Here is a 57,116-nt window from a genome sequence, read left to right as displayed (position 1 = left end):
TCCGCTACTGATCGTCATCGTCATCGTTTTCGGTCTTGCGGTCCGGTGGCTGATCTTCCGCGCGATCAACCGGGGAGTCACCGTGATGCAGCGCAACCAGGAACGCCGCGGCAGCCCGGGCGGGCAGCGGATCGTGCGTCCGGCGGACGAACTGGAGACCGAGCGGCGCAAGCAACGGGCGCTCACCGTGGGCGCTTTGCTGAAGTCGATCACGACGGTCGTCACCGCGATCGTCATCGCCTTGACCGTCATGGCCATGCTCGGCGTGCCGTTGGCGCCGCTGGTGACGACCGCCGGTGTCGGTGGTGTCGCGCTCGGCTTCGGCGCGCAAAGCCTGGTCAAGGACTACTTGTCGGGCATCAGCATGATCATCGAGGACCAGTACGGCGTGGGCGACGTGATCGACACCGGCCAAGCCATCGGGACGGTCGAGGAGGTGACCTTGCGGATCACCCGGATCCGGGACGCCCAGGGCGTCGTCTGGTACGTCCGCAACGGGGAGATCCTGCGACTGGGCAACAAGTCACAGGGCTGGGCCAACGCCCGGGTGGACGTGCCGATCCGCTATGACCAGGACGTGGAGAAGGCGCTGAACGTTCTACGTAAGGTCGCGAAGGACTTCGCCGACGACGACACCTGGAACGCGGTGTTGGTCGAAGAGCCCGACGTGGTCGGTGTCGACTCGGTCGCCGGCGGAGCCGTGACCCTCACGACGATCCTGTCCTGCCTGCCGGGGCAGCAACTGCCCGCGGCTCGGGAGTTCCGGGCCCGGGTGAAGGTGGCGATGGACAACGCCGGCATCGTGATGGCGGCCGCTCCGCCGGCGGCCGGTGCCGTGGTACCCCCGCCGGGTCGTGACCGGCAGACCTAGGAGACTGGACCAGTGACGGACACGTTCTACGACCAGATCGGTGGCGCGGAGACCTTCCACAAGCTGGTCGCTGCCTTTTATGCGGGAGTGCGCTCCGATGAGCCGCTGCGTGCGCTCTACCCCGAAGAGGATCTGCAACCCGCCGAGCGTCGTTTGCGGATGTTCCTCGAGCAATATTGGGGCGGTCCGACGACCTACTCCGAGGAACGCGGCCATCCCCGGCTGCGCATGCGGCACATGCCGTTCGCCGTGACGCCGGATATGCGCGACCGGTGGCTGCTGCACATGATGAACGCGGTCGACAGCCTCGACCTCGACCCGGCGCATGACCTGATCCTGCGCGACTATCTCACCCGCGCGGCGTACTCCTTGGTGAATACTCTCGACGACGAGCAGGAGACCCAGCAGTGACCAGTTCGGCCCCCTGGTGGCGCGAAGCCGTCATCTACCAGATCTACCCCCGCTCGTGGGCGGACGCCGATGGGGACGGGGTCGGTGACCTGCCCGGCATCACCGCGCGGCTGCCCTACCTCGCAGACCTGGGGGTCGACGCGGTGTGGCTGTCGCCGTTCTATGTCTCGCCGCAGGCCGACGCCGGCTACGACGTCGCCGACTACCGCGACATCGACCCGGTCTTCGGTGCGTTGTCCGATGCCGACGCGCTGATCGCGCGGGCTCACGAATTGGGTCTGCGGGTGATCGTCGACCTGGTGCCCAATCACACCTCGGACGAACACGCGTGGTTCCGCGCGGCCCTGGCGGCGGGTCCCGGCTCGCCTGAACGGGATCGCTACATCTTCCGAGACGGCAGCGGCGACGAGCCGCCGAACAACTGGTCCAGCGTCTTCGGCGGAAGCGCCTGGACGCGGGTCACCGACTCCGATGGTTCCCCCGGCCAGTGGTACCTGCATCTGTTCGATGTGAAGCAGCCGGACCTGAACTGGGAAAACCCCCAGGTACGAAGCGAATTCGAGGACATCCTACGCTTCTGGCTGGACCGGGGTGTCGACGGTTTCCGGGTCGACGTGGCGCACGGACTGGTCAAGGCCCAGGGCCTGCCGGACTGGTCGGGTCCGATGAACATGCTCGACCTACCCGACCCGACCCAGCGGCCGCCCATGTGGGACCAGGACGGTGTGCACGAGATCTACCGCTCGTGGCGGGCGATCCTGGACAGCTACAACCCGCCTTCCGCGGCGGACCACGACCCCTCCCGGGACCGGGCGATGTGCGCCGAGGCATGGGTCGATCCGCCCGAGCGGCTGGCCCGCTACGTGCGACCCGATGAGTTCCACCAGGCGTTCAACTTCGACTACCTCAACGCGCCATGGCAGGCCGACTCCCTGCGCGCGACGATTACCGCCTCGCTGGCCGCGGACGACGCCGTCGGGGCGCCGACGACGTGGGTGCTGTCCAATCACGACGTCGTGCGGCACGTCAGTCGCCTGGGTCTGCCGGTGGGTACGCCGCGACCCAACGGCATCGGCGCCGAGGATACCCAGCCCGATCAGGAGGTGGGCGCTCGTCGTGCCCGCGCGGCCACCACGATCATGTTGGCGCTGCCCGGCGGTGCGTACATCTACCAGGGCGAGGAGCTCGGCCTGCCCGAGCACACGGCGCTGCCAGATGAGGTCCGCCAGGATCCGACGTTTGCGCGTACGGCGGGTGCCGAGTTGGGAAGGGACGGCTGCCGGATCCCGATGGCATGGGAGAAAGACTCTCCTGCTTATGGATTCAACGACACCGGGAACACCTGGCTACCGCAGCCCGCAGAGTTCGCCGACCTCGCCGCGGATCAGCAAGTAGGCGTCACCGACTCCTCCCTGGAGCTCTACCGGACCCTGCTCACCACCCGCCGCGACCGGGGCATCGGCTCCGGCACGTTGTCCTGGGTCGACGCCGGTGCGGACGTGCTGAGCTTCACGGTGCGCGGAGCGACGGGTGAGCAGACCACGCTGCTGGCCAATCTGTCCGCGGAACCGGTGAACGTCCCGCCGGGACATCAGGTGCTGGTCGACTCCGACCCGGCCGGGGACGGCGCCCGGGTGGCGCCCGATACGGCGGTCTGGTTGCGGCGTACGTCCTAGCGGGTTGCGCCGGCCGGCAGGTTCTCCTTCGGCCGGCCCAGCACCGCCCTGACCACGAGACCGACCACCAGCGCCCAGAAGGCGGCGCTCACGCCGGCGACGGCAACCCCGGATGCTGCCGTGACGAAGGTGAGCACCGCGGGCAGATGGTTCTCGGGCGCCGCCAGCGCCGCCGTGAGACTACCGGCCAACGTGGACATCAACGCGAGGCCGGCGACGGCGGCGATCACGCCAGCGGGCGCCAGCACCACGAGTTGGCCGAACGCTCCTGCGGCCAACCCGAGACCGATGACGACCAGTCCCGACGTGACGCTGGCGATCCAGCGACGGGAGCGATCCGGGCCGGCCTCGGGCCCGGCTGCCAGGGCTGCGCTGATGGCGGCCAGGTTGATGGCGTGACCCCCGGCCGGCGCTCCCAGCACGGTGCCTGCGCCGGTGACGAGCATGGATCGACGCCACGGCACCTGATAGCCAAGGCTTTTCATCACCGCGACCCCGGGAACGTTCTGCGAGGCCATAGTCACCAGGTACAACGGCAACGCGATCCCGATCACGGCACCGAAGGTGAGGTGCGGGGCGGTCAGACTGATCTGGGGCAGGAACTGGTCCGTGCGGATCGAAGTGCCGGTGCGCACCAGGTGCACCGCGATCACGACCGCTGCCGCGCAGAAGGCCAACGGTGAGGCCCAGCGCGGCCAGAACCGCAGCGCCAGCAACCAGACGATCACGACCGGCGCCACGGCGAGCGGATCGCGAGCCAGACCGGTGACCGGACCGAGGCACAGCTGGAACAAGATCCCGGCCAGCATCGCCTGAGCGATAGCCCCTGGAATGGCCGAGATCAACGCACCCAGCCGCGAGATCAGACCGGTGAGCACGATGAGCACACCGGTGAGTAAGAAGGCGCCGACGGCCGCAGGCCATCCGCCCGAGACCATCCCGGTGGCGGCCAGTAGCGCCGCGCCGGGCGTCGACCAGGCGACGGTGATGGGAATCCGGGTCCAGGCGGCGAGCAGGATCGACCCGGCGCCCATCGTGACGCTGACCGCGAGCAACCCGCTGGCCGCCTGACTCGCTGTGGCCCCGACTGCGGCAAGACCGGTGAGGATCACCACGAAGGAACTGGTGAATCCGACCAGCGCACAAACGACTCCGGCCGTGATCGGCCGGAGGACGGGACCGGTCAACGCACCAGGACGTGGCCGGCCGGAGTGGTCAACCGGTACCACCGACCAGCGGTGAAGACCGTCGCCTCCTCGCCCACCAGGAAGCCCAGCGCGTGTGCTCCGAGTGCCACGCTGGCGCTGAGCCCGTCCGCAGCGGCGGGCAGCGGAATGCTGGCCGACCACACCCGCTGACGTTCGGTCTCCTGGCGTACGGCGCTCAGGGGCGCCCGAGCCGACACCGCCAATGCTTCGAGACCCTCCGTCGCGGTCCGGCGCAGCGTCTCGACCGGCACCTGTGCCACCGGCCGCCAACCGCTGCGCGGCGGCGAGACCGCAGCCCACGTCGTCTGCACCGTCATCGGCGGGACCGGCAATTCGTGGTCATCGGTCGGTCTGGCCAGCCGGTCCGCAACTGCGGAAAGACCTACCACGACATCGAGATTCGCCGGCTGCGCCAGTTCGAGGACCCGAAGGCCCACCGTCGTCCCCTCACCCAGCAGCCCCCGGCCCTTGACGACGCCCACCCAGGCAGCGAGCGCCGTACCGGACGCCTGCAGACGGATCGCACCGTCTTCCTCCAACCGGCGGGCACGAGCGACGTACGTGCTCAGGTCCGCCCAGGTCTCCTGATCGACCAAGTGGAGACTGCTCATGCCCCGCGCCGCTTCATCGGCACGGGCGCCCCGCTGCGGGAGTTCAGAATCTCGCGCAGATCATCGGGGATCCGGACCGGCTTCTGATCGGTCATGTCGAAGGCGACCTGGGTCGTCAGCGCCCGGGCACACAGGCGCGCCTCCGGTTCCGGCGAGTCGTAGAGCTCGTAACTGGTGTCGAACGACGCGCCGGCCACCCGGGAGACCCACAAGTGCACCGCCACCGCCTGACCCCGGAAATGCAGTTGATCCAGATAGTCGATCTCCGCGTGCGCGACCAGCAGGCCGTTCGATCGGCGCACCGGGCCCAACCAGTCGTGAAAGGCCTTGATCCGCGCTTCTTCGAGCAGCCTGAGGAATTGCACGTTGTTGACATGGCGCAACGCGTCCAGATCCGACCAACGCAGGTCAACGGTCACGACGGTCGGTGTGTCAGGCATGGGTCCATCCTTGCAAAGCGTCGACCTGGACCTGGATAGAGTCAGCGACTGTGAGTTCGCTACCGCCTTCCGATGACGCTGCCCCGAGCGCGGCCGACACCTTCCGGCAGTTGCTCGAGGTCCTCGACCTCAAACCGGCCGGCAGCTGGTCGCTGGAGGTCAGCGACACCACCGGCGCCTTCAGCGACGGGTCGCAACGCGACATGGAACTGTTCGTAGGCACCAGCCAACCCACCCCGCAACGGCGCGCGTTCGGCGGCCAGGTGCTGGCTCAAACCGTGATGGCCGGTGGCCTCAGCGTGCGAGGGGCCGGGCTGCCCGATCGGCGGATCCACAGCCTGCACGCGTATTTCATCCGGCCCGGTGACTCATCGGCTCCGATCAACTTCGCCGTGGAGAACCTGCGCGACGGCAATTCCTTCTCCCAACGGCGGGTTCACGCTCTCCAGGGCGGCCAGACCATCCTGTCCGGGACGTTGTCGTTCCAGGAACCGGCAGAGGGCCTGGACCACCAAGCGCCGATGCCCGCGGTGCCGGACCCCGAGCGGGTGTGGACCGCCAAGGAGGAACTCGACGGGCTGGCCGGCATGCACCCCGCCGTCGACCATTGGATCAACCGAGCCGTCGACGTGCGAACGGTCGAGGGAGCGTTGTACTTCAAACCCGGTCGGCAGCACTACGCCGGCCAGAACGTGTGGATGAAAGCCGTCGAACCGTTGCCGGACGATCCGCTGATCCACGCCGCGGTCCTGGCCTACGCCAGCGACTACACGCTGCTGGAGCCAGTGCTGCGCCGCCACGGTCTGGTCTGGGCCGACAAGCGGCTGCGACCCGCGAGCCTTGACCATTCGATGTGGTTCCATCGCCCGGCCCGGATCGACGAGTGGGTGCTCTACACCCAGGAGTCACCCTCCGCCTCCGGTGGCCGTGGGCTGGGGATCGGCAAGATCTTCGCCCAGGACGGCACCCTGGCGTGCACCGTGGCGCAGGAGGGGATGGTGCGCATCAAGCAGGACACCGCCAAGAGCCGCTACGACCTTTAGCCGGCCATCGTCAGTCGCGCGTGAGCTTGCGGTGCGTCACCCGGTGCGGGCGCGCTGCCTCCGGACCCAGGCGCTCGATCTTGTTCTCCTCGTACGCCTCGAAGTTGCCCTCGAACCAGTACCACTTCGACGGGTCCTCATCGGTGCCCTCGTAGGCCAGGATGTGCGTGGCCACGCGGTCGAGGAACCACCGGTCGTGGCTGATCACGACCGCGCAACCGGGGAACGCCAGAAGTGCGTTCTCCAATGACCCGAGGGTCTCGACGTCCAGGTCGTTGGTGGGCTCGTCCAACAGCAACAGGTTGCCGCCCTGCTTCAGCGTCAGTGCGAGGTTGAGCCGGTTGCGCTCGCCACCGGACAGCACCCCGGCCTTCTTCTGCTGATCCGGACCCTTGAAGCCGAACTGCGAAACGTAAGCACGAGAGGGGATTTCGACCTTACCGACGACGATGTGGTCCAGTCCGTCGGACACGACCTCCCACAGCGACTTGTCCGGATCGATGCCGGCGCGGTTCTGGTCGACGTAACTGATCTGCACCGTGTCACCGACCTTGACGGTGCCGGAGTCCGGTTCTTCCAGGCCGACGATGGTCTTGAACAGCGTGGTCTTACCGACACCGTTCGGACCGATCACACCGACGATGCCGTTGCGCGGCAGGCTGAAGGACAACCCGTCGATCAGGACCCGCTCGCCGAAGCCCTTGCGCAAGTCGTCAACCTCGATGACCTGGGAGCCCAGGCGCGGACCCGGCGGGATCTGGATCTCCTCGAAGTCCAGTTTGCGGGTCCGGTCGGCTTCGGCGGCCATCTCCTCGTAGCGGGCCAGCCGGGCCTTGCTCTTGGTCTGGCGGGCCTTGGCGTTGGAGCGCACCCACTCCAGCTCATCCCGCAGGCGCTTGGCCAGTTTGGCGTCCTTCTTACCCTGCACCTGAAGGCGTTCTTCCTTCTTCTGCAGGTACGTGGAGTAGTTGCCTTCGTAGGGGTACAGCCGGCCGCGGTCCACCTCGGCGATCCATTGCGCGACGTGGTCCAGGAAGTACCGGTCGTGGGTCACGGCCAACACGGTGCCCGGGTAGGCGGCCAGGTGTTGTTCCAGCCAGTTCACCGACTCGGCGTCCAGGTGGTTGGTGGGCTCGTCCAGCAGGAGCAGGTCCGGCTTGGACAGCAGCAGCTTGGCCAGAGCCACGCGGCGGCGTTCACCACCGGACAGCACCGTGACGTCGGCATCTCCGGGCGGGCACTGCAACGCATCCATGGCCTGCTCGATCTGGGAATCCAGGTCCCAGGCGTCGGCGGCGTCGATCTTCTCCTGCAGCGTTCCCATCTCGGCCATCAGCGCGTCGAAGTCGGCGTCCGGATCGGCCATCAGTGCTGAGATCTCGTTGAAACGGTCGAGGTCGGCCTTGATCTGGCCCATCCCCTCCTCGACGTTGCCGCGAACGTCCTTCTCCTCGTTCAGCGGCGGCTCCTGCAACAGGATCCCGACGCTGTAGCCGGGGCTCAGGCGGGCTTCACCGTTGGAGGGCTGGTCCAGGCCGGCCATGATCTTCAGGATGGTGGACTTACCGGCGCCGTTCGGCCCCACGACGCCGATCTTGGCGCCGGGGTAGAACGACATGCTGACGTCGTCGAGGATCAGCTTGTCGCCAACGGCCTTACGCGCCTTGGTCATGGTGTAGATGAACTCGGCCATGCCGCAAGGCTATCGGGCCGCCACGCGCTCACCCAATCGAGAATCAGCGGTCGTCGGCGTCCAGCATCGGCGTACCGCCGGTGCCGCCAACGGGCGGCCGGTCGACCTGACCATTTCCGCATTCACACGGCCGGACGCGTCGGGCTCATCGGTCGGCCGGGCGCAACCGGCAGCTGGCTCCGGGCGGCGCGCAGCCGCCCGGAGCCAGCTCGGTCAGGTGCCGATGCTCGCCGGTTCGCGCCCGTCGGCAGGGTCCGCGGCTCCGTCCACCACGTCGTACGCGCCGGTGTACTCCTCCTCGTGCGCCCGCTCGGTGACCTGCCGACCTTGCCAGGCACCGGCAGCCTGCTGCCCCGCCGCCGGGTTGTCGGCGGTACGGCCGCTACGCGGACGCGGTCGGTAGAACGCCGTGCCGAACCGCAGGTCTGGTCCGATGTGCTCGGCGGTCACTTCGACCCGCTCGAGGTTGCGGCCGTCCGATGGGAAGGTGTTCACCCGAAGGGTGCCGTGGACGACGACGCAATTGCCCTTGCGCAGGCACTGCATCACTTCACCGCCCAACTCGCCCCAGGCGGACACGGAGTAGAAGCTGGACTTCCCGTCGGCGTACCCGCCATCGGCCTCACGTCTGCGTTCGTTGACCGCGATCCGCATGTTGGCGACGTCGCCCTTGCTCGTCTGGCGCAGCTCCGGGTCGGCGACCAGGCGGCCGCAGATCGTCACTGTTGTCTTGTTCATCGCTGACTCCTCTGTTGCGCGCCGGTGCGCGCGATGGGGTCCAGCGTGTGTCCGTGGACCGGGCCGAACCAGAGCCGTCACGCGCTGTGTGGACAACGCGCGACGGCTTGTGGATAACGACGGGGGCTATTCGCTCGCGGCTCTGGCGAGGTTCTCGCGCACCGTGCGATGGGTGTCCAGGACCTCGCGAACCGGGGCGAGAACCTCCTGCTCGGCAACCTGCTCGATCGCGGCGCGCAGGCGGCGGTCGGTGGCCGCGGCACGGCGCCGGGCGCCGATGCCGGCCAGCCAGCGCGACAACACGGCGGTGATCATCCCGACGAGGGCTCCCCCGCCGGCCAGCCAGAACGGAGCAGGGACACCCAACCATCGGGGTACGTCGATGCTCAGGTTGATCAATCCCAGCACGGCTACGGCCAGCAGCCACACCACTGCGGCGACCAACACGGCGAAGGCCGCCCACTGGACCGCCGAGACGATGGCCCACCAATTCGGGCGGCGGGCGCTGATGTCCGTGCCAAGAACGGCCTGGTCCAACGCATCGCGCAGATCGGCCGATCGCGGATCCGCCTCATCGGCGATCCGCTGCGCCCAGGCTGCCGGAAGGCCCGCGCTGGCCTCGTGGACCAGGTGATGCGCCGCCAGGTCGACCTCGGCTTTGGCCGCCGCCGTCGGTTCCGGCAGCGAGGTACGGCCGAGCAGTCGTTTGGCCTCGGTGCGACCGATCCGGTCGGACACCACATCCTGCAGGTGCAGCCGGTCCAGTGGCGAGCGGCGCAGGCGCGCGACCCACCGGGTCAGCGGCCAGCCCCCGATTTGCTCGCTTCGCGTTGGTAGTCCCGACGGACCGCATCCACCACTGCGGGCACTCCCGCTGCTTTGGACAGGGCAGACACCAGTTCCGTGCTGCCCTGGGACAACTCGGGTTCTTGGCCGCCGACCAGGGGCTGCAACCGGGCCGCCGCACTGGCCAGGTCACCGACCAGTCGGCGTTCGGCCGCATTGTGCTCCTGGACGACTGCTCCGATGCGAGCGGCGAGGTCGTCGATGCCGCGACCTTCCACGGCCGAGGTCTGAACGACCTCCACGGAACCGATGCCGTCGGCGACCAGCAGGCGGTGCAGGTCCTCGGCGCACGCCTCAGCGCTCTCGACGTCCAACCGGTCGACCTGATTCAGCACGGCCACCGTGCGCGCCCGCCGGGCGGCCAGGGTGCGCACGTACTCGTCGTGTAACAGTGCGTCGGCGTACTTCTGCGGATCGGTCACCCACACGAAAACGTCCGCCCGCTCGAGCACCCGGTCGGCCTCGCGGCGGTGAGCCGGCACCCGGGAGTCGAAATCGGGCAGGTCCAGCAGCACCAGCCCGTCGAGCAGGTCGGCGAACCGGTCGTCGGCCGGTACCCGGTGCCGGGCGGCTACTCCGAGCCAGTCCAGCAACGGTCCTGCCGAGTCGTCGCCCCACACTGCGGCGGTGGGTCGCGACGTCGTCGGACGACGAGCTCCGATCCGCGAAACCGGCTCTGCTGCAAGGGCATTGAACAACGATGACTTGCCACTGCCGGTAGCGCCGGCCAATGCGACGACGGTCCGCGAGCCTCCGATGGCGGTCCGCTGACCGACCTTGTCCAGTACCGCGCGGGCGGACTCCAGATCGGCGTCGGGCAGAATGCCGGCGCTGGCGGTGACGGCCTGACGCAGGGCGTTGCTGCGATCGCGGACCTGCGTGTCGTCCATCGCTGCGAACCCGCGCCGGTTCAGTTGATCCGTAGTAGTCATCTGCTCGCTTGCACTGCCTTGGTCGCTGCGGTGAGGTCGTGTCGCACGGTCGTGATGTCCTCGTCCTGGACGGGGGCGATCAACCGGGCCGCCTCGCTGTCGTAGAGAGCCCCGACGCGTTCCAGCAGGTCCTTGCGCGCCATCTCGGACAGGTTGCGGACTGCTTGGTCGCCGAAGACGGCCTCCAGGAGCCGTTGGGCAACCACCGCCGAGCCGCCGGCGATACCCACCTCGGCGCCCGTCAGGCCGGCTGTCGCGGAAAAGGTCACCAGCATCAGAAGGACCGCGATGCCGTTGACCCCGAAGGCCAGGAACCGAGCCGTCATGCGTTTGTTGCCGGCCTGCGAGCGCACCAGGTCCAACAGCCCGTTCTGCCAGTCGCGCACCAGCCGCTGGGTGGCGGCGGTGAACTGCTCGGAAGGGTGCGCCAGGGCGGGGTTGGCGTCGGCCAGGGCGGCACCGCCCGGAATCAGTCGCCACGCGCGGACCGCCGTGGCCGGCGCCGATGTTCCACCGGACAGGATCAGCGCGGCGACACCGTCCTGGAGTGCCTCGCCCAGTTGTTCGGTGGCCGGCGGGGTCGATTTGCCGCGCAGAAAACCACCCACCCGATCACGCATGCGGCTGACACCGGCGTCCAGTTGCCGCAGCAACTCCCCCGTTCCGACGAACTCCTGCCAGCGCGCGAGCACCTCGCCACGCAGCAACGTCCCGTCCCGCATGCCTTCGCCCACCTGGGTAAGAGCGGTGTCGTACGCCGTGTCGACCGCCCCGCGCAGACTCCCCGTGGCTACCTCCTGGGCGGCCAGCGCCAGGTCCAGCTGCTCGATCCGGCCGCCGAGGGAATCCAGAGCGCCGTCCAGGGTTCGCCGGATCACCACGTTGCGGGCGAAGGCGTCGGCGGCCAGTGACTGCAGCCAGCTTTGGATCCGGGAGATCTCCGAGGCGGGCAGCAGCCCGTCGATCAAGGGCACCTCCCCGACCGCGAAAACCGGCGACTGTCCCAGACCGTTGTCCCGCAACATCCCGGCCAGATCGGCGCGCACCTCGGCCATGGCACCGTTGGGAACCCGGTTGAGCACAACGGCAACCGACGTGCCGCGAGCCACCGCCTGGTGCAACAACTGCCACGGCACGGCGTCCGCGTAGCGCGCGGCGGTCGTCACGAAGATCCACAGATCGGCAGCGCCCAACAACTGCCGGGCCAGGTCGCGGTTGGCTTCCACCACGGAATCGATATCCGGCGCATCGAGAATGGCCAGCCCCTGCGGCAGCGAATCGTCCGCCACCAGTCGGACCGTGCGCGGGTCCGCCGATTCGGCCGAACCCCCGGTCGTTCTCGCCAGGCCGGGGAGCACCCGGGTGCCGGAGAACCATTCGACATCCCCGGGATGGTGGATCAGCGTGGAAGCCCGGGTCGTAGGCCGCAGCACCCCGGCCGCGGCGACCTGGTGGCCCAGGATCGAGTTGACCAGCGTCGACTTGCCGGCACCGGTGGAACCGCCGACAACGGCCAGCAGGGGGCGTCCAATGCGCTCGCGCGTGGGATCAGGTAGTCGTCGAGTTGGGCGGTCAATTCCTCGGACTGCCGCCGCGCCTCCTGCACCCCGTCGATCTGCAGCGGCAACCGCACCTCCACGACGGCACGACGCAACCCGACCAGGGACTCCAGCAACGTGGAGGGGGCCGCATCGTTCACGGGTCAAGCATCGCCTGTCGCAGGCCTTCGGACCAACTTCGTGTTGGTTCTTGGGTTCATTGGACGCCGCAGTCAGGTACGGCTAACCTCAGATCGGTTAGGCAACCCTCAGAAGGCGAACGGTAGGAGTCGGGTCGACGTGCTGGCGACGTTCATCATCGGCCTCCGCGAGGGGCTCGAAGCAGCGCTGATCGTCAGCATCGTGGCCACCTTCCTGAAGCGCAACGGTCAGCCGTTGCGCCCGATGTGGATCGGCGTCGGAGCCGCGGTCACCCTCAGCATCCTGGTCGGCGTCGTGCTGAGCGTGATCGAGAGCAGCCTGCCGCAGGCCGCCCAGGAGGGCATGGAGTCGATCATCAACGCCATCGCCGTGGTGTTGGTCACGACGATGATCCTGTGGATGGCCAAACACGCCCGGGGGATGAAGCGTGAACTGGAGACGGCCGCCAGCGACGCGCTGGCCTCAGGGACCTCCCGCGCGCTGGTGCTGATGGCCTTCCTCGCGGTCCTCAAAGAGGGTTTCGAGACCTCCGTCTTCCTCCTGGCGACCTTCTCCGCGGCCAGCAACACCTGGTTCGCCGCGGCCGGCGCCGTGCTGGGCATCCTCGCGGCCGTCGGGCTCGGCTACGGGCTGTACACCGGCGGCGTGAAGCTGAACCTGGCCAAGTTCTTCAAGTACACCAGCGTCTTCCTCGTGCTCGTGGCCGCCGGCCTGCTGGTGTCCGCACTGCGCACCGCCCACGAAGCCGGGTGGCTCAACGCAGGACAGCAACGCACCCTCGATCTGGCCTGGCTGGCTCCGAACGGTTCGGTGCGGGGCGCCGTACTCACCGGGGTTCTCGGAATCCCGGCCGATCCGCGGCTCATCGAGGTGCTCGCCTGGACGGCGTACGTCGTACCCATGCTCCTGATCATCTTCTGGCCGCAGGCCCACCGCCCAGGCGCTGCTGCCAGCCGCCGGATCAAGGTGGCGGCCGCGGCCGGGTGCGCCATCGCCTCCGTCGCGTTGATGATCGGGGTGCGTACGCCGACCGTCAGCCTGCCGGCATCGGCACCGATCGTGGGGGCGAGTGGGGATCGGATCGGCACCGCGGAACTACACGGGACCACCATGCGAATGGTCATCGACGGCCATCCCACGCAGGTCGCCGTGGCGGACGCCGGCAGCGTCGTCCACGACGGGGTGACCGCCCGCGTCCTGCGCAGCGATGCCACGCCCTCGGACATCAAACGCACCGCGACCCTCAGCGAGGTGGCGCTTCTCAACGGTGGGCGCCTCCCGGTCGGCGTCGTCGCCGAGCGCAATCCCGGCCCGTTCGCGCTGACCGAGTCGCTGAGCGGCCAGGTGACCGCATACTCCGTCGACGGGCAGTTGCTCGATGCCTCCGACGATCGTCGCGTCATCGACACGATCTCCGGCGGAGGGTTGGACACGGCGCGCACGTTCACGCTGCCCGGTAACACCTGGGTGGTGGCTCCGACGTACGTCGCAACGGCCACCGCCGCGCTCAACGACTTCGCGTCGGCGCAAGCCGAACACCGGTTCTGGCGATGGGTCGTCCCGGGCGTGCTGCTCCTCGGCGCCGCCGCCCTGCTCGCAGCCGCGTGGCGGTCCGGCCGCACCGAAACCATCCGTCCCTCTACATCCCCCGTGGGAGTGCCGGTCGGCACTCCATGACGCACCAGCCGACGGCACGACCTGCCGCCATCACCAAGGAGTAAACGCATGTCCTCGTTCCCCCGTTCAGCAACCGTGGCCGTGGCAGGCGCCGCCCTGTGCACCGCGTTGGCTGCCTGCGGTTCGGCTGGTTCCACCGGGGGCGGCTCCGACACGAGCGACACCCCGGCATCCTCCGGCAGCGCCGCGACCGGGGCACCGGTGAAGAACGGAGCGGCACAGATCGCGATCACGCTCAAGGACAACGACTGCGCGGTCGACCACGCGTCGGCGGCGGCCGGTCCGATCACCTTCACGGTCAAGAACGAGAGCGCGCCCGGCATCAGCGAGGTCGAGTTGCTCAGCCAGGAGCGGATCCTCGGGGAGAAGGAGAATCTGGCACCCGGACTGGCTGCGACCAGCTTCACGTTGACCCTCACCGGCGGGCAGTACCAGATCTACTGCCCGGGGGCGACCACGGAGAACAAGACCTTCACCGTGACCGGGACGGCCGCCAGCACCGGCGCCAGCACCACCCAGCAGTTGCTGGCCGACGGCACCAAGGGCTACGGGACCTACGTCGCCAACACGCTCGCCGACATGATCGTGGCCGTCGACAACCTCAAAGCCGCGGTCGACTCCGGGGATCTCGCCAAGGCCAAGGAGGCGTACGCCAAGGCTCGGCCCTTCTACGAGAAAATCGAATCCGACGTCGAGGGCTTCGTGCTGCCGGGTAAGAACGCCACCGACAACAAGTTCAACCTCGACTACCTGATCGACATGCGCGCCTCCAACCTGGACCCGGCCGTCGGCTGGTCCGGTTTCCACGCCATCGAGCGCGACCTGTGGCAGGGCGGCAAGATCACCGACCAGACCAAGACCTACGCGGCCAACCTGCAGAAGAACGTCGGCACCCTTGCGCAATTGGCCAAGTCGCTGACCTACAAGCCGGAGGATCTGGCCAACGGCGCCGCCAGCCTCCTAGAAGAGGTGCAGAGCAACAAGATCAAGGGTGAGGAGGAGTCGTTCAGTCACCTGGACCTGGTCGACTTCGCCTCCAACGTGGAGGGTGCCCAACAGGCGTTCGCCTACCTCAAGCCGGGTCTGGACAAGATCGATCCCACGTTGTCGACACAGGTGGCGACCCAGTTCAAGAACGTCGAGGCGGCGTTGGAGAAGTACCGCGACGACAGTGCACTGGGCGGGTTCAAGGCGTGGACGCCGCAGCTGCGGGCAACCGACGCCCCTTCCTTGAGCAAGACCGTGCAGGGGCTGCAGGACCCGCTGTCCCGGATTGCCGAAAAGGTCGCCACCGCGCAGTAGATGCGTGCGAAGCGATGACCGCACAGTAGGACAATGGAGCTATGAGTAACCCCCTGACCCGCAGACACCCCCGGGCGAGGACCGCGGCCTGTCGCGTCGCCGGTTGGTGCAGGGCGCCGCCGGCGGCGCGGCCGTCGGTGCCCTGGCGGTTGGCGGGAGCGCATGGGCCATGACCGGGCGGCCGAACACCATCGGCGAGTCCGACCAGGAAGTTGACCGCGACACCGTCGACCTGTCCCAGTCGCACCCCTTCTACGGATCAGGTATGCAGGCCGGGGTCTTCACTGCGCCGCAGCGGCACGCTCTCTTCATGACCTTCACGATGGTCGCCGGCACCACGGCCACGGATCTGCAGACCCTGCTTGCACGCTGGTCGGCGGCCATCGCCCAACTGACGCAGGGCAAATCGATCGGGGCCGTCGAGCCCACCCGGGCCGGAGCGGTGGCACCCGACACCGGCGAGGCCTTCAACCTCGACCCGGCCAGTCTGACGGTCACGATCGGTCTGGGTCCGTCATTGTTCGATGATCGCTTCGGCCTGAAGGACAAGCGGCCGGCCCTGCTGACCGATCTACCCGACCTGCCCTCGGATTCGCTGCAGCCGGCCCTGACCGACGGTGACCTCTCGCTCCAAGCGTGCGCCGACGACCCCCAGGTCGCCTACCACGCGATCCGGAACCTGGCCCGCATGGTCCGCGGAACCGCCGAAACCCATTGGAGCGTGATGGGATTCGGCCGCGCGTCGGCCGGTGCCGGTCAGTACACCCCGCGCAACCTGATGGGGTTCAAGGACGGCACCCGCAACATCACCGAAGAGGCGGACCGCGCGAAATTCGTCACCATCGCGGGCGCCGACCAGAAATGGCTGGAGGGCGGGACCTATCAGGTGGTGCGCAAGATCGAGATGGACATCGAGATCTGGGACGCAGACCCTGTAAGCGACCAGCAGCACGTCTTCGGGCGTACCAAGGACGAGGGTGCACCGCTGTCGGGCACCAAGGAGTTCGACACCCCCGACTTCCACAAGACCGGAACCGTCGACGGCCTGGCCATCCCGGCCACCTCCCACATCGCCCTCGCCGCTCACGAGAACAACGGTGGGGTCAAGATTCTGCGCCGGGGCTACAACTACACCGACGGCATCAACCAGTACGGACAGCTGGACGCTGGCCTTCTGTTCATCGCGTACATGAACGACCCCGACCATTTCGTGACGCTGCAGCGCAAGCTGGGCTCCTCGGACCGGCTGAACGAGTACATCTCGCACATCGGCTCCGGACTGTTCGCGGTACCACCTGCCCCTGCCGCCGGGCACTACGTGGGCGAAGCGCTGTTCACCTGACCGCGCCTCTACACTGAACGCGCCCAGCCCCCGTAGCTCAGCTGGATAGAGCAAGGGCCTTCTAATCCCTAGGTCGCAGGTTCGAGTCCTGCCGGGGGCGCTGCATGACCCGCCGCGATGATCACGCTCTCCTAGACTCGACACGGCTGATCGAAACCGAAGGAGATCCCCGTGGAGAAGAGATCGCTCACTGCACTCGGCCGGGAGCTGCTGGCCGATGCCGAAGCCGCCCGCAGTGGTCGCAGTGCGCGGACGGTCTACGGCGGTCACGAGCACATGCTGCGCCAGACGGTGCTGGCCCTGACTGCCGACAGTGCCCTGGACGAGCACGACAGTCCCGGCGAGGCCACCCTGATCGTCCTGTCCGGTCGGGTGCGACTCGCCACCGCCGACACCAGGTGGGACGGTGCGACCGGTGATCATCTCACCATCCCGCCGACGCGACACTCGCTGACCGCGCTGGAGGACTCGGTGGTGCTGCTGACCGTCGCCAAGTCCCTGAGCTAGCCCGCCCGGCCCTCCAGATCACGCCGGTAGCGCTGCATGCCGGCGATCCACCGGTCGATGTCCGCCGCCTTGCGTTCCCGGTATGTCCCGACCTCCGGATGCGGGAGCACCAGGAATCCGCCGTCGATGACGCCCTGGATCGCCTCTCGCGCAACGACTTCCGGACTCAATACGTCGCCCGCGGACGTCACGGCCGCGGTACCTGCCTGCACGACTGGGTCGTCCGAAGCCAGCCCGTCACGAACCATGGCGGTGTCCACGCCCATGGGACACAAGCAGGTCACCCCGACGCCCCGATCGCCGTACGTCGCGGCCAACCACTCGGCGTGCGCCACCGCGGCGTGTTTGGTCACGGAGTACGTCGGGCTGCCCAGTTGGGTCAGTAGTCCCGCCGCAGATGCGGTGGACAGGAAATGCCCGTTGCCGCGTTCGAGCCAGCCCGGCAGCAGCAACTCCGCCGCCCGGACGTGAGCCATCACGTTGACCTGCCAGGACAGATCCCAGTCGGTGGGCTTCACATCGGGCTCGAACCCGCGCAGCACTCCGGCGTTCGCGGCGTACAGATCAACCGGCCCGAACTCCCGCTCGGCCACGTCGATGGCGGCACGGATGTCGTTGGTACTGCTCGCATCCCCCGGTAGCGTCCGCACCGCGTCCGCGGCCGGAACGGCCGCGGCCAGTGCATCGGGGTCCAGGTCGGTCGCCACCACCCGCGCTCCGCGAGCCACCAACTCCTTGACCAGGGCAGCACCGATCCCGCCGCCGGCTCCCGTCACGATCGCAACCGAACCATCTATGTGCACGTCAATCTCCTTGCTCGTCAGATATTTTCGCGCGATACGCCGCATGCGCGGCCGCGTCGTACTGCATCATTCCCAGGGCGAACCTCGCGTACTCCCGGGCGATCTGTTCCGGACTGGACGCTCCGCCCAGCTTGAACCACTGCGGCAGCGAGGTGCACATGGTGGAGACCGCCCGGCCGGCGTCGTGCCAGTCCCTGGCCTTCAGTAGGCCCAGTTTCCTTGCCTGCTGGACCTGTTCATCCATCAGGTACTGAATCTCGTTGCGCAGCCTAGCGATTCGAGCACGATGCGTGGGATCGAGGCTGCGCATCTCGCTGGCTCCGATCAACGCCAGATCGCCGTAGTAGGTGTGGAAGAGAGCCAATGCCTCCACAATGTTGCTGAACCGCTCCACCGGGTCAGCCCCGCTGTCCCGGGCCGCTTCGACCCGGGGGCGCAACTCGCCCATGGTGCGGTCCAGGCCGGTCACCAGGAGGGCGTACTTGCTGTCGTAGTGGTGGTACACCCCCGCCACGCTCATGCCGGCCTCCAGTGCGATCATCCGCATCGTGGCGCCGTGGTAACCGGTGCGCACGAACACCCGGATGGCCGCGGCGAGCACGGGATCCACGGCGAGCGGACCGAAGTGCCTCCAGTCAGCGACATCGCGCCCGGAGGCGACCACCGCGAAGGCCGGCTGCGGTGTCTCCACCGTGTCAGGACCGGCGTCGGCCACAATGCCCGCCGGATCGACGCCGAGCGCATCGGCAATGGCGATGAGCCGTTGAACGGTCACCGGCGTCAGGTCGTTCTCCAGGGCGCTCATGGTGGCCGGGCTGACGCCCAGCTCGGCGGCCAGCCCACGCAGCGACAGGCTCGCACTGCGCCGCGCCCGACGGATCGCTGCGCCCACGCCGGACGGCGCCGCCGCAACGTCGGCCACGCGCCCGTGGTGTTCAGCCATGGTGAACAATCCTACGCCGTGACTGAGAAGATTCGCCACCTACGTTGACAATGACCTCTCGTCCTCGTGACACTGATCACACCTGAACAAACCGAACGATCACTCACCATGTTCATCATGTGGTGATTGACTGGCTGAGTGAGACGTTCACGACTTGCCGATGGAGGCACGCAATGACGCAGGCACCGGAAACCGTTCCCGAACTCACCGAACTTCTCGCCGACGCCCCGACGAACTGGGGAAAGTGGGGTGCGGACGACGAGGTCGGCGCGTTGAACTACCTGACCGCCGCGGAGGTCCTGCGCGGCGTCGCCGAGGTCAAGGACGGCAAGGTCTTCACCCTGCAGCGCATCATCGGCGACCCCAAGGGGGACCCGGTGTGGCCGGGCCGCACGCCCGCCGAGCGCACCCAGATCCTGGACGAGTCGAGCTGGGACGGGGACGGGGCGCCGGACTACCCCGGCGGCCTGCACTACGCCGACGACAAGATCAACGCGTTCCTGCAGGGTTCCACCCAGTACGACGCGCTGGGCCACCTCTGGTACGACGGGAAGATCTGGAACGGCTACGACGCGCGGACCACGGTCGGCGGGCTGGACAAGGCCAGCGTGCAGCCGATCGCCGAGCGCGGCGTCGTGGGGCGCGGCATCCTGCTGGACATGGCCCGCTTCCGGGGCAAGAAGACCCTGGACAAGGGTGAGACCTTCACCCACGAGGACCTGATCGCCTGCGCCGCGGCACAAGGCACCGAGATCAAGCCGCGCGACATCCTGGTCATCCGGACCAACTTCCTGCAGCTGTTCTTCGACGAGGGCGAATCGTTCTACGAGGGCTTCAACGAGCCCGGCCTGGTCTACTCCCCCGAGTTGGTGCAGTGGTTCCAGGACATGGAGATCCCCAACCTGGTCACCGACACCATCGCCAACGAGGTCACCACCGACCCCAACAACGGAGTGGCGCTGGTGCTGCACAGCGCGCTGATGCGCAACCTCGGAGTCACCCTCACCGAGATCGCCGACCTGGAGGGCCTGGCCGACGACTGCGCCGGCGACAAGCGCTACACCTTCATGTACGCCGCTGCGCCGCTCAACGTGGCCAAGGCCGCCGGCTCCCCGGTCAACCCGCTGGCCATCAAGTAGGCCGCGACTGATGGTGAGCTACGCCGACCGTCCCTGGCTGCCCCTGTACGAGGAGGGGCAGCCGGGTGACATCGCCCAGGACTTCGACACCGGGCTGGCCATCTTCGACGCCGCCGTGCGGCGGGCACCGCAGATGGACGCCGTCCAGTACTTCGACCAGTCCATGACCTACGCCGAACTCGACGCTGCGAGTACCGCATTCGCGGCTGCGTTGTTGGACCACGGGTTGCAACGTGGCGACCGGGTAGGGATCTATGTGCAGAACGACCCCGCCTTCGTCATCGGCCTGGTGGGAACCTGGAAGGCCGGCGGTGCCGCCGTCGCGATCAATCCGATGAACAAGGTCCGCGAGTTGACCTACCTGCTCAGCGACTCCGGAGCAACCGCACTGCTGTGCCTCGATGATCTGTACGACCAGGTGGTCAAGGACGTGATCGCCGGCCCGGACAGCACGATCCGTACAGTCATCACCTGTTCGTCCCTGGATCACCAGAGCCGCAACGACGAGCGCGTTCTCGGCGGGACGACCAAGCACACACCGGAGGACACCCTCGACCTGGACTCGCTGGTGGCCCAGTACTCCGGTCGGCAGCTGCCCGATCCCGGCCTGGCGGCCGGGGACCTCGCCGTACTGACCTACACCTCGGGCACCACCGGCCAGCCCAAGGGCGCGATGAACACCCACGGCAACCTGGCCTTCAATGCTCAGACCTACCGGGACTGGATGCATCTGGAGCAGGGTGACCCGGTGCTGGCGATTGCGCCGCTGTTCCACATCACAGGACTGGTCGGCGCAGTCATGATCGCGTTCCTGCTGCCCGGCCCGCTGGTGTTGGCCCATCGCTTCGAGCCCAGTGTGATGCTCGATGCGATCAAGGAACACCGACCGGCGTTCACCATCGCGGCCATCACCGCCTTCCTGGCGCTGGCGGCCGCTCCGGGCGCCACCCCGGAGGACTTCGCCTCGTTCAAGGTGCTCTACACCGGCGGAGCCCCGGTTGCGCCGGCGGTGGCGGACCGACTGGAGAAGGTGTTCGGTTCCTACATCCACAACTTCTACGGGCTCACGGAGACCAACTCCCCTTCGCACGGTGTGCCACGCGGAGTCCGGGCACCGGTCGACCCCGCATCGGGAGCGTTGTCGGTCGGGGTCCCGGTCTACAACACCGTGGTGCGGGTCATCGACGATGCGGGCAACGACGTACCTTTCGGCGAGATCGGCGAGTTCGCCACCAGCGGACCGCAGGTCGTTCCGGGCTACTGGAACCGCCCCGACGCAACGGCGGCCTCACTGCCCGGCGGCGAACTTCGCACGGGCGACGTGGGTTTCATGACCGAGGACGGTTGGTTCTTCCTGGTCGACCGCAAGAAGGACATGATCAACGCCTCGGGCTACAAGGTGTGGCCGCGTGAGGTCGAGGACGTGCTCTACACCCATCCGGCGGTGCGTGAGGCCGCGGTCGTCGGTGTCGCCGACGACTACCGCGGAGAGACGGTGCGGGCCTTCGTGTCGCTCGTCGAGGAGAGAGCGTCACGCCCGAGGAACTCATCGAGTTCGCCAAATCGCAGATGGCGGCCTACAAGTACCCGCGAGAGGTCCGGATCCTGGACGAATTGCCCAAAACCGTCACCGGAAAGATCCTGCGGCGGGAGCTGCGGGACTGACATGGCTGATGCACTCGTTGATGTCGCCAGGCTGGGTCCGGCGCTCGTCACCGCCACCGGTGACGAGCGCTGGGCGCAGCCGTCGCCGTCGCTGATTTCCGGCGGCAAGTCCAACCTGACCTACCTGCTGACCAGCCCGGCCGGCGAGCTGGTCTTCCGGCGGCCGCCGTCCGGCAACGTGCTGGCGACCGCGCACGACATGGGCCGGGAGGTGCGAGTCCAACGTGCCCTGGCCGACACCCCGATCCCGGTGCCGACCATCATCCTGGCCGATGAGGGAGACCTGCTCGGCTACCCGTTCTACGTGATGAATCGCGTTGCGGGACATGTGATTCGCGACCGGTTGCCGGACGGATACGCAACGACGGAGGCCGAGCGACAGCAGATGGGCATGGCCCTCGTCGACACCCTCGCAGCGTTGCACGCCGTCGACTACCGAGCGGTCGGTCTCGACCAGCACGGCCGGCCCGATGGCTACATGGAGCGGCAGTTGGCGCGCTGGGGCAAACAGTGGGAAGCCACCCGCTCCAGCACCGACCATCCGGTGGAGGAGTTGCGCGCCCGGTTGGCGCAGGCGCTTCCCCGCAAAGTGATGCGACGATCGTGCACGGCGATTTCCGTCTCGACAACTGCGTGATGGATGCCACCGATCCGGGTCGGGTGGCTGCAGTCCTGGACTGGGAGATGTCCACTATCGGCGACCCGCTGAGCGACCTGGGGCTGTTGCTCTTCTACTGGGTCGAACCCGGAGAGGGCCAGTCCGACCTCACCCCGACCGTTGTCGACCTGCCCGGCTTCCCGACCCGTGCACAACTGCGCGACCGGTACGCCGAGGTGAGCGGGCGCGACATCAGTCACCTGCCGTTCTACGAGGCCTTCGCACACTTCAAGTCGGCCGCCATCGCCCAGGGCATCGACGTCCGGGTCAAGGCCGGCGTGATGGGCGGTCAGGACTTCGGGGATCTCTCCGGGACCGTGCGCATGGTCGCCGAGCGCGGCCTGGACCGTTTGCGCAACAATCAATGAAACACGAGGAGTAGCAATGGATTTCGCGTTATCCCCGAAGGCACAGGAATTGTGCGATTCGATGTGGGAGTTCATGCGCGAGGAGGTCATACCGGCCGAGCCGGTCTACGACCAGTGGCGGGTTGAGCACGGCCCGCACGCCCACCCGCCCGTGGTCGAGGAGCTCAAGAAGAAGGCTCGCGAGCGCGGCCTCTGGAACCTCTTCCTGCCCAGCGTCTCCGGTATCACCAACCTCGAATACGCCTCTATCGCAGAGATTTCCGGGTGGTCACCGGTCATCGCCCCCGAGGCCATCAACTGCCAGGCGCCCGACACCGGCAACATGGAGGTGCTCGAAATCTTCGGCACCGACGAGCAGAAGAAACAGTGGCTGGAACCGCTGCTGGACGGCACCATCCGTTCGGCGTTCGCGATGACCGAACCCGACGTGGCCAGTTCCGATGCGACCAACATCGAGACCTCGATCGTGCGCGACGGTGACGAATACGTCATCAACGGCCGCAAGTGGTGGATCTCCGGCGCGGCGGACGAGCGCTGTCAGATCTTCATCACCATGGGCAAGACGGATCCCTCGGCGGCGACGCACCGCCAGCAGTCGATGGTGCTGATTCCCCGCGACGCTGCGGGCCTGAACATCGTGCGGCACCTGCCCGTCTTCGGGTTCCAGGACCAGCACGGGCATTCGCTGATGGAGTTCAACGACGTCCGGGTCCCGGTCAGCAACATCATCGCCGGCGAGGGCGAGGGGTTTGCGATCGCCCAGGCCCGCCTGGGACCGGGTCGGATCCACCACGCGATGCGCGCCATCGGTATGGCCGAGCGCGCCCTGGCGCTGATGGTCGAGCGGGCCAAGAACCGCGTCGCCTTCGGCAAACCGCTCATCGAGCAGGGCGTCGTGCGCGAGCACATCGCCAACTCGCGGATCGAGATCGACTCGGCCCGGCTGCTGGTCTACAAGTGCGCGTGGCTGATCGACCAGGGCGGGGCGCGCAACGCCCGCAGCGAGGTCGCCCAGATCAAGGTCGCCGCACCCGCCGTGGCCAAAGCGGTCATCGACCGCGCCATCGAGATCTTCGGTGGGGCCGGTGTCAGTGACGTGACGCCGTTGGCCTACTTCTACTCCTGGGCGCGCGTCCTGCAGATCGCCGACGGTCCGGACGCCGTGCACCGCGAAACGATCGCCCGTCAGGAGATCCGCAAGGAGAGCCCGATCCCTGCGGCGACCACCGTCGTCCAGTGACTCTCAGGCGACCAGTTCCGGCCAGCGGTAGAGCGCCGTACCCAGGAACTGTTGTCGCCTCTGGGTGACCAGGTCGAGGAGCGCACGCTCCTCGCGCACCGTCCGCGCATCCGTTGCACCGCGCTCGATCCGGGCGCGGTGCATCGCCAGTTCGCTTGCCGCGTCCTGGAACTCGCGCATCTCCCGTTCAGCCCCGTGCGACTTCGCCCACGCACGGGCGTACTGCCGCTCGCGCACCGAGCTGAGCATGCGCACCTCGGGCGTGGACAGCCACCCCTGGTCGACGTACGGCGTGAGGTTGACCCGGATCGTGTGCGCCTCTGAGTGCCGCGCGGCGATGAGGATCGCGATGAAGCCGGCGAACAGCGGCACCTGCAGGAAGATGTAGAAGGCCAGCCAGCCACTCTCGGCGAGGACGGCGCCGGCGTTCCAGAGCGCGTGCAGCCCCACCGCGCACAGCCATCCGACCAGCGGCGCGACGATCCGCGGACCCCAGGTTCGAGCGGTCGCGGCGATCCCGATGCCGACCCCCGTGCAGATGGTGAACATCGGGTGCACGAAAGGACTCATGATCACCCGCACGAAGAAGGTGTGGAAAAGCCCGGCATCACCCTGCTCGGCATACCCGTTGGACAGGTAGATGACGTCCTCGACCATCGCGAAACCGGCGGCCGACAGTCCAGCGTAGACGATGCCGTCGACGATCCCGTCCAACTCCCGCCGGGCAACCAGCCAGATCAGCAGTACCGGAGCACCTTTCAGCGTTTCCTCGACCACCGGCGCGACGAAGACCGCGACCGCACTGTTGTTGTCACTGGTCGCGCCGAGCAGATACCCGCCGGCGTCGTTGAGGAAGGCCGCCCCGAGGGTGGCGACACAGGCGCCCCACCCGAAGGCGAACAGCAGCAGGTGGATCGGCTCCCGCTCGAGCCGGTCGACCCACAAGAACGCCGGCACCACGATGCCCACCACGACGGCGGACAGCAGGATGCCCAAACCGGTCGCGGTGGCGCCGGATTGAGCGTTGATCAACGACAGGATGGTCACCCCGCAGGCACCGATGAGGACCGCGACCAGTGACCACAGCAGGATTCGGCGGACGAGCCGGTTGCGGCGCACCGATGCCGGTGGGCTCAGGACGTCGGAAAGGTGATGATCCACGGCCGCCACCTTAGGGGCCCTATCGTGGAGATGTGCCCAACGACCGCGCCGCAACCGATCGGATCATCTGGATCGACTGTGAGATGACCGGCTTGGACCTGGTCGCGGACGCGTTGATCGAAATCGCTGTCCAGGTAACAGACTTCTACCTCGAACCCATCGGACCGGGGCTGGACATCGTGATCCGTCCGCCCGCGTCAGCGCTGGCGCAGATGGGCGAGTTCGTCCGGGCGATGCACACCGACAGCGGGCTGCTGGATGAGTTGGACGACGGGATCGAGTTGGCCGAGGCCGAGCAGCAGGTGATGGAGCACCTGCTGCACTACGCGCCCGAACCGGGCAAATGGCCGCTGGCCGGCAACACCATCGGCACCGACCGCGCGTTCCTGGCCCGGGATATGCCCCAGGTCATCCGCCAGTTGCACTACCGCGTCATCGACGTCTCCTCGATCAAGGAACTGTCGCGGCGCTGGTACCCCCGCAGCTACTTCGCTGCTCCGGCCAAACACGGTGGCCACCGCGCTCTTGCCGACATCACGGAGTCGATCGCGGAACTGCGCTACTACCGCGAGGCCGTCTTCGTACCGCCCCCTGGCCCCGACACCAACCAGGCGCGCGCGCTGGCCGAGCAGTTCGGCGTACCTGCGGCCACTGAGCGGGACCGTGGTCAGGAGCACTCCGGCGGGCAGGTACGATAGTCCGCGCTGCCTGCTTCACCACGGGCAGGCACATGGTGGGTGTAGCTCAGCTGGTAGAGCGTCGCGTTGTGGTCGCGGATGTCGCGGGTTCGAGCCCCGTCACTCACCCCGGCAGCGCCGCCTCGTCAGAGGGCGGCGCTCACTCATGTCCGGGCCGCCAGTCGTGCCGGGTCCAGGTCGACGCGTCGCAACAGTTGGGCGTTCAGTGCGACGATGACGGTCGAGGCCGACATCAGGATGGCACCGACACTCATCGGCAGAACGAACCCGACAGGCGCCAGCACCCCGGCCGCCAAAGGCACGGCGATCAGGTTGTATCCGGCTGCCCACCAGAGGTTCTGCTGCATCTTGCGGTACGTCGCGTGGGACAGTTCGATGACCGACAGCACCGACCGAGGGTCGGACGAGGCCAGGATCACACCGGCGGACGCGATCGCCACGTCCGTCCCGGCCCCGATGGCGATGCCGACATCGGCCTGGGCGAGAGCAGGGGCGTCATTGACCCCGTCCCCGACCATCGCCACGGTGCGGCCCTCCTGCTGCAGTTCGGCGACCCGGTGAGCCTTGTCCTCGGGGCGAACCTGCGCATAGACCCGGTCGATCCCCAGCTCCTTTCCGACAGCGTTGGCCACGGCCGACGCGTCCCCGGTGATCATCACGACCTGAATACCCCTGGCGTGCAGGGCATCGACGGCTTGACGGGACTCAGGGCGGATCTCATCGGCCAGCCGCAGTGCGGCGATCACCTCGCCGTCGGCCAGAACGTGCAGGATGATGGCGCCCTCGTCGCGCCACTGCTGCGCGACCGGCAGTTCCTGCGCCTCGTGCGCTTCCAGGAGGGCCGGCCCGCCCACCTCCACGATCCGGCCGCCGACGTTGGCGCGGACTCCGGTCGCCGGTTCCGAGCTGAAGTCGGTAGCAGGCGGCACCCGCAGGTCGTGCTGCTGCGCTGTGTGCACGATGGCTTTGGCCAACGGGTGCTCGCTGTCTGCTTCCGCGCCGGCCGCGAGCGCCAGCACGTCGTCCTGGGACCATCCCGCTGCGGGCTCGATCTCGGTGACCGCGGGCTCGCCGCGGGTCAGGGTACCGGTCTTGTCGAAGAGCACCGTGTTGACGGTCCGCATCGTCTCCAGCGCGAGACGGTCCTTGATCAGGACTCCTGCGCGGGCCGCCCGCTCGGTCGCAATCGACACCACCAGCGGGATCGCCAGACCCAGGGCGTGCGGGCAGGCGATGACCAGCACCGTGATGGTGCGCACCACGGCCTCGTCGGGATGACCGAGTAGCGTCCACACGATCGCCGTCAGGACGCCTGCGCCCACGGCGTACCAGAACAGCCAGCCCGCCGCCCGGTCCGCGAGGCGCTGGGCACGCGATGAGGACGACTGCGCGTCGGCAACCAGTTGCTGGATACCGGCCAGGGTGGTGTCGTCGCCGGTCGCGGTGACTCGGACCCGCAGGCCCGAATCGGTGGCTACGGTGCCGGCCACGACCCGGTCGCCAACCGATCGACGTACGGCGGCCGACTCCCCCGTGACCATCGATTCGTCCACGTGGGCCGAGCCGTCGACGACCTCACCGTCGGCAGGTACCGACGCTCCGGGCCGGACCACGACGACGTCACCGACCTGAAGATCGGCCGGCGCGACGGTGACGATGCGGTCGCCGTCAACCTTCTCGGCTTCGTCGGGCAGCAACGCGGCCAAGGAGTCCAGGGCGGAGCTGGTCTGGGCCAGCGAGCGCATCTCGATCCAGTGACCCAGCAGCATGATCACGACCAGGAGCGCGAGCTCCCACCAGAAGTCCAGGTCGTGACCCAGCACGTGCAGCGTCGATCCCCAGGAGGAGATCAGCGCCATCGTCAGAGCGAGCGCGATCAGCAGCATCATGCCCGGCTTGCGGGAGCGGATTTCGCTGACGGCACCGGTCAGGAAGGGCTGGCCGCCCCAGAAGTACATGACGGTGCCCAGGATCGGTGACACCCAGCGGACCCACTCGGCGTCGGGCAAGGAGTAGCCGAGCAGGTCGGCAAACATGTTGCTGCACAGGACCGTTGGGATCGCCAGGAGCACCATGATCCAGAAGAGTCGGCGGAACATCGCGACGTGATCGCCGTGTCCGCCGTGGCCCATCGAACCCATCTGACCGCCCATGTGGCCCTGGTGATCCAGGTGGCTCATGTCGTCGGCATGGTGGCCGGCGTGCGGGTGCTGGTCCGTGTCCATGTCGTCCACTATATACCCCCTGGGGTATCAGATCAGCTGCCGTCGTCACCGGTCGACGATGCTTCGGCCCGGGCCTCGTCCCGGATCCTGGCCGCCTCGGAATCCAGCTTCGCCTGCTTCTCCGCTGCCTTCTTCACCTGCTTGTCCGAACGCAGCGTGACCGGCAGCTCGGACTCGGCGGCCACGCCCGCGCGCAGCTGCCGATCGCGGGCGATCTCGGCATCGACCTCCGCCCCGAGCAACAGGCCGACGTTCATCAGCCACAGCCACAACAGGAAGATGATCGAGGTCGCGAACGCGCCGTACGTCTTGTAGTAACTCGCGCCCGCGGTGAGCGCCAGGTAGATCAGCAACGCGGCAGTGGCGATCAGGCAGATGAGCAGGGCGCACCCGGCACCCCAGGACACGACCCGCCGCGCCGGCTGCACGACGTTGGGCGTGCCCCAGTACAGCAGGCCGATGACCAGCACCATCAGGATGAGCACGACCGGCCACTTGGCGATGTTCCAGACGGTCACCGTTGCCTCGGAGATCCCCAACTCCTCCCCGATCGATCGCGCGATGCTGCCCGAGGTGACCAGCGCGACCACGATGAGCAGCAACATGATCGTGATCGCGATCGTGATGGCCAGCATCACCGGCCGCAGCACCCAGACCGGCCGCCCCTCCTGCACACCCCACACCCGGTTCATCGACCGCGAGAACGCGTTGACGTAGCCACTGGCCGACCACAGGGCCAGCACGATGCCGACGATCAACGCGATGCCCGCGCCACCGGTCGTATGGATGTTGTTCAGGAAGGTCCGCACGCCGTCCAGGGCCGGGTCGTTGCTCGATTTGCCCGCGACACCGGCCACGATGTTGATCAACGAATCGACCGTCGACTCGCGGTTGGCGAACAACCCGATCAACGACAGCAAAGCGATCAGCGCCGGGAAGATCGCCAGCACCGAGTAATAGGTCAATCCGGCGGCAACGTCGGTGCCGGCGTCCTTGGTGAACTTCGCGAACGCACGCTTGGCGGTCGCCAGGATCGACGTGGAGGAGGGACCGACGTACGTCGTCGGCGACTCTGCACTCATCGCAACTCTCCGCTCGCTGGGGGTTGGCTCAACCCTAGGGGCGGGCCCCACCCGAACGGCGACCGCGACCGGCCCGTCTGGAGGCAAAGAAAAGTGCGCCGTCAGGGACTCGAACCCCGAACCCGCTGATTAAGAGTCAGCTGCTCTGCCAATTGAGCTAACGGCGCAACGAATGAGGACTCTAGCAAAGCAAGGCGCCAGACCAGAAATCGATGGGGTCGTTGCTCAGACGCCGGTCTGCGCGCGCACCCGGCCGCTCTGCACGGCATCCTCCAGCGCGCGATAGTCGGCGTCGTTCAGGTCGGCGTACGCCGCGGCGAAGTCCGCGACTGAGTGGTCGAACTCCTCGCTCTTGCCCAGGTATCCCGCGATGGCGAAGCGGTCGCCGGTGCGGGCGTGCGCCCTGGCCAGCGTCCACGCACAGGCTCTGGCATAGGTGCCCAGGCCGCGCGGGGTCAGCTGGTCGATGGGCATTGAGCCCTTCCAGTCGCGCAACTGTCGCAGGTAGTAGTCCACGCTCGATTCCTGCCCGATGATGACCTGCATCCGCTTCCAACCCAGGAAGGGGTCACCGGCCACCTGCATCAGGCGTTGACCGACCACGACGCGCTCGCCGTGCTCCTCCTGGGCCGCCGGGCCCAGCACTGTCTCCAGAACCGAGGACTGCGCCTGCTTGACCTGCAAAAGGAACGCGTCGTCGCGCGCAGCGCCCTCCATCAGCACGATCCAGGCGCGGGTTCCGACACTGCCGACGCCGACCACCTTGTGCGCGGCATCGATGGCGTGGAACTGGCTCATCACCCGGCGCCGCTCGGGTGTCAGGGTCTGCAGGTAGGCCCGCAACTGGTCGTTCAGCTCGTCGAGTACGGCCTGCGGGTCGGTCACCTCGGGCAGCTCCGCAATGGGGACGACCAACGGCGGATCGTGCACGATGCGCACCTGCCCGTCCTGCACCGTGGTGAACTTCCGCAAGGCCTGGGTGCGGTCCCGCGCGCGGGCCTTGTCCGCCTGCTCCGTAGCGGTGCGGCGGGCGCGTTTGGTGTCCAATCCCTTCCCCGAGGCCAACAAGTCATCGACGTCGAGGCGGGCGTACCACACGTTGAGCGTGCCGTCCTTGGCGAAACTGCGCATCGTTCGCCGGTAGTTCCTGACGCACTCGCGGACGATCTTGCGCCGGGCCTTGTCCTTCACCCCGTTGTCCCGGCCGGCCAACTCGACACTCGCGGCCAACCGTTTGACATCCCATTCGAAGGGTCCGGGCAGGGTCTCGTCGAAATCGTTGAGGTCGAAGACCAGCCGCCGCTCGGTCGAGGCGAACAAGCCGAAGTTGGACACGTGCGCGTCTCCGCACAGTTGGGCGGTCAACGCGGTGCGCGGTACGGCGGCCAGGTCCGTGGCCATGATCAGCGCGGCCCCACGGTAGAACGTGAACGGCGACACCAGCATCCGCCCGTACCTGATCGGCACCAGCGAGGCGACCCGGTCTTGGGCCTGTTGCTCGAGCAGGTCTACAGGGTCCGCGCGATCGGCGAGAGGGGGCACCTCGGCGTGGGCGCCCAGCGGGACCTCCCGCCGGTAGCTCTTACCGAAGGCGGCGCGCTCGGTGCGCCGGTCCGGCGGTGTGTCCCACGTGGCCATACCCTCACTCAACCACTTCCGGATCATCTGCATCAGGCAGACTGTGGGCGTGCGGGCGTTGGTGAAAACCGAATCAGGACCGGGGCTACGACTGCAGGAGGTTCCCGAGCCGGTACCCGGCCCCGACGACGTGCTGGTCCGGGTCCTTCGTGCTGGTCTGTGCGGCACCGATCTGCACCTGGAGCAGTGGGATGACTGGGCCGCCGCGACCGTGCGGCCGCCGCTGATCATCGGCCACGAGTTCAGCGGCGAGGTCGCCGCGGTCGGCGCCAACGTGACCAATGTGTCTGTAGGTAAACGGGTTTCGGGCGAAGGCCACGTGATCTGCGGGGTGTGCCGCAATTGCCGGGCCGGCCGGCGGCAGTTGTGCATTCGCACCAGCAGCCTGGGAGTCAATCGCAACGGTGCCTTCGCCGACTACGTCGTGCTGCCGGCCACCAACGTCTGGGTACAACCGGATGATCTGGACCTGTCGGTGTGCGCGGTGTTCGATCCGCTGGGCAATGCGACCCACACGACGCTCGCCTTCCCCATGCCGGGGGAGGATGTGCTGATCACCGGGGCCGGCCCCATCGGCATCATGTCGGCGGCGATCGCCCAGCACATCGGCGCACGGTACGTCGTGGTCACCGACGTCAGCGACTACCGCCTGGGCCTGGCCCGCCGGGCCGGTGCCGACGCCGTGGTGAACGTCTCCACCCGCCGGGTCGCCGACGTGCAACGCGACCTCGGGATGCGGGAGGGTTTCGACATCGGCCTGGAGATGTCGGGCAACCCGAGCGCGGTGCGGGAGATGATCGCCAACATGAACCACGGCGGCCGTATCGCAATGCTCGGCCTGCCCAGCGGGGAGTACGCGATCGACTGGGGCCCGGTCATCACCAGGATGCTGACCATCCGCGGCATCTACGGTCGGGAGATGTACGACACCTGGTACGCCATGAGCGCCTTGCTGCAGTCCTCGAGCACGCTGCTGGACGCCGTACGCTCCGTCATCACTCACACCTTCCCCGCCGAGGACTGGCAGACGGCGTTCGACACCGCCCGGTCCGGCCGCTGCGGCAAAGTGCTCATGGACTGGTCCTGAAGGAGGAGCCATGTACCTGATCAAGGATGAACTCGCCGCCACCTTGCGTGAGATCGACGATGCCGGTCTGACCAAACACGAGCGGGAGCTTTCGACTCCCCAATCTGCCCATATCGCAACGCAATCGGGCCCCGCGCTCAACTTCTGTGCCAACAACTACCTGGGCCTGGCCGATCACCCGGACGTCATCGCATCGGCTCGCGCGGCGCTGGACCAGTGGGGCTTCGGGATGGCCAGTGTGCGTTTCATCTGCGGCACGCAGGCTCAGCATCGCGATCTGGAACACGCGATCGCAGCCCTGGTCGGCACGCAGGACGCCATCCTGTTCTCCTCCTGCTTCGATGCCAACGGCGGCGTGTTCGAGGTCCTCTTCGGCGCCGGTGACGCGATCATCTCCGATGAGCTGAATCACGCCTCGCTGATCGACGGCATCCGGCTGAGCAAGGCCGCGCGATACCGCTACAAGAACGCCGACATGGCCGACCTGCGCGACCGACTCCAGGAGGCACAACAGGCCGGTGCGCACCGGATGGTGGTTGTCACCGATGGGGTGTTCTCGATGGACGGCTACTACGCACCGCTGGCCGAGATCTGCGATCTGGCCGACGAATTCGGTGCGATGGTCCTCGTGGACGACTCGCACGCGGTGGGTTTCGTCGGGGAGAACGGCCGGGGCACACCGGAACTCTTCGATGTCATCGACCGCGTCGACATCGTCACCGGCACGCTGGGCAAGGCTCTGGGCGGAGCCTCCGGCGGGTACGTCGCGGCGCACCAGGAGATCGTCGACCTCCTACGCCAGCGGGCCCGCCCGTATCTGTTCTCCAACGCCGTCGCGCCGAGTGTGGTCGCCGGGTCATTGACCGCGATCCTGACTGCGACGCGGGCACCGGAGCAACGCGCGAAACTGGGCCACAACACCCAGCTCTTCCGCGAGCTGATGACGGACGCGGGGTTCGACCTTTTGCCGGGCAGCCACCCGATCACACCGGTGATGTTCCCCGGCCCGGACGGAGCACGCCAGGCCGGGCAGATCGCCGACGCAATGCTCGCACATGGCGTCTACGTCATTGCATTCTCGTATCCGGTTGTGCCGCAAGGTAAAGCGCGGATCCGGGTGCAGTTGTCAGCCGCTCATTCCGATGAAGACATCCGCACCTGCGTCGCGGCCTTCGTCGCGGCCCGTGACGAAGTACTCGCGACTTAGAGGTAGAGACCGGTCGGGTCCGAGCCTTCGGGCTCACTGGCCACGGCGTGCAGATCGCGCTCCCGCAGGAGCAGATAGGTGCGTGAGCCCATTTCCACCTCGGCGCGGTCCTCGGGGTCGAACAACACCCGATCCCCTAGCGCCACCTGCCGCACGTGGCTACCGACGGCCACCACGTTGCCCCACGCGAGACGTTTGCCCACACTCGCCGTGGCCGGGATGAGGATGCCGCCGCCCGAGGTGCGCTCCCCCGGTTCGTTCTCGGTACTGATCAGCAGCCGATCATGCAGCATCCGGATCGGCAGCCCGGTGCTGGCTCCAGACGTCACGACGGGTGCAACGGTCAGCGGAAGATGCGGCGCAGAACGCCAAGGGCCAGCACACCGGCGGAGACGCCACCGACCAGCTTTCCGACCTTCTCCAGGTCAAGGCTGCCGTCGGAATCACTGACCGTGGCGAACGCGCGCGCCTTGGCCGCGTCCGTCGTACTGGCCAGCAGTGCCTTGGGCTGTAGCCGGTTGGTGAGCTGATCGACGTTACCCGCCAACCGGGCGCGGCTCGCGGCAATCTGCGCCTCCAACTCGGCCTGGGTCGGGTCGCTGCGGCGGGACGGTGCCTTGCTGGCCATCAGTTCTCCTTTGAGGACGGCAACCCCGGGGACGGGCCTACCTGCATGTCTGACTCGCCTGAGACGATAACGCAGGACCTCACCCCTGCATCCGGAAGGACAGCAATGACCCGCCTCGAAGCCGGCGACGCCGCACCCGAATTTTCGTTGTCGGACCAGAATGACGAGACGGTGTCGCTGTCGGACTTCCGCGGCCGCAAGCTGATCGTGTTCTGTTACCCGGCCGCGATGACCCCCGGATGCACGAAGGAGGCGTGCGACTTCCGCGACTCCATTGCCCCGCTGCGGGCCGCCGGGTACGCCGTGATCGGCCTCTCCCCCGACCCGGTCGCAAAGCTGGCCAAGTTCGCCGAGAAGGAGTCGCTGAGCTACCCGCTGTTGTCCGACCCGGACAAGAGCGTGCTGACTGCCTACGGCGCGTACGGCGAGAAGAAGCTCTACGGCAAGACGGTCACCGGGGTCATCCGCTCGACCTTCGTCATCGACGAGCAGGGCCTGATCGAGGCCGCGCGCTACAACGTGAAGGCCACCGGCCATGTCGCCTCGCTGCGCAAGCTGCTCGGCGTCTGAACCGCGCCCCCGCGGCGCTTAGGATGGGCCGCGACGCGGAAGTGGTGGAATTGGCAGACACGCTGGTTTTAGGTACCAGTGCTCCGGCGTGCGGGTTCGAGTCCCGCCTTCCGCACCAAGACCTCCTTACGCGAACCCGCACGAAAGGAGCCCGCCTGAAGAGGCGACCCAATCCACGTAGTGCGCATGCCGGGCGGTGGCCTCACGTCAAGCGACAACCATCGGCTTCTCGCCGCCAAACTGACCGGCTACTACCTGCCAGTCTACGTGCGGAATTTCGGCGACTTGCCCATGGCCGCCGAGGTCAAGCATTCACCTCAGAATACGCCGCCACCCAAGACCATGGGGGAATGCGATGCCGCTCCGCAGTGGCGAATCAAGCAGCAGCGTGGCACAGTGAATATCCGTACGGCAACACGATGATTGCACGGAACGGAATCAGCTCATGATTTTGCCAGCAGTAGACCTTCCTGCGAACTTCTGGTTTCCACTGGGATATATACGTGTTGTGGAAAACGACCTGGTCGCCCTCGAGCCGTGGTGGATCATCGATGGCAAAGCCATGATGGATCGGTGGGACGGTCTCAAAAGGAGGTACCCGCATCGAAATGTTCTTCCATTTGCCCTCCGCCAAGACAACGATGACATAGCCTGCTGGGACTTTAATTTAGGGAATGAGGTGGTTGTTATCATTCACGACTACGCTCAGCCAGGCTACGAGCAGCGCGGCGAGTATCCGACTTTCTATGATTGGTTCCGCAGCGCGATCGAGGAGTTCATCTTTTTCGGCGAGCCGTTACCGACGCAAAGTGCGTGACGAGTGTTTCGGCGGCGATGAGGGCTCTAAAAACTAGTCCAATACGCTGGCGTTTGACATCGAGCTGCTAGCCCGAGTCGCCGTGGTCAGTCAGCTCACGACCGAGAGCGTGCTGCCGGTTGTTCTGCTCATGGTCCCCGCGTTGGCTGCGCCGTACTTGATCCGTTACCACCAGAGCTGAGCTCGCACGCATGTCGTACCGGGACGGGCGCTTGCTCCAGTTTGCGTTTGCTAACTACAGCAAGCATAATGGAGTCATGGCCCCCAACCCGCTGCAACTGCCAGGGACTCTCGGTGAGTTCCTGAAGGAGCAGCGGCAGTCCGCGCAGATGTCGCTGCGGCAACTGTCCGAGCTGGCCGGGGTGTCTAATCCGTATCTGTCGCAGATCGAACGCGGGGTCAAGAAACCCAGTGCCGAGATCCTGCAGCAGATTGCCAAAGCCCTACAGGTTTCGGCGGAAACCCTGTACGTGCACGCCGGGATCCTCGACGAAGAGCGATCCGTCACGACCGCGCACGAGATCGACGTCCGGGCTGCGATCGCCGCCGACCCGGCCCTGACCGCCAAACAGCGCAAGACCTTGATCGATGTGTATGAGTCGTTCGTGGACGACTCCGCCTGAAACCACCCAAAGGAGATCACCATGCCCGTTCTGGACACCCTGAAGATCGACCCGAGCCCGTTGTACGCCGTCGTCGGCGCCGGTGACCTGGCTGCCGCCAAGGTCCGCGAGGTCGCCGACGACCTCAGCGCTCGCGCCGACAAGGCACGCGCCGACCTGGCGCCGGCCAAGCTGCAGACCAAGGTCGAGGAGTTCGCCGACCAGGCCAGCGACCTGCCGATCAAAGTGCTGGGCTTCGTCAAGGGCCTTCCGGCAGGCGTTGCCGACCAGGCCGCCACGGTCACGGGCGCGTTCGCCGGAGGTTACGAGGACCTGACTGCTCGCGGCGAGAAGCTCATCGACCGGGTGCGCACCCAGCGCGCTACCCAGGAATTGCTCGACCAGGCCGGTTCCACCATCTCGCAGGCCAAGGGTGCCGTGACCACGGCCAAGGGTGCCGCCGAGCAGATTGAGCGCTCCGCCAAGGCGACGGTGACCACCGGTCGCCACCAGGCCGAGAAGCTCGTCGACGTCGTCCGCTCCGTGAACGAGGAGGAGGCCGAAGTCATCAAGGCCGAGGCCGAGACCGCCGTCAAGAAGACCCGTACGGCCGCCAAGCGCACCGCGACCACGACCAAGCGCGCCACCAAGCGCACCGCGTCCGCCACCAAGGGTGCGACCACCAGCGCTCGCAAGACCGCTGCCAGCGCCCGCAAGGCTGCTGCCGCGACCGCCGACAAGGTCGGCGACTGATCCTCAGCTGAGCAAGCGCCCTGTCACCGCGCGGTGACAGGGCGCTTTCAGGTCACCGTGACGTTGACGGTGTGCCAGCCGGTCGCACCGTCAGGAGCCGGAGCAGCCGAGGCGCTGGTCTGGACCGCTCCGGTGTGGTCGACCGCCCGGACCGCGATGGAGTGCGAACCCGCCCGTGCGTCCCACTCGTAGACCCACTGTCGCCACGCATCGACCGTCACGTCCGCTCCGAGGCGGGCGGTCTGCCAGTCCCCATCGTCGATGCGCACCTGCACGCCGTCGATGCCGACGTGCTGGCGCCATGCGATGCCGGCGACGGCCACTTTGCCGGCGGAAACCGTTGCCCCATCAGCGGGTACGTCGATCCGCGATCCGGTCTTGACCGGGCCCTTGGCCGACCAACCTCGGGGTGTCCAGTAACCCTCGTCGTCGGCGTACGTGGTTACCTTCAGCTCCGTGACCCACTTGGTGGCGCTGACGTACCCATACAACCCGGGTACCACCATCCGCACCGGGAAGCCGTGCTCGACCGGCAGCGGCTCACCGTTCATCCCCACCGCGAGCAGCGCGTTGCGGCCGTCGGTGAGCGCCGTCAGCGGCGTGCCGGCCGTCCAGCCGTCGGCGCTGGTGGACAACACCATGTCCGCCCCGGCCTTCGGCCCGGCCAGGGCAAGCAGATCGCGAACCGGCCAACCGGTCCACACTGCGTTGCCGGTCAGATCACCGCCCACCTCGTTGGAGACACACATGAGGGTCACCACGGCCTCCTGCAGCGGCTTGGCGATCAACTCCGCCCAGCTCAGGGTGATCTCCCGCTCGACCATGCCGGTCACCTTCAGTGACCACGTCGCCGGATCGACCTCGGGCGGGCTGAGCGCGGTGTCGATCCGGTAGAACTGGTCCGCCGGTACGACGAACGGCACCACCCCCGCGACCCCCACCGAGGCGCCGGAGGGGATCCGCACCTTCGACACCGGGGTCGGCACCCGGAAGGCCGATCGCGCCGCCGCGACGGCGCGGGTCGTGCCACTGACCGCTTGTCCGGCCAGCGCGGCAATACCCGCCCCCACCAGCGACGCCGCACTCAGTTGCAGCACGGTCCGACGGTCCGGCGCCACCCACTGCGCGGTGGGCCGCAACCGGGAACGGCACGCGTTGAGCAGGGCCAATCCCGCGGCCCCGCCCAACAGCGTCGGCACGACATCGGTCGCCGAGGCGCCCGGCCGGATGAGGATCGCGGCCAGGGCGAGGGCCAGCAGCAGCACGAACGCGACGTATGCGGCGGTGGGTCGACGCGCCAATAGGAGCCCGACACCTGCTGCGAGCACCGTGAGAACGATGCCCATCCCCGTCAGCAGCGCGACCTTGTCGGCGGTTCCGAATACGTTGACCGCAAAGGTCTTCAGCCACGCAGGTGTGTGGTCGATGAAGGTTTCACCGACCGCGAGCACCGGGGATCCCGTCCCGCCGATCCAACCGAAGCGGACCATGATGCCGGCCATGAGTTCAGCGGCACCGAGCGTGAGCGCTCCCGATGCGAAACCGACCAGTGCCCAGCCGAACCAGCCGCGATCGCGGTCAGCCTCGGTGGTGGGCTTCGGATCGGTGCGCGTGGTCATGTGAGCAGTGTGACCAGATCGGGCAGGACGGCACGGAACGCGTTGCCTCGATGGGAGATGGCGTTCTTCTCCCCGTCGGTGAATTCGGCCAGGGTGCGACCGTCCGGCAGCTCGAAGATCGGGTCGTAGCCGAACCCGTTGGTGCCCCGCTGGTCTCGGGTCAACCGGCCGCGCACCTCACCGAAGTGCGCTCGCTGGGTGCCGTCGGGCAGAGCCAGTACGACACAACTGACGAAGCGCGCAGTGAGTTGCTCGACGGGTACGTCGATCGTCTGGGCCAGCAGCAGGTCGATGTTGGCCTGGTCCGCCCCGTGCGTGCCGGACCACAACGCAGAGAAGACTCCCGGACAGTCCCCGAGAATGTCGACGCACAACCCCGAATCGTCAGCAATAGCAGGAAGATTGGTCGCCTGCGCGACGGCGCGGGCCTTCAACGTGGCGTTCTGCTCGAAGGTCACACCGCTCTCGACGGTCTCCTCGATCTGCGGGTAGGACTCCCCCACACTGACGACGTCGAGACCGGCGAGCTGCGGCACCTGCGCTACCAGTTGCCGCAGCTCGCGCAACTTCCCTGGGTTGCGGGTGGCCAGGACCAGGCGAGTCACAGGGCCCTCTCGCGGGCCTCGCCGGAGAGCGCCTCGTGTTGCAGCGACGTCAAGGTCGCGATTCCCCCGGCGGCCAGGTCGAGCAACGCGTTCAATTCGTCCCGATCGAAGGGCGCACCCTCCGCGGTGCCCTGCACCTCCACGAATCCGCCGGAGCCGGTCATCACCACGTTCATGTCGGTCTCGGCGGTCGAATCCTCGGGGTAATCAAGGTCCAGCACCGGTACCCCGCCGACGATGCCCACGCTGATCGCCGCAACCGAGTCGGTCAGCGGCTTGGCGTTCTTGGCGATCAATCCCCGCGCCCGGGCGTCGGCCACCGCGTCGGCGAGGGCCACGTACGCACCGGTGATGGACGCCGTACGCGTGCCCCCGTCCGCCTGCAGCACGTCGCAGTCGACCACGATGGTGTTCTCACCCAGCGCGCTGGTGTCGATGATGGCGCGCAGGCTGCGGCCGATGAGCCGGGAGATCTCGTGGGTGCGCCCGCCCACCTTGCCCTTGCGGGACTCGCGATCACTGCGGGTGTTGGTCGAGCGCGGCAGCATCTCGTACTCGCTGGTCACCCACCCGGTGCCCTGACCCTTCAGCCAGCGCGGCACGCCTTCGGTGAAACTCGCGGCCACCAGCACCCGGGTGCGGCCGAACTCGATGAGTGCGCTGCCCTCGGCGTGGTCCAGCCAGTTGCGGGTGATGCGGATGTCGCGCAGTTGGTCGGGGGCGCGGCCGTCGTGTCGTGGGGTAACCGTCATGGCTCCCAGGGTAGGTCGGACGGGCCCGTCAGACTTCGTAGGTCTGACCCGCTTGCGCCAGTTCGACCTCGCCGGGCCAGACCTGCGCCGCTTCGGCGACGCAGTCCGCAGGGTCGTTCCAGACCGGGATGTGGGTCAGCATCAAACGCTGGACGCCTCCGGCGCGTACGGCGGCCGTCGCCGCGCGCCGACCGGACAGGTGGATCCCGACAATGGTGTCGCGTTCTTCCTGGTAGGCCGAATCGGTCAGCGCCAGGTGGGCGCCGGCCATCAGTTCGTCGAGGACCGGGGTGTCGTCGGTGTCGCCGGTGTAGACCAGCACGCGGTCGCCGGCCGCCACGCGCACGCCGTACGCCTCGACCGGGTGGTTCACCCGGAACGGTGTGATCCGGAACGGACCGACCGTGAAGGGTTCCTTGTGGGTGAGCACCCGGAAGTCGAACTCCGGGTCCATCCCGTGCGGATCCTTGGACTCGGACAAGGTGACGGCGTTGGCACGCACCAGACGTGCGGCGGTGTCCTGCGGGCCGTAGATGGGCAGCCGGCGGGTGTCCTCCGGGGGCCGCGACGGGTGGTACTTCTGCACGACGAACAGCCCGGTGACATCCATGCAGTGGTCCGGGTGCAGGTGCGAAAGGACCAGCGCGTCGATGTCATGCAGGTCGATCAGACCCTGGAGCGGGCCGAGCGAACCGTTGCCGAGGTCGAGCACCAGGTTCCAGGTGCGGCCTTTGTGCTCGGCCTGCACGAGATAGCAGGACGCGGGCGAGGCGGGCCCGGCGAAGGAGCCGGCGCAGCCGACGACGGTCAGGCGCATCAGGAGACGACCACTTGGTGGAACGCGCCCCGGTACACCTCGTCGGGAGCCCCACCAAAGCCCAGGAATCGGGTCGACAACCGGCGGAACACTTCCGGGTCACCGGTGGTGGTGAACGAATGACTCGGCGCCGGAAGATAATCGGGTCGCAGCATCTGGGCGTCGGCCAGCACTCGGTACAACTCCTTGGCTGTCTCGTCGGCGGATGAGACCAACGTGACACCGTCCCCCATCACGTACGAGATCACGCCGGTGAGCAGAGGGTAATGCGTACAACCCAGAATGAGGGTGTCGATGCCGGATTCTCGCAGCGGCTCCAGATACGTGTGCGCGTGCTCCAACAGCTCCGGGCCGCTGGTGACCCCGGCCTCCACGAACTCCACGAATCGCGGGCAAGGCCGCGATTGCACCTGCAGATGCGGGGCGGCCGCGAACGCGTCCAGGTAGGCACCCGACTGATGGGTGCCCGTGGTGGAAATCACACCGATCGAACCGCTGCGGGTGGCCCGGACCGCGCGGCGTACGGCGGGCCGGATGACCTCGACGACCGGCACGTCGTACCGCTCGCGGGCGTCGTGCAACATCGCCGCCGAGGCGGTGTTGCACGCGATCACCAGGGCTTTGACGCCGTGGTCGACCAACCGGTCCAAGCAGCCGAGCGCCAACTGCCGGGTCTGTGCGATCGGGCGCGGGCCGTACGGTGCGTGCGCGGTGTCGCCGAGGTAGACGATCGACTCGTGCGGCATCTGGTCCAGCACACCGCGGGCCACGGTCAGCCCGCCGTACCCGCTGTCGAAGATGCCGATCGGTGCGGTCGCCAGCTCCTGGTCCATCGGTCAGTCGTGCCGGACGAACGGGTTGCCCAGCGTGCCCACGCCCTCGATCTCGACCTCCACCCGCTGACCGGGCTGGACCGGGCCGACGCCCTCGGGTGTGCCGGTGAGGATCACGTCACCGGGCAACAGGGTGAATGCCTTCGATGCGTAGGAGATCAGCGTGGGAATGTCATGGATCATGTCGGCGGTGGTGCCGTCCTGGACGACCTCACCATCCAGGCGGGTGACCACGCGCAGGTCGCTGGCGTCCAGATCGGTCTCGATCCACGGGCCGAGCGGGCAGAACGTGTCGAAACCCTTGGCCCGGGACCATTGGCCGTCGGACTTCTGCAGATCCCGGGCGGTGACGTCGTTGCCGCAGGTGTATCCGTAGATGACCTTCGCGGCCTCATCGGGCTCGATGTCCTTGCAGAGCCGACCGATCACAACGGCCAGTTCGCCCTCGTAATCGACGCGTTCGCTGGCCGGGGGCATGACAACCGGGTCGTCCGGGCCGATCACCGCGGTGTTGGGGACCAGGAACATCAACGGCTGCGCGGGCGCCTCGCCGCCCATTTCGCGGGCATGTTCGGCGTAGTTCTTACCGATCCCGATCACCTTCGAGCGCGGGATCACCGGCGCCAGCAACCGCACCTCCTCGACGGTTGTCGTCACGCCGGTCAGCTCGATCTTGGTGTAGAGCGGGTCGCCGCTGATCTGGGCGATCTTCTCCCCTGCCCCGTCGACCAGTCCGTACGTCGGGTCGCCGCCATCGGTGTACCGCGCGATTCGCATGTGAGCAGCCTACGAGCCCCGCGGTGCGACTGCGCAGTCCGGCCGGTGCGAACCGGCCGGACCGACACCCATCAGCGCAGTTGCTGCTGCACTGCCGTGGCCAGCTTGGTGTATCCCGTGTCGTTGGCGTGAATGTCTCCGCGCACGCACATCCAGGTCCAGGAACAGATCAGGGCGACGTTGGTCGGCACGCTGCCCACACCGGGCAGCGTCGTGCGGGTCCAGATGTTGTCGCTCTGGAAGATTCCTGCGACGTTTGCGGTGCGGCCGCCCACACTGGCAGCCGAGATGCCGATGATGCCGTTCAGGACGTTGGCCAGCGGCATCGAGAGAATCGCGACGGTCCGTGTGGAGGACTGCAGGTACGCCGCCAGGAACGGGTTGTAGTAGTTCAGCACCACGATCCGCGAGGTCGGGGCGTGCTGACGCAGCGTGGACAGGATCGCCGGCAGGTTCGTGCCGACGGTGCCCAAGCCGTTCCCGATGCATTTCAGGTCCAGCTGGCCGCCGGGGACACAGCCGTCGACGTCGTTGGCGCCGACATCGATGGTGATGACACCGGCCGTTCCCGCGTGAGCGTCCAGGAACGCCACGGCGGCCGCTTCCTGGCTGCTGCCGGGGTAGCAGCGGTTGGCGGTCTTACCCAGGTAGCTGCTGGTCGTCTCGCCCGAGCAGGCCAGGTTGGTCAGCGGTGCCTGCAGTGAGGCAGCGACCTGGCCCACGTAACCGCCGGTCTTGTCGTCACCCTGCCCGGGCTGGTAACCGGCTGCCAGCGAATCACCCAGTGCGAGATACCAACCCGCCTTCGGCGTCGAGGCGTTGGCAGCGCCGGGAGCCACCAGCGCCGTGCCGAGAACGAGAGCCATGATGCTCAGGAGAATCAAAGTCACGCGAGTACGCACCGGATCAACGGTCCTTCCAGTCATCGGCCACCCACTGTGGCCTACCTCACAGTAAGTCACCGCAACTCGTGGCGTGTCCGAACCCGGCCAGCCGGCTTCCGTAGAATGGGCGCCGATCACCATGGACAGCTGGCAGCAACGACAGGCGGCCCACCATGCGCGTGTCGATGCGCTGGTGGCACAGCACCTCTCCCGCCGTGAGGAAGGGGTCAAGCACCCCGTCGCGGACTTCCTGTTCACCTACTACTCCTTCCGGCCGGCCCAACTGCGCCGGTGGCATCCGGGCGCCGGAGTCGAAGTTCCCCTGGCCGCACCCCACGCGCAGTGGCGCTTCTACACCAAGGGTGAGCACTCGGCGTATGTCGACCTGCCGGACTTCCTGACCCACCGCGGCTCGAGCGCGCAGTTCGTCCGGGAGTTGCTGGCCGGCACTGCGGACCGGGCGGCGCAATTCGGTTGCTTCGGGTTGCACGAGTGGGCGATGGTGTACCGCGCCGGACGCGACGGGATCCGGCACACCGACTGGCCCTTGCGCCTGGGCGGCGAAGGCACCGACGAGGTGGTGCGCAGCCATCAACTCAGGTGCACGCACTACGACGCGTATCGATTCTTCACCGCACCTGCACGACCCCTGAATCTGACTGTTCTGCAACGGGATTCACAGACCAGTCTCGAGCAGCCCGGATGCCTGCATGCGGCGATGGATCTGTACAAGTGGGCCTACAAGCTCACCCCGCTGCTACCCAGCGAGTTGGTCGCCGACTGTTTCGAGCTCGCGACCGAGGTGCGGGTCCTGGACATGGAGGCATCGCCGTACGATCTGCGCGATCTCGGCTACGACCCGGTGTGCATCGAGACCCCGAACGGCAAGGCCGAATACATCCGCCGGCAGAGGGCCTTCGCGCAGCGCAGCACCCGGCTACGTCACCGGCTCATCGAGCACATCGACGATGCGCTCACCGCGGCTCGACCCCGGCCTTCAGCAGTCCGTAACTGAACGAATCGACCAGGGCGACCCAACTGGCGTGCACGATGTTGGGTGCCACGCCCACCGTCGTCCAGGTGTTCTGCGCGTCACTGGTCGTGATCAGGACGCGCGTCGTTGCGTCGGTGCCCCGATCGGCGTCCAGGATGCGCACCCGGAAGTCGGTCAGCTCGAACTTCGCCAGCTCCGGGTAGGCGTCGGCCAGGGCCTCGCGCAGTGCATGGTCGAGGGCATTCACCGGGCCGTTGCCCTCGCCGGTCGCGACCCGCCGACGGCCTGCGGCGTGCAGCTTGACCGTTGCCTCCGAAAGGGATTCGTGCTCACCCGAGGCCGAGTCGATCAGGATCCGCCATGACTCTTCTTCGAAGTAGCGCAGGATCTCACCGCTGGCTTCGGTCCTCAGGAGCAATTCGAACGAGGCGTCCGCGGCATCGAACGTCCAGCCCTGCTGCTCGAGCTCTTTGACTCGCGCCACCACACGCGCCAGCAGCGCCGGGTCGTCACTGAGGTCGTATCCGAGCTCGCGACCCTTGAGCTCGATGCTGGCCCGGCCGGCCATGTCGGACACGAGGGTGCGCATCGAGTTGCCGACCAGGGCGGGATCGATGTGCTGGTACAGGTCGGGATCGACTTTCAGAGCGCTGGCGTGCAGACCGGCCTTGTGCGCGAACGCGCTAGCGCCCACGTAGGGCTGGCGACCCGCCGGCGCGATGTTGGTGACCTCGGCGATCGCGTGCGAGAGGTGCAATGCCTGGGACAGAGCCTCGGGCGCGATCAGGTCGTAGCCGAGTTTGAGTTGCAGGTCGGCCGCGGTGGTGACCAGGTCGGCGTTACCGGTCCGCTCGCCGTACCCGTTGACCGTCCCCTGGACATGGGTGGCGCCGGCCCGCACCGCGGCCACGGAATTGGCCACTGCGCAGCCGGTGTCGTTGTGCGCGTGGATGCCGAGCCGGGCTCCGGTCGTCGCCCGTACGTCGGCCACCACGGCCTCGACCTGGTGCGGCAGCATGCCGCCGTTGGTGTCGCACAAAGCAACGACCTCGGCGCCGGCCTGCGCCGCGGTCCGCACGACGCTGAGGGCGTAGTCCCGGTCCAGGTAGTACCCGTCGAAGAAGTGCTCGGCGTCGAGGAAGACGCGCCTGCCCTGAGCGGCCAGGAAGCTCACCGTGTCCTGGATCATGGCCAGGTTCTCCTCGAGGGTGGTGCGCAGCGCATCCGTGACATGCCGTACGTGGGACTTGGCCACCAGGGTGATCACAGGCGTCTGTGCGTCCAGTAGGGCCAGCACCTGCGGATCTTCGCTGGCTCGTCCGCCGGCTCGCCGGGTGGCACCGAATGCGGCGAGTACGGCGCTGTGCAGCGTCAGCTCCGCACGGGCGCGGGCGAAAAACTCGGTGTCCGTGGGGTTGGCACTGGGCCAGCCGCCCTCGATGAACCCGAAACCCATGGCGTCCAGATGCGTCGCAATGGCCAGCTTGTCGCTCGCGGTGAGGTTCAGACCTTCTTGCTGGGCCCCGTCGCGCAGGGTCGTGTCGTAGACGTGCAGGTCGCTCATGCTGGTTGTCTTCTTCGGTGGTCGCAGATGTGTCACGTGTCGTCGGATCCTCCCGGTCGCCTCATGCCACCCGGGGTGTCGGTGGACATGAAAAAACCTCCCGGGGTAACGGGAGGTTGCGCGCCGGAGAGGATCCGACGCGCTACGCGATAATGACGGTGGTCGTCAACACGCTCACACCATGGCACGGCCGGTCGAGGGCCGTCCACGAGTTGCACCTGCTGTCTCAGTAATCAAGACAAATGGATACGCGCGGGTTACCAACGTTTGCGCGCTCTACAGCCCGCGCATCTGTCGACAACCCGCGCATATTCGCTGGGAGTGACCAAGCACCCTCAGATCAGTCGGGTCAACCAACCGTGGGTGTCCGCCAACTGACCCTTCTGGATGCCCAGCAGCGTGCTGCGGATCCGATCGGCAACCGGGCCAGCGGTGCCCTCCGGGCCCATCGAGATCTCGCCGCCCTCCCAGACCAACCGGCCGACCGGTGTGACGACGGCGGCGGTCCCGCAGGCGAATGCCTCAGTGACCTGGCCGGATTCGATGCCTTCGCGCCACTCGTCGATGCTGATCCGGCGTTCCTCCGGCTGCAGATCGAGGTCCTTGGCCAGCTCCAGGATGGAGTCGCGGGTCACGCCTTCGAGGATCGATCCGGTCAGCGCCGGGGTCACCAGCCGCCCGTCGGCGTACACCAGGAAGAGGTTCATCCCGCCGAGTTCCTCGATCCACTTCTGCTCGACCGAGTCCAGGAAGACGCTCTGGTCGCACCCGTGCTCGCTCGCCTCGATCTGGGCAGCCAGAGATGCGGCGTAGTTGCCGCCGCACTTGGCCGCGCCGGTCCCACCGACACCGGCGCGCGAGTAGTGCTGGGAGATCCACAGCGAGACCGGCTTCACGCCACCGGAGAAGTACGCGCCAGCCGGCGAGGCGATCACCGCGTAGGTGACGCCGAGCGCCGGGCGCACACCCAGGAAGGATTCCGAGGCGAACATGAACGGCCGCAGGTAGAGGCTGGACTCGCCTGCATCGGCGCCGGGCACCCAGGGCTCGTCGATCGTGACCAGTTGCTTCAGCGACTCGATGAAGTCCGCCTCGGGAAGGACCGGAAGGGCCAGACGCGCGGCACTACGCGCGAAGCGCGCAGCGTTGGACTGGGGCCGGAAGGTCCACACCGAGCCGTCGGAGTGGCGGTACGCCTTCAGTCCCTCGAAGATCTCCTGGGCGTAATGCAGCACCGCCGCGCTCGGGTCGAGCTCCAGCGGACCGTAGGGCTTGACCTGCCAGTCGTGCCAGCCGTTTTCGGGATCCCAGCTAGCGACCACCATGTGGTCGGTGAAGGTCTTGCCGAAACCCGGGTCGGCGAGCACCGCGAGCCGCTCCATCTCGGCGAGTCGGTCGGGTCGCTCCGTCACGGTGAACTGCTGCTGTGCCATGACGAAAGACTAGCCCTGCGTCGCGGCAGCGGCGATGGCGTCACCGACCTCGCTGGTGCTGCGGACCGTGTCCGAACGGCTGGCCAGGTCCGCGGCCACGGCGTTCTCGATCCGTCGAGCCTCGTCGATGCGGCCCAGATGCTCCAGAAGCATGGCGACCGACAGGATGGTCGCGGTCGGGTCGGCCTTGCCTTGACCGGCGATATCGGGCGCGGAACCGTGCACCGGCTCGAACATGCTGGGCGCGGTGCGGTCGGGGTTGATGTTGCCCGAGGCGGCCAGGCCGATGCCCCCGGTGACGGCGGCGGCCAGGTCGGTGACGATGTCGCCGAAGAGATTGTCGGTGACGATCACATCGAAGCGGCCGGGGTCGGTGGCCAGATAGATGGTCGCCGCATCCACGTGGGCGTACGCCGTGGTGACCTCGGGGAACTCCTGCCCGACTTCCTCGACGGTGCGCCGCCACAGGTGACCCGCGTAGGACAGCACGTTGTGTTTGTGCAACAGCGTCAGGTGTTTGCGCTCGCGGGCCTGCGCACGGGCGAACGCGTCGCGGACCGTGCGCTCCACGCCGAAGCGGGTGTTCACGCTGACCTCGGTAGCCAGCTCCTGCGGCGTGCCGACGCGCAGGGCGCCGCCGTTGCCGGTGTACGGACCCTCGGTTCCCTCGCGGACCACGACGAAGTCGATACCGTCCGGGGCCACCCGCTGCACGTCCAGCGGCGAGGCGACGCCGGGGAACAGCTTGGCCGGACGCAGGTTGATGTAGTGGTCCAGCTCGAACCGGATCCGCAGCAGCAACTGCCGCTCGAGAACGCCGCTGGGCACGGTGGGATCACCGATGGCTCCGAGCAGGATCGCGTCGTGATCGCGCAGTTCCTCCAGCACGGAGTCCGGCAGCGTCTCCCCCGTGGCGTGCCAGCGCCGCGCGCCCAGGTCGTACTCGGTGCGGGCGACCTTTGCGGTGGTGACCGCGTCGAGCACCTTCAACCCTTCGGCGACTACCTCCGGGCCGATCCCATCGCCAGCGATGACGGCCAGATTCACGGTTTCGGCAGGATTCGACATGCTTCCAGCCTAGGACTCCGTCTTGCCATTCGATATTCAGGTCTCGTCATAAGAGACACGTGCTGACCTCCCGAACGTGCCGGCGGCAGTGTCCCGCACCGGGCGCCGGTTGTGGCCTGCGCCACTTACCATGGTGTAGCTATGACCAGCACAGCGCCGACCTCACCCGTGACAGGTGACGTGTCTTCGACGCCCGGCGCCCATCGAGCGGCCGCCGAGCGGCCGGTACGCAACCACCGCCCCGCCCTGGACGGCATTCGCGCGCTGGCCATCGTGCTGGTGATGATCTACCACGCCACCAGCCAGCAGCCGCGTGGCGGATTCTTCTCGGTCGACGTCTTCTTCGTGCTGTCCGGTTACCTGATCGCCGGGCTGCTGATCAAGGAGGACTGGACCTGGGGCTCGATCGACCTCGTCGCCTTCTACGTACGCCGCGCCCGCCGGCTGCTGCCCGGACTGATCGCCGCCGTCATCGCGATCGCGGCGGTCTGCCCGCGGGTCCTGTCCGACGAAGCGGTCGCCAGTATGCGTGGCGACGGTCTGGCGACGATCTTCTATGTCGCGAACTGGCGGTTCATCGCCACCGGGGATTCCTACTTCGCGCAGTTCGGTGACCCCTCGCCGTACCGGCACATGTGGACGCTGGCGATCGAGGAACAGTTCTACCTGATCCTGCCCATGCTCCTGATCGGCCTGATCGCCCTGACCCGCGCCAACCTGCGGTACATCACCGGTGCCCTGGTGGGGCTGGCCGTTCTGTCCGCACTGTGGATGTGGGTTCTGTACGTGCCCGGCGAGGACCCGTCCCGGGTGTACTACGGCACGGACACACGCGCGCAGGACCTTCTGCTGGGCTCGGCGCTGGCCTGCGGGATGACCCTGATCAGCCGACGTACGGCGCAACAACGGACCCGCTTGATGACCCTCATCGGCGGGGTCGGCTTTGCCGTGATGGTGGTGTGGTTCCTCACCTTCGGCGAGGATCAGTTCTTCACCTACGGCGGCGGGTTCTTCGTGTTCGTGCTGGGCACCTGCGCGTTGATCGCCAGCGTCGAGCTGAACCAGGACGGCCCGTTCGCCAGGCTGTTCGGCTTCGCACCGTGGGCCTGGATCGGCAAGATCTCCTACGGTCTCTACCTGTACCACTGGCCGGTATTCCTGCTCATGAAGCACACCGCCCTCACCGGTCCGGTGCTGTTCGTCACCGAGTTCGCGATCTCGTTCGCGCTCGGTGCGCTGTCGTTCTACGCACTCGAGCAACCGATCCGCCGCCGTGGCCTGAAGCCGCTGATCGGGCGCAAGGCAGCGATCACGGTGGGCTGGCTGTGCCTGCCGGTCGCCGCCGCGATCACGCTCGCCCTGACGCCCGCGGCCACCGCCAGCCTGATCGGGACCGCCAAAGCCGGGCAACGATCGGATATGGGCACGACCAACCCCGACGCGGCGATCAAGGTGCTTGTGCTCGGTGACTCCGTGGGGTTCTCCCTGGGGTATGCCTTCGATCAGAAGGAGTGGCCCCGCGTCCAGGTCACCGGTGACGTCATCTTCGGCTGCGGGACGGCGCAGCAGCACATCGCGGTCAACGGCGTCGACCAGAAACCCGACCCGAGCCAGTGCCAGGACGTGTTCGCCAAGTGGCCCGCCGACGTCGCGAGCAAACAACCCAACGTGATCCTGTGGTCACTGGGCGGGTGGGAAGTCTTCGACCACGTGGTCGACGGCAAGACCCTCAAGGTCGGCTCGCCGGAATACGCCAGCTATCTGACCTCGCGACTGAACCTGGGCCTGAGCAAACTGGGCTCGACCAAGGTCGTCATCCCCAACGTGCCCTGCTACGCCCAGCCCAGCTACGTCGTCAACGGCCAGAACATGGCCCCCAACCGCAACGATCCCGCCCGCGCGACGGCGGTCAACAAGATCCTCGACGACTTCGCCGCGCAGCATCCGCAACAGGTCCACATCTTCGATGTCGCCAGCACGTTGTGTCCCGACGGCACTCCCACGTTGAAGGTCGACGGTGTGCAGGTCCGAAGCGACGGGGTGCACTACACGATCGACGGCGCCAGGCTCTTTTGGAACTGGATCATGCCCACGCTGGAGAAGGTCACTGGTATTTCGGTGAGCTGATCGCGCCTCCTGCAGGTGTGACCACGCATCGCATCAGGACAATCGTCCGGCGTTACCTGCCAGCCGAACTGCTCGCGTTGGCGGGCATGTTCGCCGGATGGTGGCTCGGCACCCAATGGACGCAGTCACCATGGCTCCTCGCAGGCATCGTCACCGTCGCGGAGAACCTCGGCTTCTATGGCTACCTCACCGTGTCGGTCTGGCGCGAGCAGACTCCGCAGAATCCGAACCTGCTGCGGCGGGCGCAGCGCACCGTCCTGCTGCTGGGCGCCGAGTTCGGCCCGGCGGAGGTCTTCGACAGCCTGCTGATCCGGCCGGCTCTCATGACGGCAGCGATCCTGGGGCTGCACAGCACCGGGTGGGGCGTCCTTACCGGTAGTTACGCCGCGGATGCGGTGTTCTGGAGCGTGGCCGGGGCGTCGTACCTGCTGACCGTGAAGTTCGGCTGGCGGCACCGCCGCGTGGAGTTGGTGCGGGCCGTCCATCCTGCTCAAGCTCCGTCCGACCTGTCGCCGGACGCGTTCCTGGCGCGGCCGGCGGTCGCGAAAGCCCTTGCGCTGCAGGGGACTCCCGTCTTGTTCCTCGAGCCGGATGCGGTCGCCCGTCGTTACGGCGAGCTGCGCCGCGCGCTGCCGTACGCCGACATCCACTACGCGTTGAAGGCCAATCCGCACGAGGCGATCATCGAAACCCTGATCGGTTGCGGCGCATCGTTCGAGGTGGCGAGCGTGCGCGAACTGGACGCCCTGCTCGACCGGCATGTGGATGCCTCACGGATCCTCTACACCCACCCGGTCAAATCGCCGGCGGACATCCGGTACGCCGTCGGGTGCGGAGTGCGCACCTTCGTGGTCGACGCAGCCGGAGAAGTGGACAAGCTCGCGCAGTACGACGTGTCCGTCCTGATCCGGCTAGCCGTGGACAGCAGTGCGGCGCAGATCGACCTGTCGGCGAAGTTCGGCGCCTCCCGAGCCCTTGCCCGCGACCTCGTACTCGCCGCCCACGAAGCCGGTCTGACGGTCGATGGACTCACCTTCCACGTCGGCAGCCAGCAGTGCGATGTCGCTGCGTACGCCGCGGCCGTCACCGCTGCACTCGACCTGATGGAGGAATTGTCCGACCGGGTGCCGATGACCACCCTGGACATCGGCGGCGGTTTCCCGGTCGCCTACGACCGGCCGGTGCCCTCGATCGACGCGATAGCGGCGACGATCACCCCGTTGCTCGCGCCGCACCTGCCCGGGTTGCGCGTCATCGCGGAGCCGGGGCGCTTCCTGGCCGCCGAGGCCATGACCCTGGTCTGCGGCGTCGTCGGCTCCGCGGAACGGAACGGACAGCCGTGGTACTACCTCGACGACGGGGTGCACGGCTCGTACAGCAACGTCCTGCAGGAAGGCCTGCGACCGCCGATGCGCCCGCCGGTATGGGGCAGTATGGCGACCTCGGTCCTCGCCGGCCCGACGTGCGACTCCATCGATGTCGTCGCCGCCGGCATCATGCTGCCGCCCCTTGAACCCGGCGACCGTATCGTCAGCCCGACGATGGGCGCGTACACCGCCGTCACGGCCAACGGGTTCAACGGCATCGCCGCGACCCCGATCGTCGCCCTGCCCGCCGTCAGGCACCTCAACGCAGTGCGGCCGTCTGCCACCGCGGAGGGTGGCAGACGGCCGCTACGAGCGGTGGCTCAGCGAGCTGCCGAGCCTTCGACGTAGTCCTCGTCGCGGCTGCCGGACCAGGAGAAGTGCGAGCGCAGCTTCTTACCGGTGGCCTCGATCGGGTGACCGGCCTCGGCTTCACGCAGCTTCAGGAACTCCGGCGCACCGGCATCCTGATCGGCGATGAACCGTTCGGCGAAGGCACCGCTGCGGATGTCGGCGAGCACGCCCTCCATCCGCTCCTTCACGCCGGCGTCGATGACGCGGGGACCGGAGACGTAGTCGCCGTACTCGGCCGTATCGGAGATCGACCAGCGCTGCTTGGCGATACCGCCCTCCCACATCAGGTCGACGATCAGCTTGAGCTCGTGCAGCACCTCGAAGTAGGCGATCTCCGGCTGGTAACCGGCCTCCGTGAGCACCTCGAACCCGGCCTGGACCAGGTGCGACACGCCACCGCAGAGGACCGACTGCTCACCGAACAGGTCGGTCTCGGTCTCCTCGGTGAAGGTGGTCTTGATGACGCCGGCGCGGGTGCCGCCGATCGCCTTGGCGTAGGACAACGCGAGGTCCCAGGCCTTGCCGGAGGCGTCCTGCTCCACGGCCACGATGTCGGGAATACCTCGGCCGTCGACGAATTCGCGGCGAACGGTGTGGCCCGGAGCCTTGGGCGCGACCATCGCGACGTCGACACCCTCGGGCGGGGTGATGTAGCCGAAACGGATGTTGAAGCCGTGCGCGAAGAACAGCGCGTCACCCGGCTGCAGGTTGGGCTCGATGTCCTCCTTGTACAGGATCCGCTGCACCTGGTCGGGGGCCAGGATCATGATGACATCGGCTTCCTGCGCCGCCTGGGCGACGGGTACGACGCGCAGCCCCTCGGCCTGCGCCTTCTCGGCAGATTTGGAGCCCTCCCGCAGACCGACCCGGACGTCGACGCCCGAGTCGCGCAGGTTGAGGGCGTGCGCGTGGCCCTGGCTGCCGTAACCGATGATCGCGACCTTGCGGCCCTGGATCACCGACAGATCGGCGTCGTCGTCGTAGAACATTTCAGCCACAGCTTGGTACTCCTTGGTGTTGGTTAGGTGGTTCACGCGCTCTTGCGAGCGCGGTCGGTGATGGATCGCGTGCCTCGCCCGACGGCCACCAGGCCGGACTGGACGAGTTCCTTCACGCCGTACGGCTCGAGGACCTCAAGCAATGCGATCAGCTTGTTCGGCGCCCCGGTCGCTTCGATGACGACCGAGTCGGCGGTGACGTCGACGACGTTGCAACGGAACATCTGGGTCAACTCCAGGATCTGGCCACGCGTCGTACCGTCGGCGCGCACCTTGATCAACACGATCTGGCGTTGCACGGCGGCGTCGGGTTCCAGCTCGACGACCTTGAGGACCTCGACCAGCTTGTTGAGCTGTTTGATGACCTGCTCCAGGACCAGCTCGTCGACGTCCACGACGATTGTCATCCGGGAGATCTCGGTGTGCTCGGTCTCGCCCACCGCGAGCGAGTCGATGTTGAAGCCACGGCGGGAGATCAGCCCGGCGATCCGGGCGAGCACACCGGGTTTGTTCTCCACCAGCACCGAGAGCGTGTGCTTGGCCATCAGTCGTCCTCACCTTCGGATTCGCGGTCCCACACCGGGGCCATCGAGCGGGCCACGGTGACCATGTCGTTGCTGACGCCGGCCGGCACCATCGGCCACACCATGGCGTCGCGCTCGACGACGAAGTCGATGACGACCGGGACGTCGTTGATCTCCAACGCCTTCTGGATCGTGGCATCGACGTCCTCGGGACGTTCGCACCTCAGCCCGACACAACCGTACGCATCGGCCAGCTTCACGAAGTCCGGGACCCGGGCACCGATCGCGGTGTGCAGGTCGGTGTTGGAGTAGCGCTCGTTGTAGAACAGCGTCTGCCACTGGCGCACCATGCCGAGGCTGGAGTTGTTGATGATCGCGACCTTGATCGGGATGTTGTTGATGACGCAGGTCGCGAGCTCCTGGTTGGTCATCTGGAAGCAGCCGTCACCGTCGATCGCCCAGACCGTGCGGTCCGGTTCAGCGGTCTTGGCGCCCATCGCGGCGGGCACCGAGTAGCCCATGGTGCCCGCTCCGCCGGAGTTCAACCACGAGTTGGGTCGTTCGTAGTCGACGAACTGGGCGGCCCACATCTGATGCTGACCGACACCCGCAACGTACGTCGCGTCCGGGCCGGTGAGGGCGCCGATGCGTTCGATGACGTACTGGGGTGACAGACCTTCCTCCGGTGTGGTGTAACCCACCGGGAAGTCGCGCTTCCATCCCGTGGTCCGCTCCCGCCAGGCGGTGTAGCGGGCGGGGTCGACGTCATCCTTGAGCGCAGCGATCAGCTCCCGCACGACCTCGTCGATGTCACCGACGATCGGCACGTCGGCCTGGCGGTTCTTACTGATCTCGGCCGGGTCGATGTCGGCGTGGATCACCTTCGCCCCGGGCGCGAAGGACGCGAGGTCACCGGTCACCCGGTCATCGAACCGGGCACCGAGAGTGATCAGCAGGTCCGCCTTCTGCAATGCGGTCACCGCCGGAACCGACCCGTGCATCCCGGGCATCCCGAGATGCAACGGGTGGGTGTCCGGCACGGCGCCGCGCGCCATCAGCGTCGTCACCAGCGGGATCTGGGTGAGCTCCACGAGCTCCTTCAGAGACTCGCTGGCCCCCGAGCGGATCGCTCCTCCCCCGATGTAGAGGACCGGCTTCTTCGCGGCACGGATCATCTCCGCGGCCGCCTTGATCTGCTTGGGGTGCGGACGCGTCACCGGGCGGTAGCCCGGCAGATCCACCTGCGGCGGCCAGGAGAAGGTGGTCTTGGCCGTCAGGGCGTCCTTGCTGATGTCCACCAGGACCGGGCCGGGTCGGCCGGTCGATGCGATGTGGAACGCCGCGGCGATCGCGGATGGGATCTCGTCGGCGTTGGTGATCAGGAAGTTGTGTTTGGTGACCGGCATTGTGATGCCGCGGATGTCGGCCTCCTGGAAGGCGTCGGTCCCGATGGTCTTGGAGTTCACCTGGCCGGTGATGGCCACGATCGGCACCGAGTCCAGGAACGCGTCGGCGATCGCGGTGACCAGGTTCGTGGCACCCGGGCCGGAGGTGGCCATGCAGACACCGACCTTGCCGGTGGCAGCGGCGTACCCCTCCGCCGCGTGGCCGGCGCCCTGCTCGTGACGGACCAGGATGTGGCGGACCTTCACCGAGTCCAGCAGCGGGTCGTACGCCGGCAGGATCGCGCCGCCCGGGATGCCGAATACGGTGTCGACACCGACCGATTCCAGCGACAGGACCAGACTCTGGGCGCCCGTCACCTCGATGGGCGGGGTGGGCGCGGTGTCCGGCTGCTGCTGGTTGACATCGCTGGCGCTACGGTCGCGCGCCTTGTGCTGCAAGGGCGTCACCTGCGCCGGGCTCGGGATGCGGGTCGCCGCCTTGGGGGCCTGCACATTCGTCACGGTGGTCACCTGTTCTTGGGCTTCTAGGTCGGTATGGCGCTCGCGGGGCATAAAAAAACCCTCAGCCGCTGGGGCAGTGAGGGTAGGCGCGCTTGCTGATCGGATCAGCTTGCGCGCCTGCGGAGTACGAGAATGCGTGCCATGTTCGTAAGTGTGATCCCCGGCCCGCTTCGGGGTCAACATGATGAGACGACCATCTCACCATCCGGGAAACCGTGCTTGCCCCCCAGTTGCCTCGACACCTTTTGGAACGCATTTCACCTCACAAGCACCTTTCACGGTGCATCCCGATCCAAGAATCGGAGCCACCTGCACGCTCGCTCCCGTCAGGCGCAGAACCCTCGCCGCACCTCCTCGACCTCGCACTCCGGCGCCCCTCGCTGCGCTCGCGACACCTGCGCGCTCGCTCCTCGTCAGTCGCAGAACCCTCGCTGCACCTCCTCGACCTCGCACTCCGGCGCCCCTCGCTGCGCTCGCGACACCTGCGCGCTCGCTCCTCGTCAGTCGCAGACAGCCCCACCGCTCGCGCTGCCCACCAACTTCCGGTACTTGGCCAACACCCCGCGGGTGTACTTGGCCTCCGGGTGCCGGACACCCGACGTACGCCGATCGGCCAGTTCTGCCTCGTCGACCAGCAGGTCGAGGGTTCCCTGGGCGACGTCGAGGCGGATGCGGTCGCCGTCCCGCACGAAGGCGATAGGGCCCTCGTCAACGGCCTCGGGAGCCACGTGACCCACGCACAGGCCCGTCGTACCTCCGGAGAAGCGGCCGTCGGTCAGCAACAGCACGTCCTTGCCCAGCCCGGCGCCCTTGATCGCACCGGTGACGGCAAGCATCTCGCGCATCCCCGGGCCGCCCTTCGGACCTTCGTAGCGGATGACGACCACGTCCCCGGACTTCAGCGAACCGTCCTCCACGGCATCCATTGCAGCGCGCTCACCGTCGAAAACCCGTGCGGTGCCTTCGAATACATCGTTGTCGAAACCGGCCGACTTCACCACGGCACCTTCGGGTGCGAGGGAGCCTTTGAGAATCGTAATGCCGCCACTGGGGTGGATCGGCGAAGCCATGGCCCGCAGGACTTTGCCATCGACGTCCGGTGGAGCGATGTCCGCGAGGTTCTCGGCCATCGTCCTGCCGGTCACGGTGAGGCAGTCACCGTGCAGGAGGCCCGCATCGAGCAGTGCCCGCATCACGACGGGCACTCCTCCGACCCGGTCGATATCGGTCATCACGAACGCGCCGAACGGCTTCACATCGGCCAGATGCGGGACCTTGGCGCCGATGCGGGCGAAGTCGTCGATCGCCAGGTCGACGTCCGCCTCGTGGGCAATGGCCAGCAGGTGCAGCACGGCGTTGGTGGATCCGCCGAACGCCATCACGACGGCGATGGCGTTCTCGAAGGCTTCCTTGGTCATGATGTCGCGAGCGGTGATGCCCTTGCGCAGGAGCTCGACGACCGCCTCGCCCGACTTGCGGGCGAACCCGTCGCGTCGCCGGTCGGTCGCCGGCGGTGCGGCACTGCCGGGGAGCGACATGCCGATCGCTTCGGCCACTGAAGCCATCGTGTTGGCGGTGTACATGCCGCCGCAGGCACCTTCGCCCGGGCAGATGGCCCGCTCGATAGCGTCGACGTCGTCGCGCGACATCAGCCCGGCCGCACACGCACCGACCGCTTCGAAGGCGTCGATGATGGTGACCTGCTTCTCGGAGCCGTCGGAGAGTGTGGCGATGCCGGGCAGGATGGAACCGGCGTACAGGAAGACGCTGGCCAGGTCCAGACGAGCGGCAGCCATCAGCATGCCGGGCAACGACTTGTCACAACCGGCGAGAAGCACTGAGCCGTCGAGGCGTTCGGCGCTCATGACCGTCTCGACGGAGTCGGCGATGATCTCGCGACTGACGAGCGAGAAGTGCATTCCTTCATGGCCCATCGAGATGCCGTCGGAGACGCTGATCGTCCCGAACTCGAGCGGATAGCCGCCGGCGGCGAACACACCGTCCTTCACGGCTTTCGCCAAACGGTCGAGCGACAGGTTGCACGGGGTAATCTCGTTCCACGAACTCCCCACTCCCACTTGGGGTTTGGCGAAGTCGTCGTCGGTCAGACCCACTGCTCGCAACATCCCCCGAGCCGCGGTCTTCTCCAGACCGTCCGTGACGTCCCGGCTGCGGGGCTTGATGTCCGGTGTTTCGTCGCTCATGTCGTGAGTCT

General features: G+C 67.4%; 53 protein-coding genes and 4 tRNA genes (1 of these 57 only partly in view). 25 read left to right on the top strand and 32 right to left on the bottom strand.

Going from position 1 to position 57,116, the window contains the following annotated elements:
• The 3 genes in view from ACFQBT_RS05510 to ACFQBT_RS05500 are tightly spaced (at most 12 nt apart) and all read left to right on the top strand, a layout consistent with a single transcriptional unit that may run on beyond the window.
• Positions 1-871 carry the 3' portion of a mechanosensitive ion channel family protein gene (locus tag ACFQBT_RS05510; protein WP_377820991.1) on the top strand. 80 nt of this gene lie to the left of the window's left edge, so 871 of the gene's 951 nt are visible here — the last part of the coding sequence; its start codon lies beyond the left edge, outside the window; the stop codon is at positions 869-871.
• Between the two features lie 12 nt (positions 872-883).
• Positions 884-1,282, top strand: coding sequence for a globin (locus ACFQBT_RS05505; protein WP_377820989.1), 399 nt, complete (start codon positions 884-886; stop codon positions 1,280-1,282).
• A complete protein-coding gene (locus ACFQBT_RS05500) occupies positions 1,279-2,958 on the top strand; it encodes a glycoside hydrolase family 13 protein (RefSeq protein ID WP_377820988.1) in 1,680 nt (559 codons plus the stop codon). The genes ACFQBT_RS05505 and ACFQBT_RS05500 overlap by 4 nt, the downstream gene beginning before the upstream one ends.
• Here the strand turns inward: ACFQBT_RS05500 and ACFQBT_RS05495 are convergent.
• From ACFQBT_RS05495 to ACFQBT_RS05485, 3 genes are read right to left on the bottom strand one after another with little or no spacing between them, the layout of a single operon-like run.
• Entirely contained in the window at positions 2,955-4,145 is a 1,191-nt protein-coding gene (locus ACFQBT_RS05495) for a benzoate/H(+) symporter BenE family transporter (protein WP_377820986.1), read from the bottom strand. The two genes, ACFQBT_RS05500 and ACFQBT_RS05495, sit on opposite strands and share 4 nt — an antisense overlap.
• Positions 4,142-4,777, bottom strand: coding sequence for a DUF8185 domain-containing protein (locus ACFQBT_RS05490; protein WP_377820985.1), 636 nt, complete (start codon positions 4,775-4,777; stop codon positions 4,142-4,144). Before ACFQBT_RS05490 ends, ACFQBT_RS05495 begins: the two co-directional genes overlap by 4 nt.
• The gene (locus ACFQBT_RS05485) at positions 4,774-5,217 is read right to left on the bottom strand and encodes an acyl-CoA thioesterase (RefSeq protein ID WP_377820983.1); all 444 of its coding nucleotides are present in this window, start codon (positions 5,215-5,217) and stop codon (positions 4,774-4,776) included. The genes ACFQBT_RS05490 and ACFQBT_RS05485 overlap by 4 nt, the downstream gene beginning before the upstream one ends.
• A 50-nt stretch (positions 5,218-5,267) precedes the next feature.
• Between ACFQBT_RS05485 and ACFQBT_RS05480 the strand changes: the two genes are divergently transcribed.
• Complete coding sequence (locus ACFQBT_RS05480; RefSeq protein WP_377820982.1) at positions 5,268-6,260, top strand: acyl-CoA thioesterase; 993 nt, start codon at positions 5,268-5,270, stop codon at positions 6,258-6,260.
• Between the two features lie 10 nt (positions 6,261-6,270).
• Here the strand turns inward: ACFQBT_RS05480 and ettA are convergent, their stop codons facing one another.
• The 6 genes from ettA to ACFQBT_RS05450 form a co-directional block, all read right to left on the bottom strand.
• A complete protein-coding gene (ettA, locus tag ACFQBT_RS05475; protein ID WP_377820980.1) occupies positions 6,271-7,953 on the bottom strand; it encodes an energy-dependent translational throttle protein EttA in 1,683 nt (560 codons plus the stop codon).
• 213 nt (positions 7,954-8,166) lie between these two features.
• Entirely contained in the window at positions 8,167-8,691 is a 525-nt protein-coding gene (locus ACFQBT_RS05470; protein WP_377820979.1) for a single-stranded DNA-binding protein, read from the bottom strand.
• 126 nt (positions 8,692-8,817) lie between these two features.
• The gene (locus ACFQBT_RS05465) at positions 8,818-9,429 is read right to left on the bottom strand and encodes a hypothetical protein (protein ID WP_377820977.1); all 612 of its coding nucleotides are present in this window, start codon (positions 9,427-9,429) and stop codon (positions 8,818-8,820) included.
• 59 nt (positions 9,430-9,488) lie between these two features.
• Positions 9,489-10,469, bottom strand: coding sequence for a GTPase (locus tag ACFQBT_RS05460; RefSeq protein WP_377820976.1), 981 nt, complete (start codon positions 10,467-10,469; stop codon positions 9,489-9,491).
• Positions 10,466-11,929: a P-loop NTPase family protein gene (locus tag ACFQBT_RS05455; RefSeq protein ID WP_377825371.1), complete on the bottom strand. Its 1,464-nt coding sequence runs from the start codon at positions 11,927-11,929 to the stop codon at positions 10,466-10,468. Before ACFQBT_RS05455 ends, ACFQBT_RS05460 begins: the two co-directional genes overlap by 4 nt.
• Positions 11,869-12,168 carry a hypothetical protein gene (locus ACFQBT_RS05450; protein ID WP_377825584.1) on the bottom strand — a complete coding sequence of 100 codons (300 nt, stop codon included), beginning with the start codon at positions 12,166-12,168 and terminating at the stop codon, positions 11,869-11,871. Before ACFQBT_RS05450 ends, ACFQBT_RS05455 begins: the two co-directional genes overlap by 61 nt.
• 139 nt (positions 12,169-12,307) lie before the next feature.
• Here ACFQBT_RS05450 and efeU point away from each other — a divergent pair, with 139 nt between their 5' ends.
• From efeU to ACFQBT_RS05425, 5 genes are all read left to right on the top strand, one after another.
• On the top strand, positions 12,308-13,846 hold the full coding sequence (gene efeU, locus ACFQBT_RS05445) for an iron uptake transporter permease EfeU (RefSeq protein WP_377820974.1): 1,539 nt from the start codon (positions 12,308-12,310) through the stop codon (positions 13,844-13,846).
• Positions 13,847-13,894: 48 nt separating this feature from the next.
• A complete protein-coding gene (gene efeO, locus ACFQBT_RS05440) occupies positions 13,895-15,148 on the top strand; it encodes an iron uptake system protein EfeO (RefSeq protein WP_377820972.1) in 1,254 nt (417 codons plus the stop codon).
• A 169-nt stretch (positions 15,149-15,317) separates the two neighbouring features.
• Positions 15,318-16,490 carry a Dyp-type peroxidase gene (locus ACFQBT_RS05435; protein WP_377820971.1) on the top strand — a complete coding sequence of 391 codons (1,173 nt, stop codon included), beginning with the start codon at positions 15,318-15,320 and terminating at the stop codon, positions 16,488-16,490.
• Between the two features lie 26 nt (positions 16,491-16,516).
• Positions 16,517-16,590: transfer RNA gene (locus ACFQBT_RS05430), tRNA-Arg, on the top strand.
• Between the two features lie 71 nt (positions 16,591-16,661).
• Positions 16,662-16,997 carry a cupin domain-containing protein gene (locus ACFQBT_RS05425; RefSeq protein WP_377820969.1) on the top strand — a complete coding sequence of 112 codons (336 nt, stop codon included), beginning with the start codon at positions 16,662-16,664 and terminating at the stop codon, positions 16,995-16,997.
• Here the strand turns inward: ACFQBT_RS05425 and ACFQBT_RS05420 are convergent.
• Together ACFQBT_RS05420 and ACFQBT_RS05415 are read right to left on the bottom strand one after the other, a co-directional pair.
• Complete coding sequence (locus tag ACFQBT_RS05420; protein ID WP_377820968.1) at positions 16,994-17,800, bottom strand: SDR family oxidoreductase; 807 nt, start codon at positions 17,798-17,800, stop codon at positions 16,994-16,996. The two genes, ACFQBT_RS05425 and ACFQBT_RS05420, sit on opposite strands and share 4 nt — an antisense overlap.
• A 1-nt stretch (position 17,801) precedes the next feature.
• Complete coding sequence (locus tag ACFQBT_RS05415; RefSeq protein WP_377820967.1) at positions 17,802-18,743, bottom strand: TetR family transcriptional regulator; 942 nt, start codon at positions 18,741-18,743, stop codon at positions 17,802-17,804.
• A 173-nt stretch (positions 18,744-18,916) separates the two neighbouring features.
• On the opposite strand from ACFQBT_RS05415, the gene ACFQBT_RS05410 reads away from it, so the two are divergent.
• The 4 genes from ACFQBT_RS05410 to ACFQBT_RS05390 are packed head-to-tail and all read left to right on the top strand — an operon-like array spanning position 18,917 to position 23,813.
• On the top strand, positions 18,917-19,882 hold the full coding sequence (locus ACFQBT_RS05410) for a cyclase family protein (protein ID WP_377820965.1): 966 nt from the start codon (positions 18,917-18,919) through the stop codon (positions 19,880-19,882).
• A 10-nt stretch (positions 19,883-19,892) separates the two neighbouring features.
• Positions 19,893-22,184 carry an AMP-binding protein gene (locus ACFQBT_RS05405; protein WP_465252285.1) on the top strand — a complete coding sequence of 764 codons (2,292 nt, stop codon included), beginning with the start codon at positions 19,893-19,895 and terminating at the stop codon, positions 22,182-22,184.
• The gene (locus tag ACFQBT_RS05395; RefSeq protein ID WP_377820961.1) at positions 22,184-22,573 is read left to right on the top strand and encodes a phosphotransferase; all 390 of its coding nucleotides are present in this window, start codon (positions 22,184-22,186) and stop codon (positions 22,571-22,573) included. Before ACFQBT_RS05405 ends, ACFQBT_RS05395 begins: the two co-directional genes overlap by 1 nt.
• A 16-nt stretch (positions 22,574-22,589) precedes the next feature.
• Complete coding sequence (locus ACFQBT_RS05390; RefSeq protein WP_377820959.1) at positions 22,590-23,813, top strand: acyl-CoA dehydrogenase family protein; 1,224 nt, start codon at positions 22,590-22,592, stop codon at positions 23,811-23,813.
• A gap of 3 nt (positions 23,814-23,816) precedes the next feature.
• Here the strand turns inward: ACFQBT_RS05390 and ACFQBT_RS05385 are convergent, their stop codons facing one another.
• Positions 23,817-24,974, bottom strand: a complete 1,158-nt coding sequence (locus ACFQBT_RS05385) for a PrsW family intramembrane metalloprotease (RefSeq protein WP_377820957.1) — start codon at positions 24,972-24,974, stop codon at positions 23,817-23,819.
• 32 nt (positions 24,975-25,006) lie between these two features.
• Between ACFQBT_RS05385 and orn the strand changes: the two genes are divergently transcribed.
• Together orn and ACFQBT_RS05375 are read left to right on the top strand one after the other, a co-directional pair.
• Complete coding sequence (orn, locus tag ACFQBT_RS05380) at positions 25,007-25,672, top strand: oligoribonuclease (RefSeq protein ID WP_377820956.1); 666 nt, start codon at positions 25,007-25,009, stop codon at positions 25,670-25,672.
• Positions 25,673-25,707: 35 nt separating this feature from the next.
• A tRNA-His gene (locus ACFQBT_RS05375) sits at positions 25,708-25,780 on the top strand.
• Between the two features lie 35 nt (positions 25,781-25,815).
• On the opposite strand, the gene ACFQBT_RS05370 is transcribed toward ACFQBT_RS05375, so the two are convergent.
• The 4 genes from ACFQBT_RS05370 to ACFQBT_RS05355 all read right to left on the bottom strand — a co-directional run bounded on the left by ACFQBT_RS05370 (position 25,816) and on the right by ACFQBT_RS05355 (position 30,650).
• A complete protein-coding gene (locus ACFQBT_RS05370) occupies positions 25,816-27,897 on the bottom strand; it encodes a heavy metal translocating P-type ATPase (RefSeq protein ID WP_377820955.1) in 2,082 nt (693 codons plus the stop codon).
• A gap of 32 nt (positions 27,898-27,929) precedes the next feature.
• Positions 27,930-28,979, bottom strand: a complete 1,050-nt coding sequence (locus tag ACFQBT_RS05365) for a YhjD/YihY/BrkB family envelope integrity protein (RefSeq protein ID WP_377820953.1) — start codon at positions 28,977-28,979, stop codon at positions 27,930-27,932.
• 94 nt (positions 28,980-29,073) lie between these two features.
• Positions 29,074-29,146: transfer RNA gene (locus tag ACFQBT_RS05360), tRNA-Lys, on the bottom strand.
• Positions 29,147-29,204: 58 nt separating this feature from the next.
• Positions 29,205-30,650 carry a DUF2252 domain-containing protein gene (locus ACFQBT_RS05355; RefSeq protein WP_377820951.1) on the bottom strand — a complete coding sequence of 482 codons (1,446 nt, stop codon included), beginning with the start codon at positions 30,648-30,650 and terminating at the stop codon, positions 29,205-29,207.
• A 16-nt stretch (positions 30,651-30,666) separates the two neighbouring features.
• Here ACFQBT_RS05355 and tdh point away from each other — a divergent pair, with 16 nt between their 5' ends.
• Together tdh and ACFQBT_RS05345 are read left to right on the top strand one after the other, a co-directional pair.
• Positions 30,667-31,704 carry an L-threonine 3-dehydrogenase gene (gene tdh, locus ACFQBT_RS05350; protein ID WP_377820950.1) on the top strand — a complete coding sequence of 346 codons (1,038 nt, stop codon included), beginning with the start codon at positions 30,667-30,669 and terminating at the stop codon, positions 31,702-31,704.
• A 10-nt stretch (positions 31,705-31,714) separates the two neighbouring features.
• Complete coding sequence (locus tag ACFQBT_RS05345) at positions 31,715-32,911, top strand: glycine C-acetyltransferase (protein WP_377820948.1); 1,197 nt, start codon at positions 31,715-31,717, stop codon at positions 32,909-32,911.
• On the opposite strand, the gene ACFQBT_RS05340 is transcribed toward ACFQBT_RS05345, so the two are convergent.
• On the bottom strand, positions 32,908-33,204 hold the full coding sequence (locus ACFQBT_RS05340; RefSeq protein WP_377825369.1) for a GroES family chaperonin: 297 nt from the start codon (positions 33,202-33,204) through the stop codon (positions 32,908-32,910). The two genes, ACFQBT_RS05345 and ACFQBT_RS05340, sit on opposite strands and share 4 nt — an antisense overlap.
• Positions 33,205-33,254: 50 nt before the next feature.
• Positions 33,255-33,539 (bottom strand): DUF3618 domain-containing protein, encoded by a 285-nt coding sequence (locus ACFQBT_RS05335; protein WP_377820946.1) that lies wholly within the window; start codon positions 33,537-33,539, stop codon positions 33,255-33,257.
• 105 nt (positions 33,540-33,644) lie between these two features.
• Between ACFQBT_RS05335 and bcp the strand changes: the two genes are divergently transcribed.
• The 5 genes from bcp (at position 33,645) to ACFQBT_RS05310 (ending at position 36,281) form a co-directional block, all read left to right on the top strand.
• The gene (gene bcp / locus ACFQBT_RS05330) at positions 33,645-34,109 is read left to right on the top strand and encodes a thioredoxin-dependent thiol peroxidase (protein WP_377820944.1); all 465 of its coding nucleotides are present in this window, start codon (positions 33,645-33,647) and stop codon (positions 34,107-34,109) included.
• A gap of 35 nt (positions 34,110-34,144) precedes the next feature.
• Positions 34,145-34,227: transfer RNA gene (locus ACFQBT_RS05325), tRNA-Leu, on the top strand.
• A gap of 327 nt (positions 34,228-34,554) precedes the next feature.
• The gene (locus ACFQBT_RS05320) at positions 34,555-34,926 is read left to right on the top strand and encodes a hypothetical protein (protein ID WP_377820942.1); all 372 of its coding nucleotides are present in this window, start codon (positions 34,555-34,557) and stop codon (positions 34,924-34,926) included.
• A gap of 257 nt (positions 34,927-35,183) precedes the next feature.
• Complete coding sequence (locus tag ACFQBT_RS05315) at positions 35,184-35,549, top strand: helix-turn-helix domain-containing protein (protein WP_377820940.1); 366 nt, start codon at positions 35,184-35,186, stop codon at positions 35,547-35,549.
• 21 nt (positions 35,550-35,570) lie between these two features.
• Positions 35,571-36,281 (top strand): hypothetical protein, encoded by a 711-nt coding sequence (locus ACFQBT_RS05310; protein ID WP_377820938.1) that lies wholly within the window; start codon positions 35,571-35,573, stop codon positions 36,279-36,281.
• 47 nt (positions 36,282-36,328) lie between these two features.
• Here the strand turns inward: ACFQBT_RS05310 and ACFQBT_RS05305 are convergent, their stop codons facing one another.
• The 7 genes from ACFQBT_RS05305 to ACFQBT_RS05275 form a co-directional block, all read right to left on the bottom strand.
• The gene (locus tag ACFQBT_RS05305) at positions 36,329-37,900 is read right to left on the bottom strand and encodes a molybdopterin-dependent oxidoreductase (protein ID WP_377820936.1); all 1,572 of its coding nucleotides are present in this window, start codon (positions 37,898-37,900) and stop codon (positions 36,329-36,331) included.
• The gene (rdgB, locus tag ACFQBT_RS05300; RefSeq protein WP_377820934.1) at positions 37,897-38,505 is read right to left on the bottom strand and encodes an RdgB/HAM1 family non-canonical purine NTP pyrophosphatase; all 609 of its coding nucleotides are present in this window, start codon (positions 38,503-38,505) and stop codon (positions 37,897-37,899) included. Before rdgB ends, ACFQBT_RS05305 begins: the two co-directional genes overlap by 4 nt.
• Positions 38,502-39,257, bottom strand: coding sequence for a ribonuclease PH (rph, locus tag ACFQBT_RS05295; protein ID WP_377820932.1), 756 nt, complete (start codon positions 39,255-39,257; stop codon positions 38,502-38,504). Before rph ends, rdgB begins: the two co-directional genes overlap by 4 nt.
• A 28-nt stretch (positions 39,258-39,285) precedes the next feature.
• Complete coding sequence (locus tag ACFQBT_RS05290; RefSeq protein ID WP_377820931.1) at positions 39,286-40,074, bottom strand: MBL fold metallo-hydrolase; 789 nt, start codon at positions 40,072-40,074, stop codon at positions 39,286-39,288.
• The gene (gene murI, locus ACFQBT_RS05285) at positions 40,074-40,895 is read right to left on the bottom strand and encodes a glutamate racemase (RefSeq protein WP_377825367.1); all 822 of its coding nucleotides are present in this window, start codon (positions 40,893-40,895) and stop codon (positions 40,074-40,076) included. Before murI ends, ACFQBT_RS05290 begins: the two co-directional genes overlap by 1 nt.
• A gap of 15 nt (positions 40,896-40,910) precedes the next feature.
• On the bottom strand, positions 40,911-41,684 hold the full coding sequence (locus ACFQBT_RS05280; protein ID WP_377820929.1) for a fumarylacetoacetate hydrolase family protein: 774 nt from the start codon (positions 41,682-41,684) through the stop codon (positions 40,911-40,913).
• A 71-nt stretch (positions 41,685-41,755) separates the two neighbouring features.
• A complete protein-coding gene (locus tag ACFQBT_RS05275) occupies positions 41,756-42,574 on the bottom strand; it encodes an SGNH/GDSL hydrolase family protein (RefSeq protein WP_377820927.1) in 819 nt (272 codons plus the stop codon).
• An 85-nt stretch (positions 42,575-42,659) separates the two neighbouring features.
• Here ACFQBT_RS05275 and ACFQBT_RS05270 point away from each other — a divergent pair, with 85 nt between their 5' ends.
• A complete protein-coding gene (locus ACFQBT_RS05270) occupies positions 42,660-43,583 on the top strand; it encodes a 3-methyladenine DNA glycosylase (protein ID WP_377820926.1) in 924 nt (307 codons plus the stop codon).
• Here the strand turns inward: ACFQBT_RS05270 and cimA are convergent.
• The 3 genes from cimA to ACFQBT_RS05255 form a co-directional block, all read right to left on the bottom strand.
• Entirely contained in the window at positions 43,543-45,126 is a 1,584-nt protein-coding gene (cimA, locus tag ACFQBT_RS05265; RefSeq protein ID WP_377820924.1) for a citramalate synthase, read from the bottom strand. The two genes, ACFQBT_RS05270 and cimA, sit on opposite strands and share 41 nt — an antisense overlap.
• Before the next feature lie 335 nt (positions 45,127-45,461).
• On the bottom strand, positions 45,462-46,559 hold the full coding sequence (locus tag ACFQBT_RS05260; protein ID WP_377820922.1) for a branched-chain amino acid aminotransferase: 1,098 nt from the start codon (positions 46,557-46,559) through the stop codon (positions 45,462-45,464).
• 9 nt (positions 46,560-46,568) lie between these two features.
• Positions 46,569-47,627: a 3-isopropylmalate dehydrogenase gene (locus ACFQBT_RS05255; protein WP_377820920.1), complete on the bottom strand. Its 1,059-nt coding sequence runs from the start codon at positions 47,625-47,627 to the stop codon at positions 46,569-46,571.
• A gap of 141 nt (positions 47,628-47,768) precedes the next feature.
• Here ACFQBT_RS05255 and ACFQBT_RS05250 point away from each other — a divergent pair, with 141 nt between their 5' ends.
• Positions 47,769-49,754 carry an acyltransferase family protein gene (locus tag ACFQBT_RS05250; RefSeq protein WP_377820919.1) on the top strand — a complete coding sequence of 662 codons (1,986 nt, stop codon included), beginning with the start codon at positions 47,769-47,771 and terminating at the stop codon, positions 49,752-49,754.
• Between the two features lie 17 nt (positions 49,755-49,771).
• Positions 49,772-51,469 carry a type III PLP-dependent enzyme gene (locus ACFQBT_RS05245; RefSeq protein ID WP_377820917.1) on the top strand — a complete coding sequence of 566 codons (1,698 nt, stop codon included), beginning with the start codon at positions 49,772-49,774 and terminating at the stop codon, positions 51,467-51,469.
• Here ACFQBT_RS05245 and ilvC read toward each other — a convergent pair.
• The 4 genes from ilvC to ilvD form a co-directional block, all read right to left on the bottom strand.
• Positions 51,442-52,470: a ketol-acid reductoisomerase gene (gene ilvC / locus ACFQBT_RS05240; protein ID WP_377820915.1), complete on the bottom strand. Its 1,029-nt coding sequence runs from the start codon at positions 52,468-52,470 to the stop codon at positions 51,442-51,444. The genes ACFQBT_RS05245 and ilvC overlap by 28 nt on opposite strands.
• A 32-nt stretch (positions 52,471-52,502) precedes the next feature.
• On the bottom strand, positions 52,503-53,015 hold the full coding sequence (gene ilvN / locus ACFQBT_RS05235) for an acetolactate synthase small subunit (protein ID WP_377820913.1): 513 nt from the start codon (positions 53,013-53,015) through the stop codon (positions 52,503-52,505).
• The gene (locus tag ACFQBT_RS05230) at positions 53,015-54,901 is read right to left on the bottom strand and encodes an acetolactate synthase large subunit (RefSeq protein ID WP_377820911.1); all 1,887 of its coding nucleotides are present in this window, start codon (positions 54,899-54,901) and stop codon (positions 53,015-53,017) included. The genes ilvN and ACFQBT_RS05230 overlap by 1 nt, the downstream gene beginning before the upstream one ends.
• A 500-nt stretch (positions 54,902-55,401) precedes the next feature.
• Complete coding sequence (gene ilvD, locus ACFQBT_RS05225; protein WP_377820910.1) at positions 55,402-57,105, bottom strand: dihydroxy-acid dehydratase; 1,704 nt, start codon at positions 57,103-57,105, stop codon at positions 55,402-55,404.
• Between the last annotated feature and the right edge of the window lie 11 nt (positions 57,106-57,116).

It is taken from the genome of Branchiibius cervicis, from assembly GCF_042661605.1.
GTDB classification, from domain to species: Bacteria; Actinomycetota; Actinomycetes; order Actinomycetales; family Dermatophilaceae; genus Branchiibius; species Branchiibius cervicis.
This window is presented reverse-complemented; position numbering and strand designations above follow the sequence as displayed.

Coding starts and splice junctions, on each gene's coding strand:
- ACFQBT_RS05490 (WP_377820985.1), bottom strand. CDS start 4,777: ATGAGCAGTCTCCACTTGGTCGATCAGGAGACCTGGGCGGACCTGAGC.
- ACFQBT_RS05485 (WP_377820983.1), bottom strand. CDS start 5,217: ATGCCTGACACACCGACCGTCGTGACCGTTGACCTGCGTTGGTCGGAT.
- ettA (WP_377820980.1), bottom strand. CDS start 7,953: ATGGCCGAGTTCATCTACACCATGACCAAGGCGCGTAAGGCCGTTGGC.
- ACFQBT_RS05470 (WP_377820979.1), bottom strand. CDS start 8,691: ATGAACAAGACAACAGTGACGATCTGCGGCCGCCTGGTCGCCGACCCG.
- ACFQBT_RS05460 (WP_377820976.1), bottom strand. CDS start 10,469: ATGACTACTACGGATCAACTGAACCGGCGCGGGTTCGCAGCGATGGAC.
- efeO (WP_377820972.1), top strand. CDS start 13,895: ATGTCCTCGTTCCCCCGTTCAGCAACCGTGGCCGTGGCAGGCGCCGCC.
- ACFQBT_RS05435 (WP_377820971.1), top strand. CDS start 15,318: ATGACCGGGCGGCCGAACACCATCGGCGAGTCCGACCAGGAAGTTGAC.
- ACFQBT_RS05415 (WP_377820967.1), bottom strand. CDS start 18,743: ATGGCTGAACACCACGGGCGCGTGGCCGACGTTGCGGCGGCGCCGTCC.
- ACFQBT_RS05410 (WP_377820965.1), top strand. CDS start 18,917: ATGACGCAGGCACCGGAAACCGTTCCCGAACTCACCGAACTTCTCGCC.
- ACFQBT_RS05405 (WP_465252285.1), top strand. CDS start 19,893: ATGGTGAGCTACGCCGACCGTCCCTGGCTGCCCCTGTACGAGGAGGGG.
- ACFQBT_RS05395 (WP_377820961.1), top strand. CDS start 22,184: ATGGATGCCACCGATCCGGGTCGGGTGGCTGCAGTCCTGGACTGGGAG.
- ACFQBT_RS05390 (WP_377820959.1), top strand. CDS start 22,590: ATGGATTTCGCGTTATCCCCGAAGGCACAGGAATTGTGCGATTCGATG.
- ACFQBT_RS05370 (WP_377820955.1), bottom strand. CDS start 27,897: ATGGACACGGACCAGCACCCGCACGCCGGCCACCATGCCGACGACATG.
- ACFQBT_RS05365 (WP_377820953.1), bottom strand. CDS start 28,979: ATGAGTGCAGAGTCGCCGACGACGTACGTCGGTCCCTCCTCCACGTCG.
- ACFQBT_RS05355 (WP_377820951.1), bottom strand. CDS start 30,650: ATGCAGATGATCCGGAAGTGGTTGAGTGAGGGTATGGCCACGTGGGAC.
- ACFQBT_RS05345 (WP_377820948.1), top strand. CDS start 31,715: ATGTACCTGATCAAGGATGAACTCGCCGCCACCTTGCGTGAGATCGAC.
- ACFQBT_RS05340 (WP_377825369.1), bottom strand. CDS start 33,204: ATGCTGCATGATCGGCTGCTGATCAGTACCGAGAACGAACCGGGGGAG.
- ACFQBT_RS05335 (WP_377820946.1), bottom strand. CDS start 33,539: ATGGCCAGCAAGGCACCGTCCCGCCGCAGCGACCCGACCCAGGCCGAG.
- bcp (WP_377820944.1), top strand. CDS start 33,645: ATGACCCGCCTCGAAGCCGGCGACGCCGCACCCGAATTTTCGTTGTCG.
- ACFQBT_RS05320 (WP_377820942.1), top strand. CDS start 34,555: ATGATTTTGCCAGCAGTAGACCTTCCTGCGAACTTCTGGTTTCCACTG.
- ACFQBT_RS05315 (WP_377820940.1), top strand. CDS start 35,184: ATGGCCCCCAACCCGCTGCAACTGCCAGGGACTCTCGGTGAGTTCCTG.
- ACFQBT_RS05310 (WP_377820938.1), top strand. CDS start 35,571: ATGCCCGTTCTGGACACCCTGAAGATCGACCCGAGCCCGTTGTACGCC.
- ACFQBT_RS05305 (WP_377820936.1), bottom strand. CDS start 37,900: ATGACCACGCGCACCGATCCGAAGCCCACCACCGAGGCTGACCGCGAT.
- rph (WP_377820932.1), bottom strand. CDS start 39,257: ATGACGGTTACCCCACGACACGACGGCCGCGCCCCCGACCAACTGCGC.
- ACFQBT_RS05290 (WP_377820931.1), bottom strand. CDS start 40,074: ATGCGCCTGACCGTCGTCGGCTGCGCCGGCTCCTTCGCCGGGCCCGCC.
- ACFQBT_RS05280 (WP_377820929.1), bottom strand. CDS start 41,684: ATGCGAATCGCGCGGTACACCGATGGCGGCGACCCGACGTACGGACTG.
- cimA (WP_377820924.1), bottom strand. CDS start 45,126: ATGAGCGACCTGCACGTCTACGACACGACCCTGCGCGACGGGGCCCAG.
- ACFQBT_RS05260 (WP_377820922.1), bottom strand. CDS start 46,559: ATGGCACAGCAGCAGTTCACCGTGACGGAGCGACCCGACCGACTCGCC.
- ACFQBT_RS05255 (WP_377820920.1), bottom strand. CDS start 47,627: ATGTCGAATCCTGCCGAAACCGTGAATCTGGCCGTCATCGCTGGCGAT.
- ACFQBT_RS05250 (WP_377820919.1), top strand. CDS start 47,769: ATGACCAGCACAGCGCCGACCTCACCCGTGACAGGTGACGTGTCTTCG.
- ilvN (WP_377820913.1), bottom strand. CDS start 53,015: ATGGCCAAGCACACGCTCTCGGTGCTGGTGGAGAACAAACCCGGTGTG.
- ilvD (WP_377820910.1), bottom strand. CDS start 57,105: ATGAGCGACGAAACACCGGACATCAAGCCCCGCAGCCGGGACGTCACG.